Origin of the sequence: Cellulomonas triticagri (assembly GCF_003696205.1) — a bacterium.
In the GTDB taxonomy this organism is placed as follows: Bacteria; Actinomycetota; Actinomycetes; order Actinomycetales; family Cellulomonadaceae; genus Cellulomonas; species Cellulomonas triticagri.
The window spans coordinates 1-50,619 of the sequence record NZ_RFFI01000011.1 but is presented as its reverse complement, the minus strand read 5'-3'; the positions used below and the strand labels follow the sequence as shown (position 1 = coordinate 50,619).

50 protein-coding genes are annotated in these 50,619 nt (G+C 75.2%); 22 read left to right on the top strand and 28 right to left on the bottom strand.

From position 1 onward, the window contains the following. The first annotated feature begins 209 nt into the window (after positions 1 to 209). The 3 genes from pyrG (at position 210) to EBM89_RS03555 (ending at position 3,667) form a co-directional block, all read left to right on the top strand. Positions 210 to 1,898, top strand: a complete 1,689-nt coding sequence (gene pyrG / locus EBM89_RS03565) for a CTP synthase (protein ID WP_122148083.1) — start codon at positions 210 to 212, stop codon at positions 1,896 to 1,898. Continuing rightward, the gene (locus EBM89_RS03560) at positions 1,898 to 2,506 is read left to right on the top strand and encodes an NUDIX domain-containing protein (protein ID WP_122148082.1); all 609 of its coding nucleotides are present in this window, start codon (positions 1,898 to 1,900) and stop codon (positions 2,504 to 2,506) included. Before pyrG ends, EBM89_RS03560 begins: the two co-directional genes overlap by 1 nt. 159 nt (positions 2,507 to 2,665) lie before the next feature. Further along, entirely contained in the window at positions 2,666 to 3,667 is a 1,002-nt protein-coding gene (locus EBM89_RS03555; protein ID WP_122148081.1) for a GGDEF domain-containing protein, read from the top strand. Position 3,668: 1 nt separating this feature from the next. Here the strand turns inward: EBM89_RS03555 and EBM89_RS03550 are convergent, their stop codons facing one another. From EBM89_RS03550 to EBM89_RS03540, 3 genes are all read right to left on the bottom strand, one after another. Then, entirely contained in the window at positions 3,669 to 4,475 is an 807-nt protein-coding gene (locus EBM89_RS03550; RefSeq protein WP_122148080.1) for an ABC transporter permease, read from the bottom strand. Next, the gene (locus tag EBM89_RS03545; protein WP_122148079.1) at positions 4,475 to 5,455 is read right to left on the bottom strand and encodes an ATP-binding cassette domain-containing protein; all 981 of its coding nucleotides are present in this window, start codon (positions 5,453 to 5,455) and stop codon (positions 4,475 to 4,477) included. Before EBM89_RS03545 ends, EBM89_RS03550 begins: the two co-directional genes overlap by 1 nt. A gap of 68 nt (positions 5,456 to 5,523) precedes the next feature. Continuing rightward, positions 5,524 to 5,892 carry a DUF4406 domain-containing protein gene (locus EBM89_RS03540; protein WP_122148092.1) on the bottom strand — a complete coding sequence of 123 codons (369 nt, stop codon included), beginning with the start codon at positions 5,890 to 5,892 and terminating at the stop codon, positions 5,524 to 5,526. Positions 5,893 to 5,969: 77 nt separating this feature from the next. Here EBM89_RS03540 and EBM89_RS03535 point away from each other — a divergent pair, with 77 nt between their 5' ends. Beyond that, positions 5,970 to 6,728 carry a DeoR/GlpR family DNA-binding transcription regulator gene (locus EBM89_RS03535; RefSeq protein WP_122148078.1) on the top strand — a complete coding sequence of 253 codons (759 nt, stop codon included), beginning with the start codon at positions 5,970 to 5,972 and terminating at the stop codon, positions 6,726 to 6,728. A gap of 24 nt (positions 6,729 to 6,752) precedes the next feature. Here EBM89_RS03535 and EBM89_RS03530 read toward each other — a convergent pair whose 3' ends face one another. The 3 genes from EBM89_RS03530 to EBM89_RS03520 all read right to left on the bottom strand — a co-directional run bounded on the left by EBM89_RS03530 (position 6,753) and on the right by EBM89_RS03520 (position 9,489). Then, a complete protein-coding gene (locus EBM89_RS03530) occupies positions 6,753 to 7,682 on the bottom strand; it encodes a COX15/CtaA family protein (protein ID WP_122148077.1) in 930 nt (309 codons plus the stop codon). A 71-nt stretch (positions 7,683 to 7,753) separates the two neighbouring features. Next, on the bottom strand, positions 7,754 to 8,524 hold the full coding sequence (locus EBM89_RS03525) for an ABC transporter permease (RefSeq protein ID WP_122148076.1): 771 nt from the start codon (positions 8,522 to 8,524) through the stop codon (positions 7,754 to 7,756). Continuing rightward, the gene (locus EBM89_RS03520; RefSeq protein ID WP_233571516.1) at positions 8,521 to 9,489 is read right to left on the bottom strand and encodes an ABC transporter ATP-binding protein; all 969 of its coding nucleotides are present in this window, start codon (positions 9,487 to 9,489) and stop codon (positions 8,521 to 8,523) included. The genes EBM89_RS03525 and EBM89_RS03520 overlap by 4 nt, the downstream gene beginning before the upstream one ends. Before the next feature lie 111 nt (positions 9,490 to 9,600). Between EBM89_RS03520 and EBM89_RS03515 the strand changes: the two genes are divergently transcribed. The 8 genes from EBM89_RS03515 to EBM89_RS03480 all read left to right on the top strand — a co-directional run bounded on the left by EBM89_RS03515 (position 9,601) and on the right by EBM89_RS03480 (position 16,692). After that, positions 9,601 to 10,347, top strand: a complete 747-nt coding sequence (locus EBM89_RS03515; protein WP_122148075.1) for a helix-turn-helix transcriptional regulator — start codon at positions 9,601 to 9,603, stop codon at positions 10,345 to 10,347. A gap of 73 nt (positions 10,348 to 10,420) precedes the next feature. Next, positions 10,421 to 11,866, top strand: coding sequence for a Fe-S cluster assembly protein SufB (sufB, locus tag EBM89_RS03510; protein ID WP_122148074.1), 1,446 nt, complete (start codon positions 10,421 to 10,423; stop codon positions 11,864 to 11,866). Next, a complete protein-coding gene (sufD, locus tag EBM89_RS03505; RefSeq protein WP_122148073.1) occupies positions 11,866 to 13,197 on the top strand; it encodes a Fe-S cluster assembly protein SufD in 1,332 nt (443 codons plus the stop codon). The genes sufB and sufD overlap by 1 nt, the downstream gene beginning before the upstream one ends. Then, complete coding sequence (locus EBM89_RS03500; RefSeq protein ID WP_122148072.1) at positions 13,194 to 13,526, top strand: non-heme iron oxygenase ferredoxin subunit; 333 nt, start codon at positions 13,194 to 13,196, stop codon at positions 13,524 to 13,526. The genes sufD and EBM89_RS03500 overlap by 4 nt, the downstream gene beginning before the upstream one ends. A gap of 29 nt (positions 13,527 to 13,555) precedes the next feature. Further along, on the top strand, positions 13,556 to 14,320 hold the full coding sequence (gene sufC, locus EBM89_RS03495) for a Fe-S cluster assembly ATPase SufC (RefSeq protein WP_122148071.1): 765 nt from the start codon (positions 13,556 to 13,558) through the stop codon (positions 14,318 to 14,320). A 137-nt stretch (positions 14,321 to 14,457) separates the two neighbouring features. Further along, positions 14,458 to 15,792 carry a SufS family cysteine desulfurase gene (locus EBM89_RS03490; protein WP_122148070.1) on the top strand — a complete coding sequence of 445 codons (1,335 nt, stop codon included), beginning with the start codon at positions 14,458 to 14,460 and terminating at the stop codon, positions 15,790 to 15,792. Positions 15,793 to 15,850: 58 nt separating this feature from the next. Next, positions 15,851 to 16,345, top strand: a complete 495-nt coding sequence (gene sufU / locus EBM89_RS03485) for a Fe-S cluster assembly sulfur transfer protein SufU (RefSeq protein WP_199731960.1) — start codon at positions 15,851 to 15,853, stop codon at positions 16,343 to 16,345. Beyond that, positions 16,342 to 16,692 carry a metal-sulfur cluster assembly factor gene (locus EBM89_RS03480; RefSeq protein WP_122148069.1) on the top strand — a complete coding sequence of 117 codons (351 nt, stop codon included), beginning with the start codon at positions 16,342 to 16,344 and terminating at the stop codon, positions 16,690 to 16,692. The genes sufU and EBM89_RS03480 overlap by 4 nt, the downstream gene beginning before the upstream one ends. 71 nt (positions 16,693 to 16,763) lie before the next feature. Here the strand turns inward: EBM89_RS03480 and EBM89_RS03475 are convergent, their stop codons facing one another. The 5 genes from EBM89_RS03475 to EBM89_RS03455 form a co-directional block, all read right to left on the bottom strand. Further along, positions 16,764 to 17,576 carry a hypothetical protein gene (locus tag EBM89_RS03475; RefSeq protein WP_122148068.1) on the bottom strand — a complete coding sequence of 271 codons (813 nt, stop codon included), beginning with the start codon at positions 17,574 to 17,576 and terminating at the stop codon, positions 16,764 to 16,766. Positions 17,577 to 17,736: 160 nt separating this feature from the next. Beyond that, a complete protein-coding gene (locus EBM89_RS03470; RefSeq protein ID WP_122148067.1) occupies positions 17,737 to 19,455 on the bottom strand; it encodes a glycoside hydrolase family 13 protein in 1,719 nt (572 codons plus the stop codon). Positions 19,456 to 19,480: 25 nt separating this feature from the next. Next, entirely contained in the window at positions 19,481 to 20,365 is an 885-nt protein-coding gene (locus EBM89_RS03465; RefSeq protein ID WP_122148089.1) for a carbohydrate ABC transporter permease, read from the bottom strand. After that, the gene (locus tag EBM89_RS03460; protein WP_122148066.1) at positions 20,365 to 21,288 is read right to left on the bottom strand and encodes a carbohydrate ABC transporter permease; all 924 of its coding nucleotides are present in this window, start codon (positions 21,286 to 21,288) and stop codon (positions 20,365 to 20,367) included. The genes EBM89_RS03465 and EBM89_RS03460 overlap by 1 nt, the downstream gene beginning before the upstream one ends. Continuing rightward, positions 21,285 to 22,565 (bottom strand): ABC transporter substrate-binding protein, encoded by a 1,281-nt coding sequence (locus EBM89_RS03455; RefSeq protein ID WP_439647156.1) that lies wholly within the window; start codon positions 22,563 to 22,565, stop codon positions 21,285 to 21,287. The genes EBM89_RS03460 and EBM89_RS03455 overlap by 4 nt, the downstream gene beginning before the upstream one ends. A 147-nt stretch (positions 22,566 to 22,712) precedes the next feature. Between EBM89_RS03455 and EBM89_RS03450 the strand changes: the two genes are divergently transcribed. Beyond that, the gene (locus tag EBM89_RS03450; protein WP_122148065.1) at positions 22,713 to 23,930 is read left to right on the top strand and encodes an ROK family protein; all 1,218 of its coding nucleotides are present in this window, start codon (positions 22,713 to 22,715) and stop codon (positions 23,928 to 23,930) included. Between the two features lie 5 nt (positions 23,931 to 23,935). Here EBM89_RS03450 and EBM89_RS03445 read toward each other — a convergent pair whose 3' ends face one another. The 3 genes from EBM89_RS03445 to EBM89_RS03435 are packed head-to-tail and all read right to left on the bottom strand — an operon-like array spanning position 23,936 to position 25,907. Then, positions 23,936 to 24,538, bottom strand: coding sequence for a CbiQ family ECF transporter T component (locus tag EBM89_RS03445; RefSeq protein WP_122148064.1), 603 nt, complete (start codon positions 24,536 to 24,538; stop codon positions 23,936 to 23,938). Further along, complete coding sequence (locus tag EBM89_RS03440; protein WP_122148063.1) at positions 24,535 to 25,296, bottom strand: energy-coupling factor ABC transporter ATP-binding protein; 762 nt, start codon at positions 25,294 to 25,296, stop codon at positions 24,535 to 24,537. The genes EBM89_RS03445 and EBM89_RS03440 overlap by 4 nt, the downstream gene beginning before the upstream one ends. Beyond that, a complete protein-coding gene (locus tag EBM89_RS03435) occupies positions 25,293 to 25,907 on the bottom strand; it encodes a biotin transporter BioY (protein WP_122148062.1) in 615 nt (204 codons plus the stop codon). Before EBM89_RS03435 ends, EBM89_RS03440 begins: the two co-directional genes overlap by 4 nt. A gap of 267 nt (positions 25,908 to 26,174) precedes the next feature. On the opposite strand from EBM89_RS03435, the gene abc-f reads away from it, so the two are divergent. After that, positions 26,175 to 27,773 carry a ribosomal protection-like ABC-F family protein gene (abc-f, locus tag EBM89_RS03430; RefSeq protein WP_122148061.1) on the top strand — a complete coding sequence of 533 codons (1,599 nt, stop codon included), beginning with the start codon at positions 26,175 to 26,177 and terminating at the stop codon, positions 27,771 to 27,773. 46 nt (positions 27,774 to 27,819) lie between these two features. Here the strand turns inward: abc-f and EBM89_RS03425 are convergent, their stop codons facing one another. Genes EBM89_RS03425 through EBM89_RS03390 form a run of 8 tightly spaced genes read right to left on the bottom strand, consistent with a single transcriptional unit; the run spans position 27,820 to position 38,224 of the window. Then, complete coding sequence (locus tag EBM89_RS03425; protein WP_122148060.1) at positions 27,820 to 28,662, bottom strand: alpha/beta fold hydrolase; 843 nt, start codon at positions 28,660 to 28,662, stop codon at positions 27,820 to 27,822. After that, positions 28,662 to 30,203: an amidohydrolase gene (locus EBM89_RS03420; RefSeq protein ID WP_233571515.1), complete on the bottom strand. Its 1,542-nt coding sequence runs from the start codon at positions 30,201 to 30,203 to the stop codon at positions 28,662 to 28,664. The genes EBM89_RS03425 and EBM89_RS03420 overlap by 1 nt, the downstream gene beginning before the upstream one ends. After that, positions 30,200 to 30,988 (bottom strand): ABC transporter ATP-binding protein, encoded by a 789-nt coding sequence (locus EBM89_RS03415; protein ID WP_122148058.1) that lies wholly within the window; start codon positions 30,986 to 30,988, stop codon positions 30,200 to 30,202. The genes EBM89_RS03420 and EBM89_RS03415 overlap by 4 nt, the downstream gene beginning before the upstream one ends. Continuing rightward, entirely contained in the window at positions 30,985 to 32,823 is a 1,839-nt protein-coding gene (locus tag EBM89_RS03410) for a dipeptide/oligopeptide/nickel ABC transporter permease/ATP-binding protein (protein WP_122148057.1), read from the bottom strand. The genes EBM89_RS03415 and EBM89_RS03410 overlap by 4 nt, the downstream gene beginning before the upstream one ends. A 1-nt stretch (position 32,824) precedes the next feature. After that, entirely contained in the window at positions 32,825 to 33,853 is a 1,029-nt protein-coding gene (locus EBM89_RS03405; RefSeq protein WP_199731959.1) for an ABC transporter permease, read from the bottom strand. Positions 33,854 to 33,856: 3 nt separating this feature from the next. Continuing rightward, entirely contained in the window at positions 33,857 to 35,446 is a 1,590-nt protein-coding gene (locus EBM89_RS03400) for an ABC transporter substrate-binding protein (protein WP_122148056.1), read from the bottom strand. Positions 35,447 to 35,462: 16 nt separating this feature from the next. Then, positions 35,463 to 37,076, bottom strand: a complete 1,614-nt coding sequence (locus EBM89_RS03395; RefSeq protein WP_122148055.1) for a hydantoinase/oxoprolinase N-terminal domain-containing protein — start codon at positions 37,074 to 37,076, stop codon at positions 35,463 to 35,465. Beyond that, positions 37,073 to 38,224: an S-methyl thiohydantoin desulfurase family protein gene (locus EBM89_RS03390; RefSeq protein WP_122148054.1), complete on the bottom strand. Its 1,152-nt coding sequence runs from the start codon at positions 38,222 to 38,224 to the stop codon at positions 37,073 to 37,075. The genes EBM89_RS03395 and EBM89_RS03390 overlap by 4 nt, the downstream gene beginning before the upstream one ends. 83 nt (positions 38,225 to 38,307) lie before the next feature. Here EBM89_RS03390 and EBM89_RS03385 point away from each other — a divergent pair, with 83 nt between their 5' ends. Next, entirely contained in the window at positions 38,308 to 39,798 is a 1,491-nt protein-coding gene (locus EBM89_RS03385) for a PucR family transcriptional regulator (RefSeq protein WP_199731958.1), read from the top strand. 16 nt (positions 39,799 to 39,814) lie between these two features. Here EBM89_RS03385 and EBM89_RS03380 read toward each other — a convergent pair whose 3' ends face one another. Genes EBM89_RS03380 through EBM89_RS03370 form a run of 3 tightly spaced genes read right to left on the bottom strand, consistent with a single transcriptional unit; the run spans position 39,815 to position 41,327 of the window. Then, positions 39,815 to 40,684 carry an SURF1 family cytochrome oxidase biogenesis protein gene (locus tag EBM89_RS03380; protein ID WP_122148052.1) on the bottom strand — a complete coding sequence of 290 codons (870 nt, stop codon included), beginning with the start codon at positions 40,682 to 40,684 and terminating at the stop codon, positions 39,815 to 39,817. Beyond that, a complete protein-coding gene (locus tag EBM89_RS03375) occupies positions 40,681 to 40,971 on the bottom strand; it encodes a hypothetical protein (protein WP_122148051.1) in 291 nt (96 codons plus the stop codon). Before EBM89_RS03375 ends, EBM89_RS03380 begins: the two co-directional genes overlap by 4 nt. Next, positions 40,968 to 41,327, bottom strand: a complete 360-nt coding sequence (locus EBM89_RS03370; protein ID WP_233571514.1) for a DUF3099 domain-containing protein — start codon at positions 41,325 to 41,327, stop codon at positions 40,968 to 40,970. Before EBM89_RS03370 ends, EBM89_RS03375 begins: the two co-directional genes overlap by 4 nt. Positions 41,328 to 41,500: 173 nt before the next feature. Between EBM89_RS03370 and fabG the strand changes: the two genes are divergently transcribed. The 3 genes from fabG to EBM89_RS03355 are packed head-to-tail and all read left to right on the top strand — an operon-like array spanning position 41,501 to position 43,585. Further along, on the top strand, positions 41,501 to 42,235 hold the full coding sequence (gene fabG / locus EBM89_RS03365) for a 3-oxoacyl-ACP reductase FabG (protein WP_122148049.1): 735 nt from the start codon (positions 41,501 to 41,503) through the stop codon (positions 42,233 to 42,235). Positions 42,236 to 42,276: 41 nt separating this feature from the next. After that, entirely contained in the window at positions 42,277 to 43,044 is a 768-nt protein-coding gene (gene fabI, locus EBM89_RS03360; protein ID WP_122148048.1) for an enoyl-ACP reductase FabI, read from the top strand. A 19-nt stretch (positions 43,045 to 43,063) separates the two neighbouring features. Beyond that, entirely contained in the window at positions 43,064 to 43,585 is a 522-nt protein-coding gene (locus tag EBM89_RS03355; protein WP_122148086.1) for a SixA phosphatase family protein, read from the top strand. Between the two features lie 101 nt (positions 43,586 to 43,686). Here EBM89_RS03355 and serB read toward each other — a convergent pair whose 3' ends face one another. Next, entirely contained in the window at positions 43,687 to 44,334 is a 648-nt protein-coding gene (serB, locus tag EBM89_RS03350) for a phosphoserine phosphatase SerB (RefSeq protein ID WP_255414331.1), read from the bottom strand. 68 nt (positions 44,335 to 44,402) lie between these two features. Then, entirely contained in the window at positions 44,403 to 45,644 is a 1,242-nt protein-coding gene (locus EBM89_RS03345; protein ID WP_122148046.1) for a glucose-1-phosphate adenylyltransferase, read from the bottom strand. Positions 45,645 to 45,714: 70 nt separating this feature from the next. On the opposite strand from EBM89_RS03345, the gene glgA reads away from it, so the two are divergent. Then, positions 45,715 to 46,944 (top strand): glycogen synthase, encoded by a 1,230-nt coding sequence (glgA, locus tag EBM89_RS03340; protein ID WP_122148085.1) that lies wholly within the window; start codon positions 45,715 to 45,717, stop codon positions 46,942 to 46,944. A gap of 34 nt (positions 46,945 to 46,978) precedes the next feature. Here glgA and EBM89_RS03335 read toward each other — a convergent pair whose 3' ends face one another. Further along, a complete protein-coding gene (locus tag EBM89_RS03335; RefSeq protein ID WP_122148045.1) occupies positions 46,979 to 47,827 on the bottom strand; it encodes an Rv1486c family protein in 849 nt (282 codons plus the stop codon). Positions 47,828 to 47,916: 89 nt separating this feature from the next. On the opposite strand from EBM89_RS03335, the gene EBM89_RS03330 reads away from it, so the two are divergent. From EBM89_RS03330 to EBM89_RS03320, 3 genes are all read left to right on the top strand, one after another. After that, positions 47,917 to 48,702, top strand: coding sequence for an ABC transporter ATP-binding protein (locus EBM89_RS03330; protein WP_122148084.1), 786 nt, complete (start codon positions 47,917 to 47,919; stop codon positions 48,700 to 48,702). Between the two features lie 181 nt (positions 48,703 to 48,883). Next, on the top strand, positions 48,884 to 49,423 hold the full coding sequence (locus EBM89_RS03325; RefSeq protein ID WP_369408619.1) for an NfeD family protein: 540 nt from the start codon (positions 48,884 to 48,886) through the stop codon (positions 49,421 to 49,423). A 109-nt stretch (positions 49,424 to 49,532) separates the two neighbouring features. Next, positions 49,533 to 50,619 (top strand): SPFH domain-containing protein (locus EBM89_RS03320; protein ID WP_147463434.1); only part of this gene is annotated, 1,087 nt, incomplete at its 3' end.

The window sequence follows — 50,619 nt, the reverse complement described above, 5'->3', positions numbered from 1 at the left end:
GCGGTCGCCGCGGTGCTGGCCGACGACGCCCGGCGCGCCGCGCTGGGGCAGGCCGCGCTCGCGCGGGCGGCGACGCTGCCCACCGGGGCCGACGTGCTCGCGCAGCTGGACCGCGCGTACGCGCGCTGACCAGCGGTCCGGGTGGTGCTGAGCACGTCGACCGGCGGGGCGGCCCCACGACGGCCTCGCGTCCGGTACAGTGGAAGCCCGTGGCAGAGCGCGTAAACCGACTCTCCGGGCGGTCGGACTCCACGACCCGGCACATCTTCGTCACGGGAGGCGTCGCCTCCTCACTGGGCAAGGGCCTCACGGCCTCGAGCCTCGGGCGACTTCTCCGTTCCCGCGGCATGCGGGTCACGATGCAGAAGCTCGACCCCTACCTCAACGTCGACCCCGGGACGATGAACCCGTTCCAGCACGGTGAGGTCTTCGTCACCGAGGACGGGGCCGAGACGGACCTCGACGTCGGTCACTACGAGCGGTTCCTGGACGTCGACCTCGTCGGCTCCGCGAACGTGACGACGGGCCAGGTCTACTCGCACGTCATCGCGAAGGAGCGGCGCGGCGAGTACCTCGGCGACACCGTCCAGGTCATCCCGCACATCACCGACGAGATCAAGACCCGCATGCGGTCGCAGGCGGCCGATGACGTCGACATCATCATCACCGAGATCGGCGGCACCGTCGGCGACATCGAGTCGCAGCCGTTCCTCGAGGCGGCCCGCCAGGTCCGGCACGAGCTCGGTCGCGACAACGTGTTCTTCCTGCACGTGTCGCTGGTGCCGTACATCGGCCCGTCCGGCGAGCTGAAGACCAAGCCGACGCAGCACTCCGTGGCCGCGCTGCGCAGCATCGGCATCCAGCCCGACGCGATCGTGCTGCGGTCCGACCGCGAGATCCCGCAGTCCATCAAGGCGAAGATCGCCCTGATGTGCGACGTCGACACCCAGGGCGTCATCTCCTGCGTGGACGCGCCGAGCATCTACGACATCCCGCGCGTCATCCACGCCGAGGGCCTGGACGCGTACGTCGTGCAGCGCCTCGGCCTGCAGTTCCGCGACGTGGACTGGAGCGGCTGGGACGACCTGCTGGAGCGCGTGCACCAGCCCGCGCACCACGTCGAGGTCGCGCTGGTCGGCAAGTACATCGACCTGCCGGACGCCTACCTGTCGGTGACCGAGGCGCTGCGCGCCGGTGGCTTCCACAACCAGGCGAAGGTCAAGATCCGCTGGGTCCCGTCCGACGACTGCCAGACCCCCGAGGGCGCGGCGCGCGCGCTCGGCGGCGTCGACGCCGTGCTCGTTCCCGGCGGGTTCGGCGTGCGCGGCATCGAGGGCAAGCTCGGCGCCCTGCGCTGGGCGCGCGAGAGCCGGGTGCCGACGCTCGGCATCTGCCTCGGCCTCCAGACCATGGTCATCGAGTACGCCCGCAACGTGCTCGGCCTGCCCGGGGCGTCGTCCTCGGAGTTCGACACGGACCCGGCCGACCCGGTCGTGGCGACCATGGCCGAGCAGCTCGCGATCGTCGGCGGCGACGGCGACCTCGGCGGCACGATGCGCCTCGGCTCGTACGAGGCCGTGCTCACCGAGGGCTCGGTCGCGGCCGCGGCCTACGGCGCCACCCGGGTCACCGAGCGGCACCGCCACCGGTACGAGGTCAACAACGCGTACCGCGCGCGCCTGGAGGAGGCCGGTCTGGTCATCTCCGGCGTGTCCCCGGACTCGTCGCTGGTCGAGTTCGTCGAGCTGCCGCGCGAGACGCACCCGTACTACGTCGCCACTCAGGCGCACCCGGAGTTCAAGTCCCGGCCGACGCGGGCGCACCCGCTGTTCGCCGGGCTGATCGCGGCGGCGCTCGAGGCGCAGGGCGCGGGCGCGAAGGCGAAGGCGACGGCCTGATGACCGCGGAGCAGGGCGGGCCGGCCGACCGGCCCGCCCCGCGCCCGGTCCTGGAGCGCACCGACCTGCACCACGGGAAGATCTGGGACCTCGTCTCGGAGACCGTGGACCTCGGCGCGAGCCAGGTGGTCCGCGAGTTCGTCGACCACCCCGGGGCCGTCGCGGTCATCGCGCTCGACGACCAGGACCGGGTGCTGCTGCTGCGGCAGTACCGGCACCCGGTGCGGCGCGAGCTGTGGGAGCCGCCCGCCGGGCTGCGCGACGTCGACGGCGAGGACCCGCGGCTGACCGCCGCGCGCGAGCTCGCCGAGGAGGCCGACCTGCGGGCGGCCACCTGGGACCTGCTGACCGAGTTCCACACGTCGCCCGGCGGCTCGGACGAGGAGATCCTCGTCTACCTGGCGCGCGACCTGTCCGAGGTCCCCGCGGCCGAGCGGTTCACCCGCGAGGACGAGGAGGCCGACATGGTGCCCGTCTGGCTGCCGCTGGACGAGGCGGTCGAGGCGGTCCTCGCCGGGCGCCTGCACAGCCCGAGCGCGGTCGTCGGGATCCTCGCCGCCGCGGCGGCGCGCGACCGCGGGTGGCGCACGCTGCGCCCTGCGGGCTGACGACCCGCCCTGCCCCACCGTCTCGGGGCCTGCTCGACCTGCCACCGGTGACGGCCGGCCCCCCACCCGGGGTGCCGGCCGTCGTCGCACGCTGGGCCGGACGGCTGACGCCGCACCCGAAGGGGTCACGCGGGCGCCGGACCGGTCGATCGGACGGGCGTGCGCGTCCTCGACGGTCCCGGCCGCGGTGGGGCGCGCCTGTACCCGGCCGCGACCCACTGCGCCGCGGCCCTCGGACTGTGCGCGCTGCTCTGCCTGCTGAGCGCGGTGGCCCCGCCGTCGCGGCTCGCGCTGGTCGAGGTCTGGTACGCCGCGTCCGGGGCGCTCGCGCTGCTCGCCGGGGCGCTGCTGCTCGCCCGGCGGCACCCGCGGGCGCCGCTGGTCGCGCTCGTCCTCGCGATGCTGGTCGGGGCCGTGCTCGTCGCGAGCTGCCAGACCGCCGTGGGTGTCGTGACGACCAGCCTCGGGCTCGTCGTCGCCGGGCAGGCCGCCGCGCTGCTGGGCGACGGGTCGACGGTCCGGGCGGTGCTGGTGGTCGACGTGCTCGCGCTCGGTGCCGGGATGCTCGCGTCGCCCGTGCGGTTCCGGCCCACCACGTTCGTGGTGCTCGCGGCGACGACGGTCGCGATGAGCGCCCTCGTCGGGTACCTCGTGGCACGGCTGCGGGTGCTCGCCACCACCGACGACCTCACGGGTGCCCTGACCCGGGCGGCGTTCGCCGAGCGGGCGGCCGCGGTGGTCCGGGGTGCGGCCCGGCGCGGGCGGCCGGTCAGCGTGGTGTGCCTCGACGTCGACGACTTCAAGCAGGTCAACGACACCCGGGGTCACCAGGCGGGTGACGCCGTGCTGGTCCGGCTGGTCGAGGGGTGGCGGGCCGCGCTGGGCCGCACGGACGTCATCGGGCGGCTCGGCGGGGACGAGTTCGCGGTGGTGCTGGACGGGCGGGACGAGGCGGCGGCGCTCGCGTGGGCGCGGGCCGCCGGGGCCGGGGGCCCGGAGGGGTCGCAGGCGGACGAGCCCGTCGACCCGACGTGGAGCCACGGCGTCGCCCAGGCGCGGGGCGACGAGCCCGTGGCCGCGCTGCTCGCGCGGGCGGACACGGCGATGTACGCGAGCAAGACCCGCCGTACCCCGGTGGTCCCGGCCCCCGGTCCCGCCTGAGTCAGCGGCTGGTCGACACGCGGTACTGCGCGTTGGCGAGCGGGACGAACACCAGCAGGAACAGCGCCGACCACAGCAGGGTGTACACCTCGGGGTGCTGCAGCGGCCACGCGGTCGGCTCGGGCGTCCCGGGCGGGATGTTGCCGAACAGCTCGCGCGCGGCCTGGGTCACCGAGGACACCGGGTTCCACTCCGCAAAGGTCTGCAGCGGCGCGGGCAGCGTCTCCAGCGGGACGAACGTGTTCGCCACGAACGTCAGCGGGAAGATCACCACGAACGACGCGTTGTTCACCACCTCGGGGCTGGGCACGAGCATGCCGATCCAGGCCATGATCCAGCTGATCGCGTAGGCGAACACGAGCAGCAGCCCGACGCCCGCCAGCGCGTCCAGCCAGGACGACCGGATGCGCCAGCCCACGACCAGCCCCGTCAGGCCCATGACGACGAGCACGATGACGTTGTTCACCACGTCGGAGAACGTCCGGCCGGTCAGCACCGCCGACGGGGCCATCGGCAGGGACCGGAACCGGTCGAGGATGCCCTTCTTCAGGTCCTCGGCGAGGGCCGCCCCGGTGACCGTCGCCCCGAAGATCACCGTCTGGGCGAAGATCCCCGCGATGAGGAACTCCCGGTAGGCAGCCCCGCCGCCCTGCTGGTCGATCGCGCCGCCGAACACGTACGAGAACAGCAGCACGAACATGATCGGCGACAGCGTCGTGAAGACCAGCAGGTCGGGGACCCGCTTGATCTTGATGATGTTGCGCTTCGCGACCACCGCCGCGTCGGCGATGACGTGGGGGACCGCCATCACGCACCTCCCTGCTCGTCGGGGGCGTCCTCGTCGCCGGGCTCGGCGGCCCGGCCGGTGAGGGCGAGGAACACGTCGTCCAGGGTCGGGCGGCGCAGACCGACGTCCTCCAGCGCGACCCCCGCGTCGTCGAGGCGGCGCAGGGCCTCGCTGAGCACGTCGGGGCCGCCGGACACCGGGATCAGGAAGGCGCGCCGGCCCTCGTCCACGGTCGGCGCCGCGACGCCGAGCGGCGTGAGCGCCTCCGTGACCCGGGGGAGGAGCGCCGCGTCCGCGACGGTGAGCTCCAGCCGCTCGCCGCCCACCTGGCGCTTGAGCTGGTCCGCCGTGCCCTGCGCGATGATCCGGCCGTGGTCGATCACCACGATCTCGTCGGCGAGGACGTCCGCCTCCTCCAGGTACTGCGTGGTGAGCAGCACGGTCGTGCCGCCCGCCACCAGCGTCTGGATGACCTCCCACATGTCGGTGCGGCCGCGCGGGTCCAGGCCGGTGGTGGGCTCGTCGAGGAAGATCACCGGTGGGTCGGCCACCAGCGCCCCGGCGAGGTCGAGGCGACGCCGCATGCCGCCCGAGTACGTGCGGGTCGGCCGGTCGGCGGCGTCCTCCAGCCGGAACGACGCCAGCAGCTCGCGCGCCCGCGCCCGGGACCGGCGGGCCCCGAGGTGGTAGAGCCGCCCGATCATGTCGAGGTTCTCGTACCCGGTCAGGTACTCGTCCACGGCCGCGTACTGGCCGGACAGCCCGATGCGCCGCCGCACCTCGGCGGGCCGGGACAGCACGTCCACGCCCATGACCTCCGCGCTGCCGCCGTCGGGACGCAGCAGGGTGGACAGGACGCGGACGATGGTGGTCTTGCCCGCCCCGTTGGGGCCGAGCAGTCCGAGCACCGTGCCGCTCGGCACGGTGAGGTCGACGCCGTCGAGGGCGATGACGCCCTTGTAGCGCTTGAGGAGCCCGCGGGCTGCGATGGCCTGGTCCATGCGCCGAGCGTAGATGTGACCTGTGACACATTTCGAGGGTGCGGGCCCGGGCGCGGTGGCGCCGCAGGTCAGGTGGTCGCCGGGGGGATCTCCTCGACGGACGTGTACACCGGCAGCCCGCGGCGGCGGGCGATGGCGACGTCCTGGTCCGCCCCGCGGGACTCGCCGGGCAGGCGCAGGACGGCGTCGCAGTGCTGGAGCAGCCGCTCGGCGGTCGGGTACAGCACGTCGGCGGCGCGCGGGTCGGTCGGGCCGGAGGCGCCCATGCTCGCGAGTACGGGCAGGGCCACCCACTCGCCGATCATCGGAACGTGCCCGCGGGCGAACACCGGCCAGGCGGCCTCCTCCAGGCGGCGCAGGTTGGCGGCCATCGCGGCGGGATCGCCGTCGGTGCCGGACTGGTACGGGCCGGCGATGAGGATCAGCTGTGCGGTCATGGCGCCGACCATAACGTGCAGAACCGTGCAACACTAGGCAGGACCGCGAATCAACCGTGCACCACCCAGGAGGCGACATGCTGCCCGCGCAGCGACGGGACGAGCTCATCCGGGTCCTCACGACCGAGGGCCGCGTCGTGGCCCGGGAGGTCGCCGAGCGCCTCGGGCTCTCCGAGGACACCGTGCGCCGCGACCTGCGCGACATGGCCGCCGCCGGGGTGTGCCAGCGGGTCTACGGCGGCGCGCTGCCGGTGTCGCCCGCCGTCGCCGACTACGCGGTGCGGCAGGGCGTCGCCGTCGAGAACAAGGACCGCGTCGCCCGCCGCGCCGCCGCGCTGGTGCGTCCCGGCAGCACCGCGATCCTCGACGGCGGCACCACCGCGCTCGCCGTGGCCCGCGCGCTGCCGCCGGACCTCGACGCCACCGTCGTCACGCACAGCCCCACCGTCGCGGCCGCCCTCGCCGCGCACCCCACGGTCGAGGTGCTGATCCTGGGCGGGCGGCTGTTCAAGCACTCCGTGGTCGCCTCCGGCGCGCTGCTCGCCGAGGCCGCCGCCGGGGTCGTCGCGGACGTCTTCCTGCTCGGCGTCACCGGCGTGCACGCCGAGGCCGGGCTGACCACGGGGGACGCCGACGAGGCCGCCACCAAGCGCGCGCTCGCCGCCCGGGCGGGGGACACCTACGTGCTCGCCAGCGCCGAGAAGGTCGGGGCGGCGTCGCCGTTCCGGGTGCTGCCGCTCGAGGACGTCACGGGGATCGTCACGGACGTCGACCTCGGGGAGCCCGCCGCGCGGGCGCTCGCCGAGGCGGGCGCGACGCTGCTGCCCGCGCCATGAGCGCGGGTCGCCCGGCGGCGGGCGTCAGGCCCGGGTGCGGAACGTCAGCAGGTACCGCGTGGTGCCCCCGGCGAGCAGCGCCGCGCCGAGCATGTGCAGCAGCACCATGAGGATCGGCAGGTCGGTGGCGACCTGCACGTACCCGATGACCCCCTGCACCGCGACGAGCGCGACCATCACCCAGCCCCGGCGGCGCAGCACGGCGGGACCGCGGCGGTTCAGCCAGAGCAGCGCGGCGAGCACGGCGATGAACACCCACACCGACACGGCGTGCACCCGGGCCATCAGGTACGGGTCGACGTCGAACCGGTAGCCGACCTCGGAGTCCCCGGAGTGCGGGCCCGCGCCGGTGGTGATCGCCCCGAGGACGAGGACCACGCCCATGAGCACGGCGAGCACCGGGGCGAGGCGCAGGGCAGTGGCCCCGACGACCGGCACGGGCGTGCCGTCGCCTTCCTGGCTGCGGTGCACGAGCAGCGTCGACGTCACGACCAGCAGCATCGACACCAGGAAGTGCAGGCTGACCCACGCGGGGTGCAGGTGCAGCAGCACGATGACGCCGCCGATGAGGGCCTGCGCGGCCACGCCGACCAGCGGGGCGGAGCCCAGCCACCGGTAGGCGCGGCTGCGGCGGGTGTCGGTGACGACGACCAGCAGCGTCGCGAGCGCGAGGACGCCCAGCACGCCGGTGAGGGTGCGGTTCCCGAACTCGACGAACGGGTGGTACGTCGCCGCCTCGTGGAAGACGGGCGTGAACTGCCCGGGCTCGCACTGCGGCCACGTGGAGCAGCCGAGGCCGGAGCCGGTGAGCCGGACGGCGCCGCCGGTGACGACGATGCCGATCTGCCCGACGAGGTTGGCGACCAGCACGGGGGTGGTGAACCGGTCGCGCCAGGTGCTCGCACCCGTCGTCGGCGGGGGTGCGGGGGCGTCGGTGACCTCGGGACTGCTCACCCGCTCAGCCTACGGTCCGCGCGACCCCCGCCCGCCCGCGTCGCGGGGAGTCCTTGGTCACCCGGCGGGCGTCAGGTCCAGCGGAACCAGCGGCGCACGGCCGCCGCGAGCACGAGCGTCCACGCCGCGAGGGCGGCGAGGTGCGCGGCGGGGAACGCGCCGTCCACGAGGGCGCCGCGCAGCGCCTCGCCGAGCGCGCCCGGCGGCAGCCACTGCGCGACGGCCGCCCACCAGGACGGCAGGTCGGCGACGGGCAGCACGACGCCGCCGACGACGGCGAGCACGACGAGCAGCAGGTTCGCGACCGCGAGCACGGCCTCGGCGCGCAGCGTCCCGGCGAGCAGCAGCGCGAGCGCGGTGAACGCGGCGACGCCGAGCACGAGGGCGAGCAGCGCGGCGGGCAGGCCCGCGGGCTCGGGCCGCCAGCCGAGCGCGAGCCCGGTGGCCGCGACGGCGACGACCTGGAGCGTTGCGACGACGAGCACGGCGAGGGCCTTGCCCGCGAGCATCCCGCTGCGGCCCAGCGGGGTGGTGGCCAGCAGCCGCAGCACGCCGTTGCGCCGGTCGAAGGCGGTGGCGATGGCCTGGGACGTCATCGAGCCCGCCATGACGGCGAGGCCGAGGACGCCGGGCGTGACGACGTCGATGCGCGCGGCGTCGCCGGTGCCCACGTCGAGGAACGACGACCGGCCGAGGGCCAGCAGGGCGACGACCGGGATGATCAGGGTGACGAGCAGCTGCTCGCCGTTGCGCAGCACCGCCAGGGTCTCGAACCGGGCCTGGGCGAGCACCCGGCGCGCGGCGGGCGCGGCACGGTCGGCGCCGGTGAGGTCGGCGGTCATCGCAGGGTCCGTCCGGTCAGGTCGAGGAACACGTCCTCGAGGGTGCGGCGCCCGACGTCCACGCGCGTGAGCAGCACGTCGCGCCCGGCGCACCAGGTGGCGAGCGCGGCCAGGAGGGCGGGGGAGGCGGGGTGGTCGACGGCGTAGTCGCCGGGGGCGGTCTCCCGCACGGCGGGTGCGGCGCCTCCGGTCGCGGGGGCGAGCGCCAGGGCGAGGTCGGCCACGGGCAGGCCGGGCGCGGCGCGGAACGTCGCCCCGGGGTGGTGCCCGCCGTCCGGCACGGCGGCCCCGGCGAGCAGCTCGGGGACGGTGCCGCGCGCGATGACCCGGCCGTGGTCGACCACCGCGACGTCGTCGGCGAGGGTCTCGGCCTCGTCCATGAGGTGCGTGGTGAGCAGGACGGCGACGCCGTCGGCCCGCAGCTCGGCGACGAGGTCCCAGACCGCACGGCGCGCCTGCGGGTCGAGCCCGGCGGACGGCTCGTCCAGGAAGACGACGTCGGGGCGCCCGACCACGGCGGTCGCGAGCGCGAGGCGCTGCCGCTGCCCGCCGGACAGCCGTCGCACGGTCGTGCGCGCGAACGGTCGCAGCCCGAGGCGGTCGGCCAGCGCGTCCACGTCGCGCGGCCGGGCGTACATGGCGGCGACGTGCCGCAGGACGTCGAGGGCGGGCACGCCGGTGGGCAGGCCGCCGTCCTGGAGCATCACGCCGACGCGGGGCCGCAGGGCGCGGGCGTCGGCGACGGGGTCGAGGCCGAGCACGCGCACGGTGCCGCCGTCGGGGGCGCGCAGGCCCTCGCAGCACTCGACGGTGGTGGTCTTGCCGGCGCCGTTGGGGCCGAGCACCGCCGTCACCCGTCCGGGCGAGGCGTGCAGGTCGAGTCCGTCGACGACGGCACGGCCGTCGTACCGCTTCACGAGCCCGCGGACCTCGACGGCGGGCGGGGAGGAGGGGTGGCCGAGCACCCGGTGAGTCTAGGTGCCCGCGCGACGGGTGAGGGCAACCTTGCTTGCGTGGACGTATTTCGGCAACAAGGATGTTGCCGATATCGGCAGCGGCGGACCGGAGGAGGGTGCATGAGCCAGACGACCCCCGTCCGCGGACCCGCGGACGTGCGCGTGACCGAGTCCGACTCCGAGGCGGGCACCCGCCGCCGGGTCCTCGACCTCATCGCCGCCGACGGACCGGTGTCCGCGGCGGAGCTCGCCGCCGAGCTCGACCTCACGGCCGCCGCCGTCCGCCGGCACCTCGCGGTCCTCGAGGGCGAGCAGCAGATCGGCGTGCACGACGGCGCCGGACCCGCGGGCCCGGCCCGGCGCGGGCGCCCCGCCAAGCGGTACGTCGTCACGACGGCCGGGCAGGCGGCGCTGTCCCAGCAGTACTCCGAGCTCGCGTCGCAGGCGCTGCGGTTCGTCGCCGAGATCGGCGGGGCGGATGCGGTGCGCAGCTTCGCCGAGCGGCGCGTCCGCGAGCTCGAGGAGCGGCACGCCGACGCGCTGGCCGAGGCCGGCGACGACACGGGGCGCCGGGCGCGCGTGCTCGCCGAGGGCCTGGCCCTCGAGGGCTTCGCCGCCACCGCCCGCCCCGTGCCCGGGACCGCCGCGATCCAGCTGTGCCAGGGCCACTGCCCGGTGCAGGACGTCGCCAGCGAGTTCCCGGAGCTGTGCGAGGCGGAGGCGCACGCGTTCTCCCGGATGCTCGGCGTGCACGTGCAGCGGCTCGCGACCCTCGCGGGCGGCGGCCACGTGTGCACGACCAACATCCCGATCGTGCCGCTGCGGCGGCGACCGCCCGACAGCGCCCCGGCCCCCGGCGACGGCTGACCCCCCGCGCGCCCCGGCGCGCCCACCGACCACCCCTGAGCCCCCCGACCCCCGTGTGCGGAAGGACGACACCATGACGACGACGGACCCGGCACGCCCGGCCGCCGAGCCGATGAGCCAGGACGAGGCCATCGCCTCGATCGGCACCTACGGCTACGGCTGGCACGACACCGACGACGCGGGCGCCACGGCGCAGCGCGGCCTGTCGGAGGACGTCGTGCGCAACATCTCGGCGCTCAAGAACGAGCCCGAGTGGATGCTCAAGACGCGCCTGAAGGCGCTGCGCCTGTTCGACAAGAAGCCCATGCCCTGGTGGGGCGCGGACCTGTCGGGCATCGACTTCGACAACATCAAGTACTTCGTGCGGTCCACGGAGAAGCAGGCGACCTCCTGGGAGGAGCTGCCCGAGGACATCAAGAACACGTACGACCGGCTCGGCATCCCGGAGGCGGAGAAGCAGCGCCTCGTCGCGGGCGTCGCCGCGCAGTACGAGTCCGAGGTCGTCTACCACCAGATCCGCGAGGACCTGGAGGCGCAGGGCGTCATCTTCGTCGACACCGACACCGGCCTGCGGGAGTACCCGGAGCTGTTCGAGCAGTACTTCGGCTCCGTGATCCCCCCGGGCGACAACAAGTTCGCGTCGCTCAACACCGCGGTGTGGTCGGGCGGCTCGTTCGTCTACGTGCCGCCGGGCGTGCACGTCGAGATCCCGCTGCAGGCCTACTTCCGGATCAACACCGAGAACATGGGCCAGTTCGAGCGGACGCTGATCATCGCGGACGAGGGCTCGTACGTGCACTACGTCGAGGGCTGCACCGCCCCGATCTACCAGTCCGACTCGCTGCACTCCGCGGTGGTCGAGATCGTCGTGAAGAAGAACGCCCGCGTGCGCTACACGACCATCCAGAACTGGTCGAACAACGTCTACAACCTCGTGACCAAGCGGGCGACCGCCGCCGAGGGCGCGACGATGGAGTGGGTCGACGGCAACATCGGCTCCAAGGTCACCATGAAGTACCCGGCGATCTACCTGCTGGGCGAGCACGCCCGCGGCGAGACGCTGTCCATCGCCTTCGCGGGCGAGGGCCAGCACCAGGACGCCGGCTGCAAGATGGTGCACGCCGCCCCGCACACCTCCTCGTCGATCGTGTCGAAGTCCGTCGCCCGCGGTGGCGGCCGGACGTCGTACCGCGGCCTGGTGCAGGTGCTGGAGGGCGCGAGCCACTCCGCGTCGAACGTCCTGTGCGACGCGCTGCTGGTCGACCAGATCTCCCGGTCCGACACCTACCCGTACGTGGACGTCCGCGAGGACGACGTGTCCATGGGTCACGAGGCCACGGTGTCCCGGGTGTCCGAGGACCAGCTGTTCTACCTGATGTCCCGCGGCATGACCGAGACGGAGGCCATGGCGATGATCGTGCGCGGGTTCGTGGAGCCCATCGCGCGCGAGCTGCCCATGGAGTACGCCCTCGAGCTGAACCGCCTGATCGAGCTGCAGATGGAAGGGGCCGTCGGCTGATGTCGACCACCGCACCGCTGACCACCGACCACTCCCGCGCGACCGCGGACGGCGCCCACACCCACGGCACGGGCGGCGTCCCGGAGTCGTCCCGGGCCGCGCGCGCGACGTCCTTCGACGTCGCCGACTTCCCGGTGCCGCACGGCCGCGAGGAGGAGTGGCGGTTCTCGCCCGTCGACCGCATCGCCCCGCTGTTCGCGCCGGAGTCCGGCGTGCTCACCGGCCACGGCGTGCTGACCACCGTGGTGAACGCGCCCGAGGTCGAGGTCGAGATCGTCGACCGCGACGACGCGCGCCTCGGCCGGGCCGGCCAGCCCGGCGACCGCGCCGCGGCCGTCGCGTGGGCGTCGTTCCCGCGCGCCACCGTCGTCACCGTCCCGCAGGAGGCCGTCGCCTCGACCGTCACCTCGGTGCGCGTCGAGGGCGTCGAGGGCCAGCTCGAGCCCACCGGCTCGCACCTGCTGGTGCACGCCAAGCCGCTGTCCGAGGCGACCGTCGTCATCGACCACGTCGGCTCGGCGCTGCTGACCGAGACCGTCGAGATCGTCGCCGAGGACGGCGCCCACCTCACCGTCGTGTCGGTGCAGGACTGGGCCGAGGGCTCCGTGCACACAGCGGCGCACCGCATCCGCCTGGGGCGGGACGCCACGGTCAAGCACATCGCCGTGACGCTCGGCGGCGACGTCGTGCGCCTGACGCCGGACGCCGAGTTCGTCGGCGAGGGCGGCTCGGTCGAGATGCTCGGCGTGTACTACGCCGACGCGGGCCAGCACCAGGAGCAGCGCCTGTTCGTGGACCACGCGGTCCCGAACTGCAAGAGCCGCGTCACCTACAAGGGCGCTCTGCAGGGCGAGGGCGCGCACACCGTGTGGGTCGGCGACGTGCTGATCCGCAAGGAGGCCGAGGGCACCGACACCTACGAGCTCAACCGCAACCTGGTCCTCACGGACGGCGCGCGCGCGGACTCGGTGCCGAACCTCGAGATCGAGACGGGCCTCATCGAGGGCGCGGGCCACGCCAGCGCCACCGGCCGGTTCGACGACGAGCAGCTGTTCTACCTGCGTGCCCGCGGCATCCCGGAGACGGACGCCCGGCGCCTGGTCGTGCGCGGCTTCTTCGCCGAGCTGATCAACCAGATCGGCGTCCCGGACGTCGAGACGCGGCTCATCGAGGCCATCGAGCGCGAGCTCGCGCAGTCGATGTCGGAGTTCGCGGGCGCCACGCCGGTCAGCGGCGGCGACCTCGCCTCCGACGTCACCGACCAGACCGACGCCGAGCGCGCCATCCTGGTCGAGCCCGCGTCGGTGACCAGCGCGGACGAGCCCGCATGACGGCCCAGCTGGCCTGCCTGACGTCCGACGTCCCCGAGGCCGGCGCCCTGCGCGTCGAGCTGGAGGGGGAGTCGGGCGTCGTCGAGGTCGCGGTCGTCCGCGACGAGGACGGCGCGCTGCACGCGATCAGCGACATCTGCTCGCACGGCGCCGTCTCGCTGTCCGACGGGGAGGTCGAGGGCTGCACCGTGGAGTGCTGGCTGCACGGGTCGCGGTTCGACCTGCGCACCGGCGAGCCGCTGGGCCCCCCGGCCGTCCGCCCCGTCCCCGTGTACCCGCTGACGGTCGACGGCGAGCGCGTGCTCGTCGACGTCGACACCGTCGGCTGATCTGCCTGAGCCTGACCGAGGAGAACCGCATGTCCACCCTGGAGATCCGCGACCTGCACGTCAGCGTCGAGACGAAGGAGGGCCCCAAGCCCATCCTGCGCGGCGTCGACCTGACCATCAACAGCGGCGAGACCCACGCCATCATGGGCCCGAACGGCTCCGGCAAGTCCACGCTCGCGTACTCGCTCGCGGGCCACCCGAAGTACGAGATCACCTCGGGCACCGTGACGCTCGACGGCGAGGACGTCCTCGAGATGTCCGTTGACGAGCGCGCCCGCGCGGGCCTGTTCCTCGCCATGCAGTACCCGGTCGAGGTCCCGGGCGTCTCGGTGTCGAACTTCCTGCGCACCGCCAAGACCGCCATCGACGGCGAGGCGCCGCCGCTGCGCACCTGGGTCAAGGAGATGACCGGGGCGATGGACAAGCTCCGGATGGACTCGACGTTCTCCGAGCGCTCCGTCAACGAGGGCTTCTCCGGCGGTGAGAAGAAGCGCCACGAGATCCTGCAGATGGAGCTCCTGAAGCCCCGCTTCGCGATCCTCGACGAGACCGACTCGGGCCTCGACGTCGACGCGCTGCGCATCGTGTCCGAGGGCGTGAACCGGGTCAAGGAGTCGACCGAGGTCGGCGTCCTGCTCATCACGCACTACACGCGCATCCTGCGCTACATCAAGCCGGACTTCGTCCACGTCTTCGTGGACGGCCGCGTCGCCGAGGAGGGCGGTCCGGAGCTGGCCGAGCGCCTCGAGAACGAGGGCTACGACCGGTTCCTCAGCACGGCGCCGTCCGCCTGACGCACCGCTCGCCCGGGGCGGGTCCGACCGGACCCGCCCCGGGGCACCCGTCCCGGTGGGCGACCGGGACGACAGCAGCACCCGCAGCGACCCGCAGCGACCCGCAGCACCCCGCCGACGAGCACGAGGACGACGACATGACCGACACGCTGGACCGCACCGGACCCGCCGACGAGCACGACGTCGCCCCCCGCACCCTCGGCCCCGCCGAGCTCGCCGCCGTCCGCGCGGACTTCCCGCTGCTGACCCGCACCGTCCGGGACGGGCGCCCGCTGGTCTACCTCGACTCCGGGGCGACCTCGCAGAAGCCCGAGGTCGTGCTCGACGCCGAGCAGGACTTCTACGCGCAGCGCAACGCCGCCGTGCACCGCGGCGCCCACCAGCTCGCGGAGGAGGCCACCGAGGCCTTCGAGACCGCGCGGCACCAGGTCGCCTCGTTCGTCGGCGTCGCGGACGACGAGCTCGTCTGGACGTCCAACGCCACGGCGGGCCTCAACCTCGTCGCGTACGCGATGTCCAACGCCACCCTCGGCCGGGGCGGCGACGCCGCGCGCCGGTTCGCGCTCGCGCCCGGCGACGAGATCGTCGTCACCGAGGCCGAGCACCACGCCAACCTCGTGCCGTGGCAGGAGCTCGCCGCCCGCACCGGCGCCACGCTGCGCTGGCTCGGCGTGGACGACGACGGCCGGATCCGTGCCGACGAGCTCGCGACGGTCGTCACCGACCGCACGAAGGTGCTGGCGTTCACGCACGCGTCCAACGTCACCGGTGCGATCACGGACGTCGCGCCGTTCGTCGCCCGGGCCCGCGAGGTGGGGGCGCTCACCGTGCTCGACGCGTGCCAGAGCGTGCCGCACCTGCCGGTCGACCTGCCCGCGCTCGGCGTGGACTTCGCGGCGTTCTCCGGGCACAAGATGCTCGGCCCCACCGGCGTCGGCGCGCTGTACGGCCGCCGCGAGCTGCTGGAGGCCATGCCGCCCGTCACGACCGGCGGGTCGATGGTCGAGGTCGTCACCATGGAGTCCACGACGTACGCGCCGCCGCCGCGCCGGTTCGAGGCGGGCACGCAGATGGTCTCGCAGGCCGTCGGCATGGGTGCCGCCGCGACCTACCTCGCCGAGCTCGGCATGGACGCGGTCGCCGCGCACGAGCGCCACCTCTCCGGGCTGCTGCTCGACGCCGTGGCGTCCGTGCCCGGTGTCCGCGTCATCGGCCCGACCGAGAACGTCGACCGCCTCGCCACCGTCTCGTTCGTCGTGGACGGCGTGCACGCCCACGACGTGGGCCAGGTGCTGGACGACGCGGGCGTCGCCGTGCGGGTCGGCCACCACTGCGCGCAGCCGCTGCACCGCCGGTTCGGCGTCGCCGCGACCGCCCGGGCCTCGGCGGCCGTCTACACCACCGACGAGGAGATCGCGGTGTTCCGGGAAGCACTGGCGGGGGTCCGCGCGTTCTTCGGGGTGGGAGACTGAACGCCCGCAGCCCCCGCACGACCCGCAGGACCCGCAGCACGCACGAGGACGGAACCGCATGAGCACCCCCATGGAGCAGCTGTACCAGCAGCTGATCCTCGACCACGCCAAGCACCCCGCCCACCGCGGTGCGCAGGAGGCGTACGACGTCGAGGTGCACCACGTGAACCCCACCTGCGGGGACGAGGTCACGCTGCGCGTGCGCCTCGAGCCCGACGCGTCCGGGGCGCCCGTCGTCGGCGAGCTCACCTGGACCGGCCAGGGCTGCTCGATCTCGCAGGCCTCCGCGTCCGTGATGTCGCAGGCCGTCGCGGGCGTCCCCGTCGAGCGCGCGCTGGCGCTGTCCGCCGACTTCCGCGAGCTCATGGACTCCCGCGGCGTGCTGCCCGAGAAGTTCGACGACGACCACCTGGACGAGGCCCTGGAGGACGCCGTCGCGTTCGTCGGCGTCGCCCGGTACCCCGCCCGCATCAAGTGCGCGCTGCTCGGCTGGGCGGCGATGAAGGACGCCGTGGCGCAGGCCGCGGCGACGACCCCCGAGGAGGGACGATGAGCGAGACCACGGAGCCCCAGGCCCCGGCCGCCGCGACGCCCGCGAACGTCGCGGACATCGAGGAGGCCCTGCGCGACGTCATCGACCCGGAGCTCGGCGTCAACGTCGTGGACCTGGGCCTGGTGTACGGCATCGCCATCGACGGCGAGCGCAACGCGACCATCGACATGACCCTGACGTCGGCGGCGTGCCCGCTGACCGACGTCATCGAGGACCAGGCCGGGCAGTCCCTGGACGGTCTCGTCGAGTCCGTGCGGATCAACTGGGTGTGGATGCCGCCGTGGGGCCCCGAGCGCATCACCGAGGACGGCCGGGCGCAGATGCGGGCCATCGGGTTCAACATCTGATCGTCCCGGAGACCTCCGACGGCCGGTCACCCCCCGCGGGGGTGACCGGCCGTCGTGCGTCCCGCGGGTGCTCAGGTGCGCGGGGTCCGGGTGGGCCGCGGCGCGCCCGTCGGGTCCGGCGCGGGCGTGCTGGTGGGACCGGTGGTGCTGGTGGGTGCGGCGCCCGTGACGGTCACCGCGAGGTCGCCCGGCAGGGCGTCCAGCGCGGCACGGGCCACCGCCTCGTGCTCGGGCGGGACGCGCAGCCACCCGGCGGTGCCGTTCAGGCTGCCGCTGCGCACCGGGACCCCCGCGGCGGTCAGCGCACGGAACGCCGCGGTGGCGTCCGCGTCGACGGGCCGGGCGGTGAGCGCGGCGCCGTCGGGCGCCGTCACGGCGAGGGCGGTGCCGGCCCGCCACACCGGCAGGTCGAGCAGCGCGCCGAAGACCGGTGCGAGGGCGGCCGGGTCGGCGACCGAGGCCTCGACCTCGGTCGTCGCGGAGGTCGGCCGGATCGCGAGGGTGCCCTCGCCGGTCGCGGCGGCGGCCGCGTCGCGGACGGCGCGGAGGTCGGCCCAGACCCAGGAGTCCGGGGCGAGCGCGACCTCGGTGGCGGTGCCCGCGACGTCCTGCACCACCGTGACCGCCAGGTCCCCGTCCGCGTCCCGGACCTGCTGCTCGGCGAGGGCGACGGCGGCGGCGACGTCCGCCGGGTCCGCGTCGGGGTCGAGCAGCACCGTGCCGGTCGCGGTGCCGGACCAGGGGAGCGGGTTCTGGCCGCCCGCGTCGACCGACGTGACGCCCGGTGCGCCCCGCAGGGCGTCCTCCAGGTCCTCGGCGATGCTCGTCCCGCGGTTCACGGGGCCGCAGGCGGTGAGCGCGAGCAGCAGGACCCCGGCCGCCACGGCGCCCGTCCGCCTCCGTCGGTGGCGGTCCCCGGTCGTGCGCACGCGCTGCTCCCGTCGTCGGGCCGGTCCCGGCGACCGGCCACCGGGTGACCCTAGCGGCCGGGCGGGCGTGCGCCGCCCGGCCGCTCGGCCCGGCCGCTCGGCCTGGCCGCTCCGCTCAGGCGCCGGTGGCGAACCAGGCCGTCGCCAGCGGCGGGACTACCGTGCCGCCCTGCGTCTCGGCCTCCGGGACGCTCGCCAGCACCAGCCGGGCGCCGTCCGGGACGTCGAGTGGGTACGGCTCGGCGCCGAAGTTCGTCACGACGTGCCACCCGCCGGGGCGGACGTAGTGCAGGACGTCGGGGGCCCTGGTGTCGACCCAGTCCAGACGCTCGGCGCCCTGGAGCGTGCGCCGGGCGGCCAGCGCCCGCCGGTACAGCCCGAGCGTCGTGTCCGGGTCGTCCTCCTGCGTCGACGCGGCGTGCTCGGCGAACCACGCGGGCTGCGGCAGGTGCGCCCCGCCGGTCCCGAAGCCGAACGCGGTGCCGTCGGGGGTCCAGGGGATCGGCACGCGGCAGCCGTCCCGGCCGACCTGGGCGCCGTCGGTGCGGGAGAACGTCGGGTCCTGGCGCTGGTCGGCGGGGATGTCGGCCACCTCGTGCAGGCCGAGCTCCTCGCCCTGGTACAGGTACGTGGAGCCGGGCAGCCCGAGCACGAGCAGCGTCGCCGCCCGGGCCACCCGCAGGCCCCGCTCCCGGTCGAGGTCGGCCTCGGGCCCGCCCTCGACCAGCCAGCGGGCCGCGCGCTCGCGCGGGGCGAGGCCGTCCCCGCGGGACGCGACGCCGTAGCGGGTGGGGTGCCGGACGACGTCGTGGTTGGACAGCACCCAGGTGCTGGACGACCCGGAGCGGGCGGCCAGCGCCAGGTTGTCCGTGATGATCCGCCGGAAGTCCGCGGCGGCGGGCTCGGCGAGCAGCAGGTCGAAGTTGAACGACTGCCCCAGGCTCTCCGGCCGGGCGTACAGCGGCACGCGCTCGGCGTCCACCCACGCCTCGGCGACCGCGGCGCGGGGCGGGTCGTAGGAGTCGAAGACCTCGCGCCACTCGGCGTAGACCTCGTGCACGTCGTCCCGGTCGTACAGCGGGTGGTTCCCGTCGCGGGGGAGCGCGGCGATCTCGGCGGCGGACGGCAGCGGCTCGGTGAGGTCCTTGGTGAGCATGTGCGCCACGTCGATCCGGAACCCGTCGACCCCGCGGTCCGACCAGAACCGGAGCGTGCGGACGAAGTCGGCGCGGACCTCGGGGTGGTCCCAGGCGAGGTCCGGCTGCTCGGGCGCGAACGAGTGCAGGTACCACTGGCCGTCCTCGACGCGCCGCCAGGCCGGGCCGCCGAACGAGGACTCCCAGTCGGTGGGCGGCTCCGCTCCGTCCGGACCCGAGCCCTCGCGGAACAGGTACCGGGCGCGCTCGGGCGACCCCCGCCCGGCGGCCAGCGCGGCCTGGAACCACGCGTGCTGGTCCGAGGTGTGGTTCGGCACGATGTCGACCACGACCTTGATCCCGCGCGCGTGCAGCGCCGCGACCATCGCGTCGAAGTCGTCCAGCGTGCCGAGGCGCGGGTCCACGTCGCGGTAGTCGGCGACGTCGTAGCCGCCGTCCGCGAGCGCCGAGGGGTAGAACGGGCTCAGCCAGACGGCGTCCACGCCGAGGTCGGCGAGGTAGTCGGCGCGGTCGGTGATCCCGACCAGGTCGCCGAGCCCGTCGCCGTCCGCGTCGGCGAAGCTGCGCGGGTACACCTGGTAGACGACGGCCTGGCGCCACCAGGCGGGGACGTCCCCGGGCGGCGTGCTCGCGGCGGTCGCGGCGGTCTCCGGGGTGGCGGTGTCCTGTGCGGTCATGCGGGTGGTTCCTCCTCGGGGTCGGTCAGCCCTTGACGGCGCCCTGGGTGACGCCTTCCATCACCCAGCGCTGGGTGAACAGGTAGGCCACGATCGCGGGCGCCATGGCCATGAGGTACGAGGCGAAGGCGACGTGGTAGTTGTTGCTGAACTGGCTCTGGAACAGGTTCTGCCGCACCGGCAGGGTCTGCATCGCGGGGTCCGCGATGATCAGCGACGGCATCATGAAGTCGTTCCAGGCGTACAGGAACGCGAAGATGCCGACGGTCGCGCTCATCGGTGCGAGCAGCGGGAACACCAGCCGCCAGAACGTCTGCCACGTCGTCGCCCCGTCGAGGCGCGCGCTCTCCTCGAGCTCCTCGGGGATGGAGCGCAGGAACGCCGTGAACAGCAGCACGCTGAAGCTCAGCTGGAACATCGTCGCCAGCAGGATGACGCCGAACGGGTTGTCCAGCCCGACGCGGCCGGTGAGCTGGATCTGCGGCAGGGCGACGACGGGGAACGGGATGAACATCGCCGCGAGCAGGTAGTAGAACGAGTAGCGGAACAGCCGGTGGCCCCAGTTGCGCATGATCGCGTAGGACGCGAACGCCGCCAGCAGGATCGTCGCGACGACCGTGCCCGCGGTGACCAGCAGCGAGATGCCCGCGCCGACCGGGAAGGTCGTGAGGTTCCACGCCTGCACGAACCCGTCCACGCTGAACGGCGACGGCAGCGAGAACGCCTGGCCGTCCACGGCCTGCTCCGGCGTCTTGAACGCCATGGAGACGGTCACGTACAGCGGCAGCAGCACGGTCACCGCGCACAGCACGAGGATCACCGTCCACGACCAGCTCGTGCGCTCGGTCCGGACCCGCCGGGTGGCGCCGCGCGCGGTGCCGCGGGTGGGGGAGGTCGTCTGCGTGGCCATCACGAGGCCTTCCGGGTGCGCGTCAGGGAGAGCTGCAGCAGGGAGATGAGCACGGCGACGACGAAGAAGATCGTCGCGTTGGCCATCTGGTAGGCGTAGTCACCGCCGTTGAAGCCCGCGATGATCGTCAGCGCGACGCTGCGCGTGGCCGTGCCGGGGCCGCCGTTGGTGAGGCCGACGATGATGTCGTAGGCGTTGAGGTAGCCCTTGAACCCGAGGATCACGTTGATGACGACGTACCCGGCGACCAGCGGCACGGTGATCCGCAGCAGCCGCTGGGTCTTGGACGCCCCGTCGAGGTCGGCCGCCTCGTACACCTCGCCCGGCACGGACAGCAGGCCCGCGATGTAGATGAGCATCGTCCCGGGGATGGACTGCCACGCGGTGACGACGACGACGGCGACCCACGCGAGGTCCGGGTTGGCCAGCAGGCTGGTCTCCAGCCACCCGATGCCGGTGGCGGCGCCCGCGGCGGGCAGGGCGTTGGAGAACAGGAAGTTGAAGACGTACGCGATGATGATGCCGCTGATCACCATGGGGATCACGAAGACCGTGCGGAGCACGACCTTCATCCGGATCCGCGAGGTCAGCCCGACGGCGAGCAGGAACGCGACCACGTTGACGACGACGACCGTCGCGACGGCGAAGCCGAACGTGAACAGGTAGCTCTGCAGGATCGCGGGGTCGCTGAACATCGCGACGTAGTTGGTCAGCCCGACGAACGACCAGTCCCCGATGCCGATGGAGTCGGTGAAGCTGAAGAAGATCCCGACGATGCCCGGCACCGTGATCGCCAGGGTGAACAGCACCACGGTCGGCAGCAGGAACAGGTAGTAGATCGGCTCCACGCGCCGGCGGCGGCGCCGTGGGGGCGGGGCGGCGGCCGCGCGGGTCGCGGTCCCCTCGGTGACGGTGCTGGTCATGGCGTCGGCTCCTTCGTCTCGGACACCGGGGCCGGCTGCCGGAACGCGAGGCGCGCCCAGTCGGCGTCGAGCGTGCGCAGCATCCCGGCCGGCTCGTCGCCGAGCAGCACGGCCTGCGCGTAGCTGTTGACCGGGATGGTCTTCGGCACCAGCACGGACGGGCCTTGGTAGACCAGGCCGTCCTCGTAGTAGGACGCCATCCCGGCGACGCGGGGGTCGTCGGGCGGGGCGGCGTCGGTGGTGGGCGTGAACCCGAGCTGGGAGGCGTTGTAGGCCTCGATGACCTCCGGCTGGTAGAGGTACTCCAGGAAGTCGCGGGCCGCCTCGGGGTGCCGGGCCTCCACGGGGATCCAGGCCGCGAGGTCGACGTTGACCCGGACCCGCAGGTCGTCGGGGTCGTCGGTCATCGGCAGCGGGAACGTCCCGAGCGCCAGGTCGGGGGAGGTCTTGGCGATCTCGCTGAACGCCCACGGCCCCTGCAGGTACATCGCGGCCTCGCCCTGGGCGAAGGCGAGGTTGCCGTCGCCGTAGGCGCGGCTGGCGGCGTCCGGGTTCACGTACTGCGCGAGCTCGGTGGCCTGCTCCAGCGGGCCGGTGAAGTCCTGCTCGAACGACACCGCGCTGTCCGGGCCGACGTCCGTGCCCTGCTCGGCGAGACGGTCGAAGAAGTCGATCACGTCGAGCTGACCGCCCACCGCGTAGTCGAACCAGCCCTGGGCCACCGTCCAGTCGTCCTTGAACGTGGCGTAGATCGGCGTGATCCCCGCGGCCTGCAGGGTCTCGCACGCGGCGATGAGGTCCGACCAGGTGCGGGGGACCTCGATGCCCTGCTCGGCGAAGATCTGCTCGTTGTAGATCACGGACGCCGCCATGACCGAGTAGGGGAGCGCGCTGGTGCGCCCCGGGTAGGACCCGTACTGGTCCATCAGCGGTTGCAGGTCCGGGCGGATCCGGCTCGCCGCCTCGGTGTCCGACAGGTCGGACAGCGCCCCGCGCTGCACGAACCGGGCGGACTCCATGTTGTAGTTCGCGAGCGCGATGTCGGGCGGGTTGCCGCGCACGAAGCTCGCGGACACGACGTCCACGCCCGAGGTGTCGAGCACGACCCGCGCCTCGCTCTGGGACGCGTTGTACTCGGCGACGAGGTCGGACATGAAGCCGATCGCCTCGCGCTTGCTGAACGTGAACCGCACCTCCTCGCGGCCGTCCTGCGCGCACGCCCCGAGCAGCACCCCGCTGGTCAGGACCGCGAGCACCGACGCGACCGCGCGGCGCACCCGTCCTGGTCGAGAGATCCCTTGCACCATCGTCCCCTCCGTCGCGGACACCGGTTCGGGCGACGTCGTCGTCGCCCACTAGATCTACTTGGCAAATCAAGTCTGCTCCGGCAGTGTGTCAGCGCGGAGGAAGGACGGTCAAGACCTGTGACGACCCAGCAGACGCGCGCGGCGGCGCCCCGGCCCGCCAGCCTGGACGCCGTGCTGTCCTGCGCCTGGGGCGCCGCCGACCTCACCGCCAGCGACGTCATCGCCGCGACCGGCCTGACCCGGTCCACCGTCATCGAGGCGCTGGACGCCCTCGCGGCGCGGGGGCTGCTGCGCGAGCTGCCCAACGCCCGCGAGGCCGGGGACTACCGCAAGGGCCGCCCCGCACGCCGGTTCGGGCTGCGCGCCGACGGCGCCCTCCTCGCCGGCGTCGACAGCGGGCAGGTGCACGTCACCGCCACCGTCGCCGACCTGCGGTGCGTCCCGCTCGGTACCGCCCGGGCCGTGCTGGGCCCGGAGCACGACGACCCCGCCGCGCGCCGGGCCGCCGTGCTCGCCGCCGTGGACTCGGCGCTCGCGGCCGCCGGGCGCTCGCGGGCCGACGTCCTCGCCCTGTGCGCCGGGGTGCCCGCGCCGGTGAACACCCACGGCGACTCGCCCCCGCACCGTGACGGCTTCTGGGACCGGATGAATCCCGGACTGCGGGATGCGTTCGCCTGGGCGCCGCTGGTCCGGGTCGAGAACGACGCCTCCCTCGCCGCGGTCGCGGAGGGCGAGGTGGGGGCCGCCGTGGGCAGCCGCAACTACGTGGCGCTGCTCGCGGGCGACCGCCTCGGCGCCGGGGTCGTCGTCGACGGCCGGGTGCTGCACGGGGCGCACGGCGGCGTCGGGGAGATGGTGGCGTTCGACCTCGTGGAGGGCGTCGGCGCGGCCGCCGGGCTGGGGGCTCGCGCCGCGCAGTGGGCGGCCGAGGCCGTGGCCCGCGGCGAGGTCGCGCCGGACGGGCGGCTCGCGGCGGTCGCGGCGGACGACCTCGACGGGCGCCGGGTGCTGCGCCTCGCCGCCGAGGGCGACCCCGACGCCCTGCGCGTCGTGCAGCGCGTCGGCGCGACGCTGGCGCGGGTCGTCAGCGTCCTGGCCAGCATGTTCGACCCCGAGCGGATCGTCGTCTCCGGGGCGGTGTCGGCGGGGATCCAGCAGGTCGTCGAGGCCGCGCGCGCTGCGCTGCCGCCCGGGCTGGACCTCCCGGCGCCGCACCTCGGCATCTCACCGCTCGGAGCCGAGGTCGTCGTCACGGGGGCGCTGGTCGAGGCCCGCCGGGCGGCGCGACGGCACGCGCTGGACCTGTGGCCGACGGGGGCCGGGCCGACGTCGTAGCGTCGTCAGTCCACGATGCCGCGGGCCGCCAGCGCCTCGCCCAGGTCGCGGGCGCGTCCGACGACGCGCAGCACCGCCGGGGTCAGCCAGACGCGCGGGTCGCGCTCGGCGCCCCGGGCCCGGGCGGCGTCCCGGACCTCCTGCACGGTGCGGGCGATCTCCGGCACCGTGCGCAGCACGAGCGCGACGGCCAGAGCCAGGACCTCGGGGGAGAGGCCGACGTGCCGCAGCGGGCGGGCGGCGCGCGCGAGGACGTCGAGCAGCCGGTCGGCGGAGGTCGTGGCGGTGACGACGGCGGCGGCGAGCACCAGCGTGAGCAGGTCGGCGACCACCTCGACGGCGGGGCCCCAGCCGCGCGCCCACGCCTGGTAGGCGCCCGCGAGCACCGCCGTGACCAGGACGGGCAGCAGACCGCGCAGCGTGGCCCGCGCGGGCAGTCGGGCCACGGCCGCGGCGATCAGCACCAGCGCGAGCAGCCCGAGCGACGTCGGGACGCCGCGGGTCGCCACGACCGCGATGCCGAGGACGGCGAGGCCCGCGAGCTTCGCGCCCACCGGTGCCCGGTCCAGCGGCCCGCGCGCGGTGCGGTGCGCGCCGAGGAGCGTCACGCGGGCCCCGCTGGTGCTGCGGGGGTGGGGGGCAGCATCCGCGCGCGGTACGCCGCCAGCGCGGCGGCGGGCGGGCCGTCGTGCACGACCTGGCCGTCGTCCACGACCAGCACGCGGTCCGCGTGGGCGGCGGCGTCGAGGTCGTGGGTGACCTGGACGACCTGCTGCGGCAGGTCGGCGAGCAGCGCGTCCACGACGGCGCGCCAGCGCAGGTCGAGCAGCGTCGTCGGCTCGTCGCACACCAGCACGTCCGGCTCGGTGGCGAGCACGGCGGTCAGGGCGAGCAGCTGGCGCTGGCCCCCGGACAGGGCGCGCACGGGGAGGTCGGCGCGGTCGGCCAGCCCGACGCGGTCCAGCCACGCGCGGGCGGCGGCGTCCCGCCCGGCGGCGGGGACCCCGGCGCGGCGCAGCGAGAGCGCGACGTCCTCGACCGGCGTCGGCATGACCACCTGCGCGTCGGGGTCGGTGAACAGGAACCCCACCCGGCGTCGCACGGCCGCGCCGTCCCGCGCGGTGTCGAGGCCGTCGACCCGCACGGTGCCGGAGGAGGGCAGCGTGAGCCCGTTCAGCAGCCGCGCCAGGGTGGACTTGCCGGAGCCGTTCGGCCCGACGACGGCGATCCGGTGCTCGGTCAGGTCCAGGGTGACGGGGCCGAGGATCCGCACGACGTCCTCGGCCGCGCGCCGCGCCCGTCCGCGCCGTGGGCCGTCGGCCGCCGGGGCGTACGCGGTGACGACGGCGGCGTCGAGCGCGATCACCGGCCGCGCAGCAGGTCCGGGAAGGCGCGCAGCGCCGCGGCGGCGACCACGGCGGCCAGCGCGTTCTTGATCAGGTCGCCGGGCAGGAACACCGCACCGGCCGCGACGGCCTCGGACGGCGCGAGGCCGAGCCGCCAGCCGAGCACCGCGATGCCGAGCGGGTGCACGGTGAGCAGGGTCGAGGCGACGGCCGCGCCGAACAGCGCCGGGATCCGCCAGGCCGGGCGCACCCGGCGGGCGAGCAGCCCGAGCCCCCCGGCGACCGCGGCGGCGAGCGGGAACGCCAGCAGGTAGCCCGCCGACGGCCCGGCCAGCACCCCGAGCCCGCCGACGGCGCCCGAGAACACCGGCAGCCCGGCCAGCCCCACGGCGACGTACAGCAGCAGCGCGAGGGCGCCGCGGCGCGGCCCGAGCACCAGGCCGGTGAGCACCACGCCGAACGTCTGCAGGGTGATCGGCACGGCCCCGCCGGTCGGGATCGCGGGCAGCACCGCGCACACGGCGACGAACGCGGCGAACGTCGCGACCAGGGCGACGTCGGTGGCGACGGAGGTGCGGGCCACCGGCGCGGGCAGCGCGGCCTCGGCGTCGGGGCGGGGCGTGTCGGACATGGGGCCTCGTCGGTCGGTGCGGCTGGGTACCCGGTCACGCTAGCCCCGCCCCGATCCCGCGGTCCCCGTCCGACCCGCCCAACCCCGCGCCGCCGCGCCTGGAGGATTCCCCCAGCCGGGGCCGCGACGTCGGGCACGGGAATTCCGGTCGGGACCCGCGCGCTGGGACTCGTAGACTGTCCGGCGTTTGTGCCGGGGCGGCGACGCGGGCGCGCGGCAGACGCTGACGAACCGACCGCGCACGGCCAGAAGGACGAGGAACCACCAGTGATCACAGCCCAGGGCGTCGAGCTCCGCGTGGGTGCGCGCGTGCTGCTGTCGGAGGCGACGTTCCGCGTCGCGCCCGGCGACCGCATCGGCCTGGTCGGGCGCAACGGCGCCGGCAAGACCACGCTCACCAAGACGCTGGCGGGGGAGACCCAGCCGACGGGCGGCACGATCACCCGCGGCGACGAGGTCGGCTACCTGCCGCAGGACCCGCGCTCCGGCGACCTGTCCGACCTGGCGATGCACCGGGTGCTGTCCGCCCGCGGCCTCGACAAGATCGTCGCGCAGATGCGCGAGACCGAGGGCCTGATGGCGTCCGCGGACGACGCGACCCGCGAGGCCGCGATGGAGCGGTACCCGAAGCTCGAGGCGCGGTTCACCGCGGGCGGCGGGTACGCGGCGGAGTCCGAGGCGCACCGCATCACGTCGAACCTCGGGCTGGACGAGCGGGTGCTCGGCCAGCCGATCGGCACGCTCTCCGGTGGCCAGCGCCGCCGCGTCGAGCTCGCCCGCATCCTGTTCTCCGGGTCCGGCACGCTGCTGCTCGACGAGCCGACCAACCACCTCGACGCCGACTCGATCGCGTGGCTGCGCGACTACCTCAAGGTGTACCCGGGCGGGTTCATCGTCATCAGCCACGACGTCGAGCTGCTGCGCGCGACCGTCAACAAGGTGTTCCACCTGGACGCGAACCGCGGCGAGCTCGACCAGTACAACCTCGGCTGGGACGCGTACGTGCAGCAGCGCGAGACGGACGAGAAGCGCCGCCGCCGGGAGCGGGCCAACGCCGAGAAGAAGGCGTCGACCCTGATGGCGCAGGCCGACAAGATGCGTGCGAAGGCCACCAAGGCTGTCGCGGCGCAGAACATGGCGCGGCGCGCGGAGCGGATGCTGTCCGGGCTGGAGGAGGTCCGCGCGTCGGACAAGGTCGCGAAGCTGCGCTTCCCCGAGCCCGCGGCGTGCGGCAAGACCCCGCTCACCGCGGCCGACCTGTCCAAGTCCTACGGCTCGCAGGAGGTGTTCGCGGGCGTCGACCTGGCGATCGACCGCGGGTCCAAGGTCGTCGTGCTCGGCCTGAACGGCGCCGGCAAGACCACGCTGCTGCGGATGCTCGCGGGCCTGCAGGAGTCCGACACCGGCGAGGTCCGCGCCGGGCACGGCCTCAAGCTCGGGTACTACGCCCAGGAGCACGAGACCCTCGACATGGACCGCACCGTGGTGGAGAACCTGCGCTCGTCGGCGCCGGACCTCACCGACACCCAGGTGCGCTCGGTGCTGGGCTCGTTCCTGTTCTCCGGGGACGACGCCGACAAGCCCGCGCGCGTGCTGTCCGGCGGCGAGAAGACCCGCCTGGCGCTCGCGGCCCTGGTGGTGTCGTCGGCGAACGTGCTGCTGCTCGACGAGCCGACCAACAACCTGGACCCCGCGAGCCGCGAGGAGATCCTCGCGGCGCTGCGCGGCTACACCGGCGCGGTCGTGCTGGTCAGCCACGACGAGGGCGCGGTCGAGGCCCTGAACCCGGAGCGGGTCGTGCTGCTGCCCGACGGCGACGAGGACCTGTGGAACCCGTCCTACCTGGAGCTCGTGACGCTCGCCTGAACGCGGTGCCCCCGCCTGAGCGCGCGACCCGCGCCCGCCCGGCGGCTCAGGCGGTGCGGCGGGCGTTGGTCGCGATCAGGTCGACGTACAGCGGCCAGAGCGCCTGCTCGACGCGGTGGCCCATCCCCGGGACCAGGTGCAGCTCCGCGCCCGGGACGGCCGCCGCGGTGAGCTCGGCGGCCAGCGGGGCCAGCCCCGGGTCCTCCGCGCCGTGCACGACGGTCACCGGGACCCGGATCGAGCCGAGCCGCGGGAGCCGGTCGTCCGCGCGCAGCAGCGCGCTGATGTGCCGCCAGAACCCGTTGGGCTCGTAGCCCCGGTCGATCTGCAGGGCGGCGTGCGCGCGCTCGGCGTCCTCGTCGAACGCGAACGCCGTCGCGTGCATGGCCCGCTGGGTGGCGACGAACTGCTCGACCGCGACGTCCCGGGGCAGCGGCCGCTGCGGCACCATCGCGGTGGCCGCGTACTGCGGCCCGCGCAGGTAGGCCGGGTCCAGGCCGGGGATGCCGGACAGCACCGCGAGGCTGCGCACCCGCGCGGGGTGGTCCAGGGCGAGGTACTGGCCCATGATCGCGCCCATGGAGTGCCCGGCGACGTGCGCCGACGCCAGCCCGAGCGTGTCGAGCACCCGCAGCACGTCCAGCGCCATGTCCTGCACGGCGTAGCCGCCGTCCACGTCCTCGGGGGCGCCGAACCGCTGGGACAGGCCGGTGTCGCGGTGGTCGAACCGGATGACCCGGAACCCCCGCTCGACCAGCAGGTCGCAGAACGGTTCGCGCCACTCGACCAGCTGGGTGCCGCCCCCGCCGACCAGCACCAGCGGCTCGCCGTCGTCGGGTCCGACGACCTCGAAGTGGATGCGGACGTCGTCCGTCGTGGTCAGCGGCATCAGCGTGCTCCCTGCGTCGCGTCGGGCCCGGGCAGGTCGTCCAGGGCGCTCCAGGTCCAGCGGCCGCCGACGGCGGTGGCCGCGACGGGCATCGTGCGCAGCACCGCGGCCGGTGCGGCGAGCGGGTCGGCGTCCAGCACCGCGAGGTCGGCGACGTCCCCGGCGCCCACGGTGAGCGGCCCGCGCACGGACGCGGCGAGGGCGACCGCGACGGGCAGGTGCTGCTCCGGGTGCCAGGCGGGGCGGTCGTCGTCGGACCGGTGCACCGCCGCCGCGACGGCGTGCCACGGGTCCAGCGGGGAGACCGGTGCGTCGGAGCCGAGCCGCAGCGGGACCCCCGCCCGGTGCAGCGACCCGTACGCGAAGGCCCGCCCGGTGCGGCCCGCCCAGTGCCGGTCGGTGACGTCCCGGTCGTCCAGCGCGTGCTGCGGCTGCACGCTCGCCACCAGGCCGAGCCGCGCGAACCGGGCGAGGTCGGCCTCGCGGACCAGCTGGGCGTGCTCGATCGTCCCGGGCAGGCCGAGGCGCTCGAAGGTGTCGAGCACGTCCGAGGCGGCGCGGTCGCCGATCGCGTGCACGGTGGCGCGGATGCCGTGCGCGGCCGCCCGGGTGAGCAGCCCGGCGAGCGCGTCCGGCGCGACGGCCTCCAGCCCGCAGGGGTGCGGGTGGTCGGGCGCGAGCCCGGGGTAGGGGTCCCAGCACCAGGCGGTCCGGGTGTTCAGCGACCCGTCGACCACGACCTTCAGGGGGCCCATCGTGACCAGCCCCGCCGGGTCGAGGGCGTCCCCGGACCGCAGGCCCCGGTCGATCACCTCGTCCAGCCGGTCGGGCCAGACGGACGCCTCGACGCGCAGCAGGTCCGCCCCGGCGGCGACGCGGCGCGGCCACTCGGTCGCGTTGTCGGCGTTCTCCAGGTCCACGACGCCGACGACACCCCGGCGGGCGGCGGCCAGCCCCGCGGCGCGGAAGGCGGCGTCCGACGGGCGGGTGCGGCGGCGCAGCGCGTCGAGGCCGTGGATCCACGGGCCCTCGCGCAGCACCCCGTCCGGGCCGCGGTCGACGTCGACCAGCGCGGCGGCCGCTGCGCTCAGCCAGCCGCAGTGCAGGTCCTGGCTGACCAGCACCACGGGCCGCCCTCCCGCGGCCGCGTCGATCGCCTCCCGCGTCGGGGCGTCCGGCCACAGGGCGTCGCGGAAGCCGTGCCCGACCAGGACCTCGCCGGGCCAGGACGGCAGCGCGGCCCGCACGAGGTCGAGCGTCCCGGCGGCCGTGGTGGCGGGCGTGAGGTCGAGCCGCTGCCCGAGCTCGACCCACTGGGTCAGGTGCGCGTGTGCGTCGTGCAGCCCGGGTGCGAGCCAGCGCCCCGCGAGGTCGACGGCGGGCACCCCCGGGACGTCCGGGTGGGTGCCGCCGGGCACGACGGCGGCCACCCGGCCGCCCGAGAGGAGCACGTCCCGGGTGCCGGTCGACGCGAGCAGGCGTGCGCGGCGCAGCAGCACCGGGGGAGCGGTGGCGCCGCGCGGGGTCGGGACGGTCCTCACGCGTCCGCCAGGACCAGGGGCTGCCCCATCACGGGGATCGAGCGCAGCAGCTCGCGGGTGTACGGGTCGGCCGGGTCGGCGAGCACCCGCTCGGCCGGGCCGTGCTCCACGACGCGCCCGGCGCGCATGACGCTGACGTCGTCGCTGACGTACCGGACCACCGCGAGGTTGTGCGAGATGAACAGCACGGTGAGCGCGAGGTCCGCCTGCAGGTCACGGATCAGGTTGAGCACGACCCCCTGCACGGAGACGTCGAGAGCCGAGGTGATCTCGTCCGCGACCAGCACCTCGGGCTCGGCGGCGAGCGCGCGGGCGATGGTGATCCGCTGGCGCTGGCCGCCGGAGAACGCCCCGGGCAGGTCGCCCGCGCGGCGCGGGTCGATCTGGACCCGGTCGAGCAGCGCGGTCACGCGCGCCTCCCGGTCGGCCCGCGAGGTCCGTCGCCCCGTGGCGAGCAGGCCCTCCGCGACCGACAGCCCGACGGGCAGCCGCGGGTCCAGGGCACTCATCGGGTCCTGGAACACCATCTGGACCCGCCGCCGGGTCCGCCGGGCGTACCGGGACGGTCCGGTGACGTCGACCCGACCGAGGAAGACCTGCCCGGCGGTCGGGCGGACGAGGCCGACGGCCGCGCGCGCCAGGGTGGACTTGCCGGAGCCGGACTCGCCGACCAGGCCGTGCGTCGTGCCGGGGCGCACGGTCAGGTCGACGGCGTCCACGGCGGTCTGGGCGCGGGCGCCGTGGCCGTAGCGCACGGTGACGCCGCGCAGCTCGAGCTCGCTCATGCGGGGACTCCCTTGCGGGTCGGGCGGCCAGGTCGGCCGGGTCGGGCGGGCGGACCCGTCCGGCCGGACCGGTCGGTCGCGCCCGGATCGAGGGCCGGCGCGGCGTCGTCGGGCGCCTCCGGCTCCACGACCGGCAGCGGCCGGGTGCGGTCGGTGGTCATGTCGGGCACGCAGGCGATGAGGCCGCGGGTGTACGGGTGCGTCGCGTCCTGCCAGCGCCGCGGGTCGAGCTCCTCGACGACCCGCCCCGAGCGCATCACCACGACCCGGTCGCAGAACCCGCTGACCAGGGCGATGTCGTGCGAGATCAGGAGGATCGCCGCGCCCGTCTCCCGCTGCGCCCCGCGCAGCGCGCCGAGCACCTGCCGCTGCACCGTGACGTCGAGGGCAGTGGTCGGCTCGTCGGCGACGATCAGCCGCGGCGTCACCATGAGGCCGGTCGCGATCATCACGCGCTGCCGCATGCCGCCGGACAGCTCGTGCGGCAGCTGGCGCAGCCGGCGCGCGGCCTCGGGCACGCGGACCCGCTCCAGCGCGGCGAGCGCCCGGGCCCGGGCCGCGGCGCGCAGGGTGCGGGCGTGCACCTCGGTCACCTCGGTGAGCTGGCGCCCGACGGTGAGCGACGGGTTCAGCGAGCTCAGCGGGTCCTGGAAGATCATCGTCTGCTCCAGCCCGAGGCGGGTGCGCTCGGCGGGCGACGGCGGCCGGGTCATGTCGATGCCCCGGAACACCAGCCGCTCGGCGCGCACCCGGGCGTCCGGCCCGAGCAGCCCGGCGACGGCCATCGCGGTGACGGACTTGCCGGACCCCGACTCGCCGACCAGGCCGACGACCTCGCGGGGCGCGACCCGCAGGTCCACGCCGTGCACCCGCTCCACCAGCGAGCCGTCCTCGGCGGCGAACGCGACGCGCAGGTCCCGCACGTCCACCACGGGGGCGTCGTCGGCCACGGCCGGCGCTACGCCGGTGCCCGCGCGCGGCGGTCGCCCGCCGGCCCGGCCGCGGCGGCGACCACCCTCGCTCAGCACCTCGCCGAGCAGGGCCAGCAGCACGCCGGTGAGCACGATCGCGAGCCCGGGGCCGACGGCGGCCATCGGGTCGACGTAGATGCGCCGGGCGCCCTCGTTCAGCAGCCGGCCCCAGTCGTAGGCGGGCGCCTGGACCCCGAGGCCGAGGAACGACAGCGCCGCGAACGACAGCAGCGACACCGAGGCGTGCGCGGCGGCGTTCACCAGCAGCGGCGGCAGCACGTTGGGCAGCAGGTGCACGCGGGCGGTGCGCAGCGGCGCGCTGCCGAGCATCCGTGCGGCGTGCACGTACTCCGTCCCGGCGACCGACGCCGCGAGGGTGCTGACCAGGCGGGCGAACACGGGCACGCCCGCGAACCCGACGGCCAGCATCGCGCCGGTGGCGGTGGTGCCCCAGATCACCGAGAAGAACAGGGCGAGCAGCAGCCACGGGAACGACAGCAGGATGTCGACCAGCGCGTTGACGGCGCGGCGCAGCGCCGCGGGCAGCACCGCCGCGACGATGCCGACGACCGCGCCGCCGACCACGGAGATCGCGGTGGCGCCGAGGGCCAGCAGCACCGACAGCCGGGTGGCGACCAGCACGCGGGCGAGCAGGTCGCGGCCCAGGTCGTCGGTGCCGAACGGGTGCGCGAGGCTCGCGCCCTGCTGCCGGGCGGCGAGGTCGCGGGTGTCCGCGGCGTCGCCGAGCAGGGCCGGGCCGAACGCGGTGACGAGCGCGAGCAGCAGGAGCCCGGCGGCGACGGCCGCGCCGCGGGGCGTCGCGAGGGTGCGCAGCAGCGCGGGACGGGGGCGGGTTCCGGGCACGTCAGGCCTCCGCGACGGTGGATCGGGGGTCGAGCACGGCGAGGGCGAGGTCCACGAGCAGGTTCGCGACCAGCACCAGCACGGCGTAGACGAGGACGACGCCCTGGATCAGCGGGTAGTCCTTGGCGCTGATCGAGGACACGATGGTCGAGCCGATGCCGGGGATGACGAACACCGTCTCGACCAGCACCGTGCCCGCGACCAGCCCGACCAGGACGACGCCGCCCGCGGTGAGCGCCGCGCCGACGATGTTCGGCAGCGCGTGCCGCAGGTACAGCGTCGCGGCGGGCAGCCGCTTGCTGCGGGCCGTGGTGAGGTACGGCTCGTCCAGCACGCGCAGCATCTCCACGTGCACGATCCGCGCCAGGTACGCGAGCGGCCCGGCGGCCAGGGCGACGACCGGCAGCACGGCGTGCGCGGGCGTGCCCCAGCCGGCGGGCGGCAGCGCGCCGAGGGTGACCCCGAACACCGAGACCAGCAGCACCGCGAGCAGGAAGCCCGGCACCGCCACCAGCACGCCGAGCACCCCGGACACGACCAGGTCGAGCCCGCGCCGCCGCCCGCCGCGGGCGGAGACCGCCGTGGCGACACCGACCGGGAACGCCCCGACCGCGGCGAGCAGGAACGACAGCCCGGCGAGGGTCAGCGTCGCGGGCAGCCGTTCGAGGAGGATCGTCGCGACCGGGCGCTGCGAGGTGACCGAGGTGCCGAGGTCGCCGGTGACCAGCCCGGTGACGTAGTGCCCCAGCTGCGCGCCGAGCGGGCGGTCCAGCCCGAGCTGCTGGCGCAGCGCCTCGACCGTCTCGGGCGAGACGGTCGGGCCGAGCGCGGCCCGCACGGGGTCGCCCGGCACGAGGTGCACGAGGAAGAACGCGGCGAGTAGCACGAGGACCAGCGAGACCAGCGCCCGGGCGAGGCGCGCGAGGACGAACGCCAGCCGGGGGTGCGCCGCCAGCCCGGCACGCCCGGCCGGTCCCGCGGGGGGACCGGCCGGGGTGGTCGCCTCGAGGGCGGGGGACGGGAGCGTCACGCGTCAGCCCAGCATCCGCACGGACGTCGGCATGATGCTGCCCGGCATCTCGACCGTCGCCCCGTTGAGGTACGTCGGCGACAGGGTGTCCGCGACCGGGAGCGTGTCGACCCGCTCGATGAGCTCGCGCTCCGCCTCGAGCCACAGCCCGCAGGCGGTGTCCGCGTCCGGGGCGACGAGCGCCTGCTCGGCGAGGGCGTCGTACTCCGGGTTGTCGACGGCCATGAAGTTGTAGCCGCCCTCCTCGCTGTGCGCGCCGAGGAAGAACAGGCTGAGCACGACGGGGCTGCCCGGGGCGAGCTGCACGAAGCCGGTGTCCCAGTCGTAGGTCTGGTACAGGTCGGCCGCCCACCCGGCGGAGTCCTCCGCGACGAGCTCGGTGGTGATGCCGAGCGCGTCCCACTCCGCCTGCACCTCCTCGGCCGCCGCCCCGTGCGAGGGCGTGCCGCCGTCGTAGATGAACCGGATGGTGAGATCCCGGGCGCCGTCGGCCCCGGCCGGGTAGCCCGCCTCGTCGAGCAGGTCGCCCGCGGCGTCCAGGTCGGTCTCCGGCAGCTCCCACAGCGGGCCGTCGGCCACGCAGGTCAGCGGCGTCTTGTTCACCAGGGACACGGACTCGAGGTACTGCCCGTCGGTGACGAGCTCGCCCACGGCCTCGCGGTCCAGCGCGAGGGCCAGCGCCCGACGCACCCGCTCGTCGGCGGTCGGCCGGTCCGGGCGCTCGTTGAACAGCATCTGCCCGATGGGGTTGAGCACGCCGACGGAGTCCAGCCCGGCCGCGTCCACCCGGGCGCGGTCGGCGCCGATCACCGACGCGGCGTTGAGCTCGCCCGACAGCAGGAGGTTGGCCGCGGTGGCCTCGTCGCGGATCACCCGGGCGACGATCTCGTCCGGCAGGCCCGCCGTCTCGCTGGTCACGCCGTCCGGGCCCCAGGTGTACCCGTCGCGCTTGGCGTACGTGTAGTCGGCGCCCGCGGTGGCGTCGGCGAGCTCGTACAGTGCGGTGCCGTTGGTCGCGTCGGTCAGGGTCTCCGGGTCGTCCAGCCCGGCCTGGCAGACCATCTCGACCGCCCCGGTGGACTGCAGCAGGAACGGGTTGGTCGCCGTCGTCGCGATGGTCAGCGTCCGCCCGTCGGCGGTGGCGGTCATGTCGGCGGTCACGTTGGAGCCGAACCAGAACGTCCCGTGCTCGGGGTCCGCGTGGTAGGCGATGTTCGCGGCGGCGGTCTCGGCGGTGAACTCCGTGCCGTCCGCGCAGGTGATGCCCTCCTTGAGCGTGTACGTGATCGAGGTGGGGGACTCCTCCCAGCTCTCGGCCAGCCACGGGATCGTCTCGCCGTCCTCGGTGGTGTACACCAGCGACTCGTAGCCGAACGGGACCAGGCCGCGCTGCACCAGCGAGACGCCGGTCAGCGGGGACAGGCTGCCCGGGTCGTCGTTCACCGCCAGGGTGAATGTGCCGCCGGACACCGGCGTGCCGCCGGTCGCGGCGCCGTCCTGACCGGCGCCGCCCGAGCCGCAGGCGGTCAGGGTCAGCGCGGCGACGGCCGCCAGCGCGGTGGCGGGGGCGAGGCCCCGGGGTCTGCGAGTCATGGTGTGGCCCTTCGTCTCAGGAGGGGAGCAGGGAGGTGCGGGGGCTGGTGGTGCCGGTCGGGGAGAGCCGGGCGAGCGGGCCGGCGGCCTTGACCGCGACCCGGACGGTGGGGCGGGTCGCGTAGGACACGGGCGTCTCCAGCACGTCGACGATCTCGACGGCGTGCGGGTCGGCACCGGCCTGGATCGCGCGCTCGACGGCCTGCCGGCTGGCCTCGGCGATGGCCGCGTCCCGGTCGGCGTGGTCGCAGAGCTGGTCGGCGCGGCCCCCGGCGAGGGCGATGGCCGCGCCCACGGCGTTGGCGACGTCGCCGCGCCCGGGGCGCAGCACCTCGCCCGCACCCGCGACGGCGTCCGGCACGAGGAACCCACCGCCGCCGACCACGACGAGCGGCAGGTCGGTGCGCCCGAGCGACATCCGCTCGACGGCGGCCTCGACCCGCTCGTGCGCCACGGCCAGCGCGGCGGCGAGGGCGTCGCGCGTGCCGCGGGGCAGCCCGGGCAGGTCGTGGCCGGGGACGGTGCCGGGGCGGACCGCCGCGGCGGCGTCGGTGAGCGTCGGCGTGCCGCCGCCGAACAGCAGCCCCTCGGTGCGGATGCGGTGGCCCACCGAGTCGGTGAGCGGCACCCGGCGGTCCAGGTCGACCACCGTGCCGCCGCCGAGCGCGACGCTCAGCACGTCGGGCATCCGGAAGTTGGTGCGCACCCCGCCGATCTCGCGCGGCAGGGTGGACTCGCGGGGGAACCGGTCGACCAGCACGCCGAGGTCGCTGGTGGTGCCGCCGACGTCCACCACGACGGCGGCGTCCGCGCCGGACAGCCGGGCGGCGCCGCGGATCGAGTTCGCCGGGCCGGAGCCGATGGTCAGCACCGGGTACCGGGCGGCGTACTCGACCGCCATCAGGGTGCCGTCGTTCTGGGCGAAGAACGTCGCGGCGTCCAGGCCCTCGTCGGCGACCGCGACCAGCAGCGCCCGGGTGACGTCCCCGGCGACGCGGTGCAGCGCGGCGTTCAGCACCGTCGCGTTCTCCCGCTCCAGCAGCCCGAGCTCGCCGACCTCGTGGCTGAGGGACACCGGCAGGTCCGCCCCGGCGTGCTCGGCGACCAGCGCCGCCACCTCGAGCTCCTGCTCCGGGAACGACGGGCTGAAGATGCCGCACACCGCGACGGCGTCGTACCCGCCGCCGGTGCGGTCGAGGCCGTCGAGGAACCGGCGGACGCCGTCCAGGTCCAGCGGCGACAGCGGGTAGCCGTCCACGAGGTGCCCGCCGCCCGCGAGCAGCGCCCCGGCCAGCACGGTGTCCCGCAGGTCGGACGGCCAGCCCACCAGGGACGGGAAGTCGGTGGACGCCGGGGCGCCGAGCCGCAGCACCGCGACCCGGCCCAGGTCCCGGCGGCGGACGATCGCGTTGGTGGCGTGCGTCGTGCCGAGCATGACCCGGGACACGGCGTCGCGGGCGGGCCCGAGGTCGCGCAGCACGGCGGCCAGCGCCGCACGCACCCCACCGGTCACGTCCTCGGTGGTCGCCTGCTTGGTCCAGGCCAGCACGGTGCCGTCGGCGTCGAGCACGACCGCGTCGGTGTTGGTCCCGCCGACGTCGATGCCGACGGACAGGTCCCGGCCGCTCACGCCCCCACCGCCGCGGTGCCGTCGAACGGCACGTAGTCGAGGTCGTACCCGAAGGCGCGGGGCCCCGCGAGCTCGATGCCGCGCGGGGTGCGCCACAGCGGGTCGCACGCCCAGGCCAGCACGCTGACCCGCTGGCCGAACCGCAGCATCTCGGTCGAGATCGCCTCGCCCGTCTCGGAGTCCACCACCGTGACGAGGTCGGGCACGCTGACCAGCACCTCGCCGTCCTCGACGACGACGAGGTTCTCGTTCTGGATCTCGACCCGCAGCAGCCGCCCGCGGTCGGGGCCGACGCCCTGCACGGTCACCGAGCCGCGGGTGAACCCGCCCTCGGTGACCCGGTCGATGTCGATGACCTTGCCCGCGACCAGCACGGCCGCGCCGAGCTCGTCGGCGACCTCGGCCACGGGGTCCGCGGCGCCCAGCAGCCGGCGCCCCACCTCGACGGCCCGGCTGACGGTGCCCTCGATGACGGCGCCCGGAGCGGTGCGGTGGTCCAGCAGGTAGTGCGCGCCGAGCGCGATGCCCCCGGCGGCCACGGTGAACGCGCGGGCGTGCCGCTCCAGCCAGGCGATGTCCCGGGTGCGCAGCACGGTGACGTTCCCGACGACGTCGGCCATCACCGCGAACTCGCTCGCCAGCCCGGCGACGTTCATCGCGATCATCGTGGCCTGCGGGAACGCGCGGCCCATGCCGTCGGCGTCCAGCACCTGCAGGCCGAGCTGGGCCGCCCAGCCGACGGGCGCGACGCCGTTGCTGCCGCCGATCTCCGCCGCCATCAGCGTCGTGACGCGCCGCCCGACGAGCTGCTCCACCTCGTGCACCAGCGTGCGGGCCTGCGCCGCGGCGCCGAGCATCTCGATGCCGACGGACGGGGCGCCCATCGCCGACAGGTTGATGACGACGTCGTCGGCGGTGAGGTCGGCGACCCGCACCAGCGGGACCGGGCCGTGCTCGGCGACGGCGGTGCCGACGGACAGCCGCACGGTGTGCACCGCCCCGCCGCCGCCGGTGCCGAACACCGCGGCGCCCGCCGCGAGCGGGGCGACGTCGTCGGGGCCGACGGCGGTCAGGGGCCGCAGGGGCGGCGGGGACGGCTCGGGTGGCGGGGGCGTGGTGGCTGCCGCGAGGGCGGTGCTGCGGGGCATGGACCGACCGTACGAACCGGCTCTGACGTGCGACAATGTGCCGTCAGACCACAGAACGGGGTGCGGTTGTGCCACCACCACAGGTGCGTGTCGAGCATGTTGCGCTGGACGAGGTCGTCGCCCAGGCGGACCGCTTCGGGGTCCGGGTGCTGACCGGCGACCCGGTCGGCGTGCCGGTGCTCGGGGTGCGCACGCTCCGGCTGGACGAGCTCGACCGCGCGGAGCCCGGGCACCTCGTCGTCGCCACCACGGGCACCGGCGCACCCGCGCGGGCCTACCAGATCGATATCGCCGTGCGCCGGGCCCTGGCCGGGTCGGTCGCGGCCCTCGTGCTGCCGGGCGTGGAGGCGCTGCCGGAGACGGCGCGCACCCTCGCGGCGGGCGGTGCGCTGCCGGTGCTCACGGCGCGCGCGGAGCCCGCCGAGCTCGCCGTGCTGGTCGACCGGCTGGTCGGCCGGGGTGCCGCCGGGTCGCTCGCCCGCGCCGAGCACGCCGTGGCCGCCGTCGCCGAGGCGCTGGCCGCCGACCCGTCGGACGCCCGGACCGCCGTGCTCGGCACCGCGGGCACCGCGCTCGGCGCGGTGCTGCGTCTCGACGAGGTGCCGGGCGTGCGGTGGACCGACCCGGACGCGGTCTGCATCGGCGAGGTCCCGCTCGGCCGCCTGGTCGCCGACCGGCAGGACCCCGCCGTCGCGCTCGCGCTGCCCGTCGTCGCGTCCATGCTGTCCCGGGCGCTCGCCCGCGAGACCCAGGACCGGTTCGGCCCCGTGCGCTCGCGCGCGGACCTCGTGGTCGAGCTGCTGCTCGCCGACACCGCGCGCATCGACGCGATCGGGGTCGACGCCGCGCGCGCGGGCCTGCCCGTCGCGCTGTCGCACACCGTCGCGTGGCTGGTCCCGCGCTACCGCCCTGACCCGCTGCGCCGCCCGCCCGCGGCGCTCGCCGCCACCATGGAGCTGCGCGCCCTGCAGCTCGTGGACGCGCGCGCCGAGACGTGGCACGTCGCGACGTTCCACGACGACCTCGTGGTGGTCGCCTCCGAGGAGACCGGGGCGCCCGACCACCAGCGGCGGCTGCGCGACGTCGCCGAGCGACTGGCGGAGCACGCCCGCGCCGTCGCGGGCGACGGGTGGACGGTCACCGTCGGCCTCGGCACCCCGCAGGGCGGCGCCGCCGGGCTGCGGCAGTCGGCCAGCGAGGCGCGGGTCGCCGCCGAGTCCGCCGTGGCCGCGGGCCGGTACGGCGCGGTCGAGGTCAGCGACGTGACCGGGCTGCGCCGGGTGCTGCTCGACTTCCACGCCTCGCCGCTCAGCCGCAGCCTGCTGGACGACCTGCTCGCGCCGCTGGACGCGCTCGGCGCGGAGCCCGCGGACACGGCCGTGCGCACCCTGCTGGCCTACCTCAGCACCCGCAACTCCCTCGCGCGCGCGGCCGCCCTGCTGACGCTGCACCCGAACGCGGTGAACTACCGGGTCCGGCGGATCGAGCGGACCCTCGCCCTCGACCTCGACGACCCGGACACCCGGTTCGCCCTGGAGCTCGCCTGCCGGCTCCGGCTCGTCGCCGGGGGCTGACTCCCGGGCGGCGCGCTCAGGGCAGCTGGGCGTCGATCAGGGCGTCCTCGGTGTCCTCGTCGCTGGTGCGCCGGCGGCGCGAGCGCTGCGCCGTCGGGACCGCGCCGGGCTCGCCGTCGGGCTGGTCGGCCTCCAGCAGCTCCCGCCGCGCCAGCCACCCGAACGCGCCGAGCGAGCCCACCGCGAACGTCCACCACTGGAACGCGTACGACAGGTGCGACCCCGGGTCGGTGGACGGCGCGGGCAGCGACCCCAGCCGCACGTCCGCCGCGGGCCGCTCCTCGACCACCGCGCCGTAGCCCCCGAACGACGCGACGTCGGTGCCGCCCGCGGCGAGCACCTGGTCCACGTGGATGGCCTGCACCTGGCCCGCGGGGGCCGAACGCTCGCTGGCCGGCTCGTCGGGCCGCAGGTGCACGGTGACGTCGACCTCGCCCGACGGGGGAGCGGGCAGGGAGACCTCGCCGCTGGCGTCGTCGTCCCACGCCACCCAGCCGCGGTCGACCACCAGCGCCGAGCCGTCCGCGAGCACCAGCGGGGTCAGCACGTGGAAGCCCGGCTCGCTGTTCACGGGGCGGTTGCGCAGCAGCACCGTCGCGTCGGCGTCGTAGGTCCCGGTGATGGTGGCCTGCCGCCACACGTCGCCCGGGTCCAGGTCGGCGCCCGCGCCCGGCAGCAGGTCCGCCAGCGGCACGGGGTCGGCGGAGTAGTTCTGCTCCACCAGCCGGATCGCCGCGTCGCGGGCGACATGCCGGTGCCACTGCCACCGGCCCAGGAAGACGCAGGCGGTGGAGACCACGACCGCGAGGACCACCAGGCCCACGGCGCGGCGCAGCGCCGGGTTGCCGCGCAGGGTCACCCGGGGGCGGGGCGCGTCGTCGGTCATCGCAGCCCGGGCAGCCCCGGCAGCCCGGTCCCCGGCAGCCCGGCCGGGCGCTCGCCGAGGTCGAGGCGCGGCAGGTCGGCGACCGGCACGGTCTCCTTCCAGAACGCCCGCGCCCGCAGGTACTCCTCCAGGTGCTCGCGGTGCTCGTCGCACGCCAGCCAGACCTTGCGCCGCACGGGGGTGTGCAGGCGCGGGTTGTTCCAGAGCACGCCCCAGGCCGCCTCGGCGCGGCAGCCGCGCGCGCTGCAGTCGAGGTCGCCGACGGCGTCGGGGGTGGGCGTCGTCATCGGGGTCCTCCGTCGGTGCGGTCGTCGCGCTCGCCGCGGTGGTCCCGGGCGTCGCCCGTCCCGGCGGGCCCGGCCGGCAGGGACGGCGGCAGCACCGCGACCGGCCCGACGGCCTGGCGCTCGCGCCCGGCGTTGGCGAACAGCACGGCGGTGTAGGGCAGGACCACGGCGCCGACGATGAGCGTCAGGCTCACCCACAGCGGCACGTGCGCCCACAGCAGCGCGGCCAGCAGGAAGCAGACCACCCGGATGCCCATCTGCACCAGGTAGCGCCGGGCCCGGCGGGCCTGGTCGGCGCCGAGGGGCTCGGGGGCGCTGGTGATGCTCTGCGCCGGGTCGGGGGTCCTCCTGCTCACACCTGATCGTAGGCGCGCCGTCCGACGGACGCCGCCCGCGCGGCGCGGTCGGGACCCGTGAGTCGCACCGCACCCGCGGCCCGGCGATTGTGCGAACCGGACAACCGTGGCCCGGCATCGTGTGCCGCGCCGGTGCATCGTCCGGCCGAGGGCGTCGGCTAGCGTCGACTTCCGTGTCCGAGACTTCCCAGCCCACCCGCCCGGAGCCGCGCAGCGTGCTCGTGACCGGCGCCAACCGCGGGATCGGTCGTGCCATCGCCGAGCGGTTCCTCGCCAACGGCGACAAGGTCGCCACGCTCGCCCGCAGCGGCGGCGCCCCCGACGGGGTGCTCACCGTGACCGGCGACGTGACCGACACCGCCGCCGTGGACGCCGCGTTCGCCGAGGTCGAGGCCGCGCACGGCCCCGTCGAGGTGCTCGTCGCGAACGCCGGCGTGACCCGCGACGGCCTGCTGATGCGGATGACCGACGAGGACTTCGAGCAGGTCGTCGACGTCAACCTCACCGGCGTCTTCCGCTGCGTGCGCCGCGCGTCCAAGGGCATGATCCGGCTGCGCCGCGGGCGCATCGTCATGATCGGCTCGGTCGTGGGCCTGTACGGCAACGCCGGGCAGGTCAACTACACGGCGACCAAGGCCGGCCTCGTCGGCATGGCCCGCTCGGTGACGCGCGAGCTCGGCGGGCGCGGCATCACCGCGAACGTCGTCGCCCCCGGCTTCGTGGAGACCTCCATGACGGCCGAGCTCACCCAGGACCGCCAGGACGCGTACCTGGCGTCGATCCCCGCGGGCCGGTTCGGTGCCGTGGACGAGATCGCCGCCGCCGTCGAGTTCCTCGCCTCGCCCGCCGCCGGGTACATCTCCGGCGCCGTGCTGCCGGTCGACGGCGGCCTCGGCATGGGCCACTGACCTCCCACCTCCCGCACCACCTCGCACAGATCGGATCGACCATGGGTCTCCTCGACGGCAAGAAGCTCCTCGTCACCGGCGTCCTCACCGACGGCTCCATCGCCTTCCACGTCGCGCGCCTCGCGCAGGAGGAGGGCGCCGAGGTCGTGCTGAGCTCGTTCGGGCGCCAGTTCCGCCTCACGCAGGCCATCGCCCGGCGGCTGCCGAAGGAGGCGCCGGTCGTGCAGCTCGACGTCACGGACGCCGAGGACCTGGCGGCCCTGCCGGAGCGCGTCCGCGAGCACGTGGACCACCTGGACGGGGTCGTGCACTCCATCGGCTTCGCGCCGCAGTCCGTCATGGGCGGCAACTTCCTCGCCGCCGAGTGGGCCGACGTCGCCACCGCGCTCGAGGTGTCCGCGTTCTCCCTGAAGTCGCTGGCCACCGCCACGCAGCCGCTGCTCACCGGCGGCGGCTCCATCGTCGGCCTGACCTTCGACGCGCGGTTCGCGTGGCCGGTCTACGACTGGATGGGCGTCGCCAAGGCCGCCTTCGAGTCGACCTCCCGCTACCTGGCCCGCGACCTCGGCCCGCAGGGCATCCGCGTCAACGTGGTGTCCGCCGGCCCGATCCGCACCACCGCCGCGAAGTCCATCCCGGGCTTCGAGTCGATGGAGGGCGGCTGGGACGGCCGCGCGCCCCTCGGCTGGGACGTGCACGACCCGGAGCCCACGGCCCGCGCGGTCGCGGCGCTGCTGTCCGACTGGTTCCCCAAGACGACGGGGGAGATGGTGCACGTCGACGGCGGCGTGCACGCGATGGGCCAGTAGTCGTGGGACGCTGGTGCGCGTGACCGACCGTTCCGCGCACCAGCTCGTCCTGCTCCGCCACGCGAAGGCGGAGCCCGCCGGGTCCCTCGACGACCAGATGCGCCCGCTCGCCCTCAAGGGCCGCTCGCAGGCCACCGGGGTCGGCGGGTCGCTGGCCGCGACCGGACTGGTGCCGGACGCCGTGCTGGTGTCGACGGCGCTGCGCACCCGCCAGACGTGGGACCTCGTGCGCGCCGGCCTCGGTGTGCCGCCCGAGGTGGCGACGCTCAGCGACGACGTCTACGCCGCCGGGGTGCGCAGCCTGCTCGGGCTGCTCCGGCAGACGGACGAGTCCGTCGGCACGCTGCTGGTCGTCGGCCACGAGCCGACCGTCTCGCAGACCGCCGCCGCGCTCGCCGGTCCGGGCTCGGACGAGGCCGCCGTCGCGCGCGTGCGCGTCGGGGTCCCGACGGCGACGTACTCGGTCCTCGAGGTCAGCGGCGCCTGGGCGGACCTGGAGCCGGACGCCGCGCGCCTGCTCACGGTGATCAGCCCGGACTGAGCCGTTCCCGGCGAGGTCGGTGGTCGCCGACGAGGTCGGTGGATCCGTTCCGCCGACCTCGACGTGTTCCCCCGACCTCGTGGGGTGGGGAAGCCCCCGCGTCAGTCCGCGAACGGGGGCAGGGTCAGCACCGCGTCCAGGCGGTCGTCCACCGCCGCGTCGGCCTGCGCGCGCACCACGGGCTTCGCGTTGAACGCGATGCCGTAGCCCGCCGCGGCGATCATGTCGAGGTCGTTCGCCCCGTCTCCGATGGCGACGGTGCGGTCCATCGGCACGCCCAGCTCGGCGGCCCACGCGCGCAGCTGCCGGGCCTTGACCGCCCGATCCACGACCTCGCCCGCGACCCGCCCGGTCAGCGCCCCGTGCTCGACCTCCAGCACGTTCGCGTGCGTGCGCGGGATGCCCAGGCGCGCCGCGAGCGGCTGCACGACCTCCGCGAACCCGCCGGAGACCACGCCGACGTGCCAGCCGCGCCGGTCGACCTCGGCCAGCAGCTCGACGGCGCCGGGGGTGACGACGACCTCCGCCAGCACGGCGTCCAGGACCGACACCGGCAGCCCGGCGAGGGTCGCGACGCGCGCCCGCAGGGACTCGGTGAAGTCGAGCTCGCCGCGCATGGCGCGCTCGGTGATGTCGGCGACCTCGTCCCGGCTGCCCGCGTGGGCGGCCAGCAGCTCGACGACCTCCTGGGTGATCAGGGTGGAGTCGACGTCCATCACGACGAGGCGGGGCGGCGTGGGCTGGCTCACGACGGCAGGCTACCGAGCGCGGCGGCGGTGCCGCGCCGGGTGTCCAGCCCCCGTGCGCCCGGACGCGGTCAGAGCGTGATCTCAGCGCCCTTCGGCACGACCGTGATGCCGGACTCGGTGACCGTGAACCCGCGCGCGAGGTCGTGCTCGCGGTCGATGCCGACCCGGGCGCGCTCGTGCACGACGACGTTCTTGTCGAGGATCGCGCGGTGCACCTGCGCGTACCGGTTCACGATGACGCCGTCCATGAGCACCGAGTCGGTGACCTGCGCCCACGAGTGCAGGTAGACCCCGGGGGACAGCACCGACCCGGACACGGTGGCGCCCGAGACGATGACGCCGGGCGACACGATGGAGTCCGCGGCGTGCCCGAGGCGGCCCGCCCCGGCGTGCACGAACTTCGCGGGCGGCAGCCCCGTGTAGCCGGTGTAGAGCGGCCACGCGTCGTTGTAGAGGTTGAACACCGGCTCGATGGAGATGAGGTCCTGGTTCGCGTCGTAGTACGAGTCCAGGGTCCCGACGTCGCGCCAGTAGTCGCGGTCCCGGTCCGTGGAGCCGGGGACGTCGTTGTTGATGAAGTCGTAGACGCCCGCGGTACCGCGCTCCACGAACGCGGGGACGAGGTCGCCGCCCATGTCGTGCCGGGACGTCGGGTTCTCGGCGTCCTCCGTGACGGCGCGGATCAGCGCGTCGGTGTTGACGACGTAGTTGCCCATCGACGCGAGGATCTCGCCGGGGGAGTCCGGCAGCCCGACGGGGTCGGCGGGCTTCTCCCGGAACGCGGTGATCCGCGTGGGGTCGGCCGGGTCGGTCTCGATCACGCCGAACTGGTCGGCCATCGCGATGGGCTGGCGGATGCCCGCGACCGTCATCTCGGCACCGGTGGCGATGTGCTGGTCCACCATCTGCGAGAAGTCCATGCGGTACACGTGGTCGGCGCCGACCACGACGACGATGTCGGGCCGCTCGTCGTCCAGGATGTTGAGGCACTGGTAGATCGCGTCGGCGCTACCGAGGTACCAGTGCTTGCCGACCCGCTGCTGCGCGGGCACGGGGGAGACGTAGTTGCCCAGCAGGGTCGACATGCGCCACGTCTTGGACACGTGCCGGTCGAGGCTGTGGGACTTGTACTGGGTCAGCACGATGATGTGCAGGTACCGCGAGTTCACCAGGTTCGACAGCGCGAAGTCGACGAGCCGGTAGATGCCCCCGAACGGGACCGCGGGCTTCGCGCGGGCGGCGGTGAGCGGCATGAGCCGCTTGCCCTCTCCACCTGCGAGGACGATTGCCAGGATGCGCGGCGCTGCCATGCCCCGACCCTAGGGCCACAGGACCGCCCACGGCGAGGCGAACGGGCAGTTCCGCGCTAGCGTGTCGCGCGTGAGAGTCGACCTGCTGACCCGCGAGTACCCGCCGCACGTCTACGGGGGTGCCGGCGTGCACGTGGCCGAGCTCGCCGCGGTGCTGCGGCGCAGCGTCGACGTGCGCGTCCACTGCTTCGACGGCGCACGCGACGAGCCCGGCGTGACGGGGTACGACGTGCCCGGTCCGCTGGCCGACGCGAACCCGGCCCTCGCGACCTTCGGGGTCGACCTGGCGATCGTCGACGGCGTGGGCCGCGCGGGCGGGGACGCGGGCGACGCGACCGACCTCGTGCACTCGCACACCTGGTACGCGAACCTCGCGGGCCACCTGGCGTCGCTGCTGCACGGCGTCCCGCACGTGGTGTCCGCGCACAGCCTGGAGCCGCTGCGCCCGTGGAAGGCCGAGCAGCTCGGCGGCGGCTACGCGCTGTCGTCCTGGGCCGAGCGCACGGCGTTCGAGTCCGCCGCCGCGGTGATCGCCGTGAGCGCGGGCATGCGGGCCGACATCCTGCGCTGCTACCCGGCGATCGACCCGGGTCGCGTCCACGTGGTGCACAACGGCATCGACCTCGCGGGCTGGCGCCGTCCCGGCACCGAGGACGAGTGGGACGCCGCGCGCGACGTGGCCCGCGCCAACGGCATCGACCCGGACCGCCCCGCGGTGGTGTTCGTCGGGCGGATCACGCGGCAGAAGGGGCTGCCGTACCTGCTGCGCGCCGCCGAGCAGCTGCCGCCCGAGGTGCAGCTCGTGCTGTGCGCCGGTGCGCCCGACACCCCGGAGATCCTCGCCGAGGTCACCGGGCTGGTCGAGCAGCTGCGCGCCCGCCGCGACGGGGTCGTCTGGATCGAGCGGATGCTGCCGCGCGACGAGCTCGTCGCGGTGCTCGCGACCGGGACGGTGTTCGCCTGCCCGTCGGTGTACGAGCCGCTGGGCATCGTCAACCTCGAGGCCATGGCCGTGGGCCTGCCCGTCGTCGGCACGGCGACCGGCGGCATCCCGGAGGTCGTGGACGCCGGGCGCACCGGCTGGCTCGTGCCGATCGACCAGGTGCAGGACGGCACGGGGACGCCGGTGGACCCCGACGCGTTCGTCGCCGACCTCGGCGCGACGCTCACCGAGGCCGTGTCCGACGTCGAGCGCGCGCGGGCCTGGGGCGTCGCGGCCCGGCAGCGGGTCGAGGACCACTTCTCCTGGGACGCGGTCGCCGAGCGGACGCTGGAGGTCTACCGCTCCGTGCTGCGCTGACGCGCGGCGTCCGTCCTGCCCGGCCCCGGGCGGCTCAGCCCCGGGCGGGGTCCGGGGCGTCGTGCGCCGGGTGCGTCGCCACCGCCAGGGCGCGCCGCGCGGCCCGGTCCACGTCCCGCAGCGCCGTGGTGCGCTGGTCGGCCTGCCACAGGTTGACCGCGGCACCGTCGTCCGCGGTCGCGATGTCGACGATGGCCCGCAGCCGCAGCGCCGACCCGATGACCCGCACCCGACGCGGGTCCAGGCCGGGCGGGAGCACCCCGCGCGCGTCCGGGGTGTCGCGCAGCGCGGCGATCCGCTCGGCGGCGTCCGGGCGCCACCGCGCGACGTCCAGGGTGGTCAGCGCCTCGGTCGCGCGGGTGAGCGCGACGGTGAGCTCCCGGTCCGCCTCGGCGAGCGTGCCGACGTGCCCGACGAGCGTCGTGCGCCACGCGGGGACCGCGTGCACCCGCCAGGTGACCTGGTGGCCCTGCTCGTAGACGCTGCCGAACACCTCGACGCGCGGCACGGCCGCGAAGTCGCCGTCGGGGGTGCTGACCAGCACCGCCTCGCCGGACTCCTGGGCCGGACCCGCCACCGCGGCGGGGGCGCCGGCCGGGTCGCCAGGTGCGGGCAGCACGGCGGCGACGACGCGCGGGCCGCTCGCCCACGCCGCGACGAGGTCGGCCAGCGTCGCCGTGCCCGCCCCGGCTCCCGGCAGCGGGGCGTCCTCCGACGCGCCTAGCCCCGGCACCCTCGCGCCGACCACCTCGACGCGGTGCGGCTCGTCGTCGCCCTGCACGGCGTCCAGGGTGCGCTGCACCGGTCCCGATCCGGCGCCCGGCTCGGCGAGCCAGAGCGCCAGCAGCACGGAACGGGGCAGGGCGAGGGGAGTGCGGTCCACGGCACCCAACGTACGTCCACCGGCGGACGTCGGGCGCCGCGCCCGCTTCGTGCCGCCCGTGGCCGTCCGGGCGGATAGGGTCGGTGACCATGACCGACGTGCTCGACCTGCAGGACGTGACCATCCGCCGCGGCACCACGACGATCCTCGACGGGCTGTCCTGGCGGGTCCGCGAGGGCGAGCGCTGGGTGGTCCTCGGACGCAACGGCGCCGGCAAGACAACGGTGCTCCAGGTGGCCTCCGGCCGGATGCACCCCACCTCCGGGACGGCCGACCTGCTGGGCTCGCGCCTCGGCCGGGTCGACGTCTTCGAGCTGCGGCCCCGCATCGGCCTGGCGAGCGCCGCGCTCGCGGACCGGATCCCCGGCGGTGAGCTCGTGCGCGACGTGGTGCTGACCGCCGCCTACGGCGTGACCGGCCGGTGGCGCGAGGCGTACGAGCAGGTCGACGAGTCGCGTGCGGCGGACCTCATGGCGGCGTTCGGCGTCGCCGGGTTCGCCGACCGGTACTTCGGCACGCTGAGCGAGGGCGAGCGCAAGCGCGTGCAGATCGCGCGGGCGCTGATGAGCGACCCCGAGCTGCTGCTGCTGGACGAGCCCGCCGCGGGCCTCGACCTCGGCGGGCGCGAGGAGCTCGTGGCGGCGCTGGCCGAGCTCGCGGGAGACCGGAAGTCCCCGGCGCTGGTGCTCGTGACGCACCACGTCGAGGAGATCCCGCCGGGCTTCACGCACCTGCTGCTGCTCGCGGGCGGGAAGGTGCACGCCGCCGGTCCGGTCGCGGAGGTGCTCACGGGCGAGAACCTCACGGCCGCGTTCGGCACCCCGCTGCAGGTGGAGCGCGTGGGCGACCGGTGGACGGCGCGCGCCGCGGACTGACCCGCTCCGCGCGGGCCGCCGGGGTCGCCGGGACGGTGCCCGGTTCGTCCGCTCGTCCGGCGGACCTCACCGGTTCCTCACAGGTCGGCAAAGGGATCGTCTAGGATCGTGGTGAGCGGCCGCGCCCCGGGGACGACCCCGGACCGGCGCGGCGACGACGACGGCGCCGGACGGCGCCCTGGTGAAGGGGGTCCCGATGGGCTGGCTCTGGTGGCTCGGGGGTGCGCTGCTGCTCGGCGTCGTCGAGATCTTCGCGCTCGACCTCATCTTCCTCATGCTGGCGGGCGGTGCCCTGGTGGGCGCCCTCGCGAACGCGCTCGGCGCGCCGCTGGCGGTGCAGATCGTGGCCGCGGCCGTGGCGTCGCTGCTGATGCTGTTCGCGCTGCGCCCGTTCCTGCTCCGGCGGCTGCGCCTGCGCACGTCGCTGGTGGAGACCAACACCGCCGCGCTCGTCGGCCGGTCGGCCGTCGTGGTGGCGCCCACGGACCTGGAGGGCGGCCGGGTCAAGCTCGCGGGCGAGGTCTGGTCGGCCCGGGCAGTGGGCGGGGCCGCGTTCGCGGCGGGCACCGAGGTGCGCGTGGCGCGCATCGACGGTGCGACCGCCGTGGTCGAGCCCGTCGGACCCGCTGGTGCCACGGGCCCCTCGGGGGCCGCCACCGACACGGCACCCGGCGGCCCGGCGGCAGCGCCGGGAGCACCGGGGGCACCGGCCGGGGCCTGACCGGGCGCCGGGAGGTGCCGGGTCCGCGAGGCCCGGCACGCACGGCGACGGCCGACCGGCCGCCGCCACGACGCGGTCCGTCCCGGGCCGCCGCAGGGAGGAGACGGACGTGGACGACCCCAACGTCGGCGCGATCGTGGGCTGGGTGTTCCTCGCAGTCCTCGCGATCTTCGTCGTGGTCACGCTGGCCCGGGCGGTGCGGGTCGTGCCGCAGACGGTCGCGCTGATCGTCGAGCGGCTGGGCCGCTACCACCGCACGATGGACGCGGGACTGCACCTGATCATCCCGTTCATCGACCGGGTCCGGGCCGGGGTCGACCTGCGCGAGCAGGTGGTGTCGTTCCCGCCGCAGCCCGTGATCACCTCGGACAACCTGGTCGTGAGCATCGACACGGTCATCTACTTCCAGGTCACCGAGCCGAAGTCCGCGGTCTACGAGATCGCCAACTACATCACCGGTATCGAGCAGCTCACCGTCACCACGCTCCGGAACGTCATCGGCTCGATGGACCTCGAGCAGACGCTGACCAGCCGGGACCAGATCAACGGCCAGCTGCGCGGTGTCCTCGACGAGGCCACCGGCAAGTGGGGCATCCGCGTGAACCGCGTCGAGCTGAAGAGCATCGACCCGCCCGCCTCCGTGCAGGGCGCGATGGAGCAGCAGATGCGCGCCGAGCGGGACCGTCGTGCGGCGATCCTCACGGCCGAGGGCGTGAAGCAGTCCCAGATCCTCACCGCCGAGGGTGAGAAGCAGGCCGCGATCCTGCGGGCCGAGGGCGCGGCGCAGTCCGCGATCCTCACCGCCGAGGGCGAGTCCCGCGCGATCCTCCAGGTGTTCGACGCCGTCCACCGCGGCGACGCCGACCCGAAGCTGCTGGCCTACCAGTACCTGCAGGCCCTGCCGAAGCTCGCCGCGACCCCGGCGAACAAGGTCTGGATCGTGCCGTCCGAGCTCACCGGCATGCTGGGCCAGTTCACGCAGGGCTTCGGCGCGGCGTTCGGCGGCGCCGCGGGCGGCGGGGCCGAGGCGCCCGCGCCGTCCCGCCCGGCCGGGGCGTCCCCGCTCAGCCCGGACGACCTGCCGCCGGTGGCGCTGACCGACCCGAAGGAGGCGCTGGCGGAGGCGCGGCGCGAGTCGCAGGCCGCCACGGCGGACGCGACGAGCGCGGGCACGTACAGCGGTCGCCCGTTCGACC

What these genes read in the sequence shown, in the direction of transcription:
- EBM89_RS03560 (WP_122148082.1), top strand. Translation starts at nt 1,898, where the DNA reads ATGACCGCGGAGCAGGGCGGGCCGGCCGACCGGCCCGCCCCGCGCCCG.
- EBM89_RS03550 (WP_122148080.1), bottom strand. Translation starts at nt 4,475, where the DNA reads ATGGCGGTCCCCCACGTCATCGCCGACGCGGCGGTGGTCGCGAAGCGC.
- EBM89_RS03545 (WP_122148079.1), bottom strand. Translation starts at nt 5,455, where the DNA reads ATGGACCAGGCCATCGCAGCCCGCGGGCTCCTCAAGCGCTACAAGGGC.
- EBM89_RS03540 (WP_122148092.1), bottom strand. Translation starts at nt 5,892, where the DNA reads ATGACCGCACAGCTGATCCTCATCGCCGGCCCGTACCAGTCCGGCACC.
- EBM89_RS03535 (WP_122148078.1), top strand. Translation starts at nt 5,970, where the DNA reads ATGCTGCCCGCGCAGCGACGGGACGAGCTCATCCGGGTCCTCACGACC.
- EBM89_RS03525 (WP_122148076.1), bottom strand. Translation starts at nt 8,524, where the DNA reads ATGACCGCCGACCTCACCGGCGCCGACCGTGCCGCGCCCGCCGCGCGC.
- EBM89_RS03515 (WP_122148075.1), top strand. Translation starts at nt 9,601, where the DNA reads ATGAGCCAGACGACCCCCGTCCGCGGACCCGCGGACGTGCGCGTGACC.
- sufB (WP_122148074.1), top strand. Translation starts at nt 10,421, where the DNA reads ATGACGACGACGGACCCGGCACGCCCGGCCGCCGAGCCGATGAGCCAG.
- sufD (WP_122148073.1), top strand. Translation starts at nt 11,866, where the DNA reads ATGTCGACCACCGCACCGCTGACCACCGACCACTCCCGCGCGACCGCG.
- EBM89_RS03500 (WP_122148072.1), top strand. Translation starts at nt 13,194, where the DNA reads ATGACGGCCCAGCTGGCCTGCCTGACGTCCGACGTCCCCGAGGCCGGC.
- sufC (WP_122148071.1), top strand. Translation starts at nt 13,556, where the DNA reads ATGTCCACCCTGGAGATCCGCGACCTGCACGTCAGCGTCGAGACGAAG.
- EBM89_RS03490 (WP_122148070.1), top strand. Translation starts at nt 14,458, where the DNA reads ATGACCGACACGCTGGACCGCACCGGACCCGCCGACGAGCACGACGTC.
- sufU (WP_199731960.1), top strand. Translation starts at nt 15,851, where the DNA reads ATGAGCACCCCCATGGAGCAGCTGTACCAGCAGCTGATCCTCGACCAC.
- EBM89_RS03480 (WP_122148069.1), top strand. Translation starts at nt 16,342, where the DNA reads ATGAGCGAGACCACGGAGCCCCAGGCCCCGGCCGCCGCGACGCCCGCG.
- EBM89_RS03470 (WP_122148067.1), bottom strand. Translation starts at nt 19,455, where the DNA reads ATGACCGCACAGGACACCGCCACCCCGGAGACCGCCGCGACCGCCGCG.
- EBM89_RS03465 (WP_122148089.1), bottom strand. Translation starts at nt 20,365, where the DNA reads ATGGCCACGCAGACGACCTCCCCCACCCGCGGCACCGCGCGCGGCGCC.
- EBM89_RS03460 (WP_122148066.1), bottom strand. Translation starts at nt 21,288, where the DNA reads ATGACCAGCACCGTCACCGAGGGGACCGCGACCCGCGCGGCCGCCGCC.
- EBM89_RS03435 (WP_122148062.1), bottom strand. Translation starts at nt 25,907, where the DNA reads ATGTCCGACACGCCCCGCCCCGACGCCGAGGCCGCGCTGCCCGCGCCG.
- EBM89_RS03425 (WP_122148060.1), bottom strand. Translation starts at nt 28,662, where the DNA reads ATGCCGCTGACCACGACGGACGACGTCCGCATCCACTTCGAGGTCGTC.
- EBM89_RS03415 (WP_122148058.1), bottom strand. Translation starts at nt 30,988, where the DNA reads ATGAGCGAGCTCGAGCTGCGCGGCGTCACCGTGCGCTACGGCCACGGC.
- EBM89_RS03400 (WP_122148056.1), bottom strand. Translation starts at nt 35,446, where the DNA reads ATGACTCGCAGACCCCGGGGCCTCGCCCCCGCCACCGCGCTGGCGGCC.
- EBM89_RS03390 (WP_122148054.1), bottom strand. Translation starts at nt 38,224, where the DNA reads ATGCCCCGCAGCACCGCCCTCGCGGCAGCCACCACGCCCCCGCCACCC.
- EBM89_RS03380 (WP_122148052.1), bottom strand. Translation starts at nt 40,684, where the DNA reads ATGACCGACGACGCGCCCCGCCCCCGGGTGACCCTGCGCGGCAACCCG.
- EBM89_RS03375 (WP_122148051.1), bottom strand. Translation starts at nt 40,971, where the DNA reads ATGACGACGCCCACCCCCGACGCCGTCGGCGACCTCGACTGCAGCGCG.
- fabI (WP_122148048.1), top strand. Translation starts at nt 42,277, where the DNA reads ATGGGTCTCCTCGACGGCAAGAAGCTCCTCGTCACCGGCGTCCTCACC.
- EBM89_RS03345 (WP_122148046.1), bottom strand. Translation starts at nt 45,644, where the DNA reads ATGGCAGCGCCGCGCATCCTGGCAATCGTCCTCGCAGGTGGAGAGGGC.
- EBM89_RS03330 (WP_122148084.1), top strand. Translation starts at nt 47,917, where the DNA reads ATGACCGACGTGCTCGACCTGCAGGACGTGACCATCCGCCGCGGCACC.